This window comes from Dysgonomonas termitidis (assembly GCF_042654545.1).
GTDB classification, from domain to species: domain Bacteria; phylum Bacteroidota; class Bacteroidia; order Bacteroidales; family Dysgonomonadaceae; genus Dysgonomonas; species Dysgonomonas termitidis.
In genome coordinates this window covers 1-57,671 of sequence record NZ_JBHSGN010000054.1, presented here as the reverse complement: position 1 = coordinate 57,671, position 57,671 = coordinate 1, and the positions used below count along the sequence as shown (strand labels likewise).

Below are 57,671 nucleotides of genomic sequence, written 5' to 3'. Positions count from 1 at the left end.
CTTTCCAGGAGGATCGCATCCCGCAGGTTATCGGATGTAGTAGTTACCTTACCGCCCCGAAGGGTTTGGATATTGTTCAATATGGTCAATGCCTGTGAGTCGTTGAGATGTGCTCTGGCTTCGGCCTCAACAAGATACATTTCTGCTGCTCTCAGGTCGCACATATCAGATAATATAGGCTGTCCGCCCAGTCGCCTGTCATTGAATTTGTCGCTAATATACCAGTCGGGCTGGGCTGCGATTTTTCTGAATTGGTATCTGGCATCGGAGGGGGTAATAATGTTTTCTACAAAATTGGTTGTCGGATAAAACATTTTGGCATTCCATTGGGTCCCTGTTTCCCAATACCATACACAACCGATAGAGTTGTAATACCAGTTATCATCGTCAGTCTGTTTATATCCCAGTATCCATTCGTCATTTTTTTCGCAGAACCCGTTTTTGTACTGCGCATTACTCATCAACGGATATTTTGAAGTGATTTGCATTGCCGCATCTCTGGCCTCTGTCCACATATTCTTGGTCAGGTACATGTCTGCCAGCAAGAAGTAGGCAACATCTTTGTCATAGTAGGTCCAATCGGGGCGGTTAAAGTCCGCCAGAAGTGCTATAGCGTCTTTCAGGTCATTTTCGATCCGGGAATAAACTTCTTCTACACTTGCTCTTCCTTTCGGTACTGTAGCCGCGTCTGACGGTTCTATGTAAAGAGGTACACCCGGTTTGTTTTTCGCTATTATATAAGTGTGCTGATATAGGCGCACCAGATTATAATAGCATCGTGCTCTGATAATCAGAGCCTGCCCTTTTATCTGGTTTTCGAGGGTGGGAGCATTATGAGCGTTCGCTATCAGTAAATTAGTATTGTTTATAATCTCATAGTAGTTCTGGAAAAATCTGGAAGCAAAGTTTCCATCCGATAAGTATGATGATGGAAGGAAACGGTAAGCCCCGTTAATCTCGTTTCCGGCAGCCGGATAAGAGGCAATATCGATACTGCCTACACCGGTCGAATAAGATTTCATGCCAATGGGGCTGGATGCGTGAAGATCACCATTCCCATCTTTCATCTTCCTGTATGTTCCGGTTAATAACATTTCCAATCCAGTCTGGCTTGTAAGGACAATATCATCGCTGAGTTCTACTGACGGATTTGTGGTGAGAAAGTCGTCGCAACCCGAAAAGAGTACGGCTCCGGTTATCAGAGCTATTGGTAATATATATTTGATTTTCATAAGAATATCGATTTAAAGATTAGAATTGAAAATTGATACCAAAATTATAGGTTTTCCTTACAGGTAGTCCGGCATAGTCGCCCACGATTCCACCCAACCCTACATTTTCGGGATCTGTACCATGATTTTTAGCAGTCCCCGATGTAAGGAGGTTTTCTCCTATTACAAATATACGCAGACCATCTATACCCCATTTCGATATCAGAGTTTTTGGGAAGTTGTATCCGACAGTGATATTCCTTAACCGCAGGAAATCGTTATTGTAGAGATACTGAGTGCTGTATGCCGCATTGTAGGCTGTTCCGCCTTGTTCGGCATATACTTTAGGTACAGAAGTGATATCACCCGGTTTTTGCCATCTTTTTTCTGTAAATTCGGTACTGGCATTGGATCTGAAAGCACCGGACGATTCGGCATAATGAGCGTCATAGTATTTGGCTCCAAAACTGTAATAGATCATGAAGGAAAGGTCGAAATCCTTATATCTGAGTGAATTGGTAAGGCTTCCATATATTTTAGGTAGCGCGCTTCCGGCTTTTATATACTGTTCGGTAGGGACAACATCGGTGTGGTTCGCTGTAACCTCACGTCCGGTTATATTTCCATCGCCATCGAAAGAATATTTATACCATGTGTTCCGTCCGGTCTCGGGGTCCACTCCTGCCCATACGGGAGCATACAGATCGTACATAGAACCTCCTACTTTTCTTTTATACATGGCTGCATGGTCATAAATAATGTCTTCGCCTGTAGGGAGACTGGTAATCTTGTTTTTATATCCACTTGCGTTGAAGGCGATTGCCCAGTCCAAATCTTTTAGTTTTAATGCATGGTATTTCAGGTCGATTTCATATCCTGTATTTTCCATATCCCCGATATTAGCCAGGTAAGATGTTTTACCGATAGAATATGGCAGTGGTTTTTCCATCAACAGGTCTTTGGATTTTCTTTTGTATATTTCGGCTGTAACTTCAAGTTTATCGAACAAAGTGAATTCCAGTCCGAGATTGGTTTGAACATTGGTTTCCCATTTCACTTCTGGTGTAGCCAGTTTACTTACTGTCACCCCACTGTTTCCGAAATAATTGGAAGTGCCGTAAAGTCCCTGATAAGCATACAGGTTAACGTTGTCATTTCCTACTTCGCCATGACTGAATTTTAGCTTCAGGTTTGATAACCAGTCGGATGTAGATTGCAGAAAGCTTTCCTGTGAGATTCTCCACGACGCGCCTACCGACCAGAAATTTCCCCAACGATGATCCGGATGAAAACGAGACGATCCATCGGTCCTGTAACTTCCAGTGACATAGTATTTATTATCGTAGTCGTATTCAGCCCTTGACAAGACACTGACCAGCCTGTATTTATCTTTCCATGAATCTGCTACTGCTGCACCGGATGCCGACGACTGCTCCGTCATGTTTACCATGGCCAATCCCCTGCGGTTGGAATACCACTCACTGTCGACCCATTGGTACGATTCGGCACCTGCTAATGCATTAACGGTGTGTAATCCGAATTTCTTTTCGAAAGACAGGAAATTATTGAATGTTTGCGCAATATATCTTTTTCCGCTTCTATCAATAAGTCCGTCTCCTGGTTTTAAAGCAGTGCCCCTTTCCGGAGAACGGTTCCACGAATTAAACGTTTGCACATAGTCGTAGCCGTAGGATATGCGGTAAGACAGGAACGGTAGAACAGTTACATTTGCAGAAGTCTTGGCAAATACCTGGTCCGTTTTATTTTTGGTTTGTTCAACCAGATATCCGAATGCACTCCAACCTATCCACCAGTTGCGGCTTTGTTCGCCTACGTCGAGTATTCTGTTTTTAGTATATGGGCTCACAGCATAGTCGTTTGTGTTGTGATCCCAGATGTATGCCGAGTAAACCGTAGGGAAATTTCTGAAAGCTCTGAAAGGAGTGGATGTGTTATAGTTTGTGCTGGTAATATATGCCAATGAATTTTCCAGTGATAGCCAGTTCTTTACTTTTGATGATAACTGGAACCGGGTATTGAAACGCTTGTAATGTTCTCCTACATAAATACCTTTATCGTCAAGCATCGATGCAGTGGCAAAATATGTATTCTTATCTCCTAATCCACCGCTCAGGTCGATGCTGTAATCTTGTTTTATACGGTGTTTGAACGATTCGTCATATACGTCATAGTCATATAGGCGCTGTGCCTCAGGTTTTATTTTTCCATCCAATCCTACAGGATAATCCGTATTCCAGTCCGACAGGTATTTTCTTGTTGTTCCGTCTTTTAGTGTAGTATTCGATTCGAGCCAGTATATGCCTGTTACATTGTTGTATGCATATTGCCTTGCTTCGGCATCTGTGTATTTACGTCCGTTGATGGTCATATAGTCCATAGCATCGTTATATAGTCCTTCAAAGGTAAGTTCATATTGCCTTTGAGGGCTACTTTTTTTCGGAAAGGCAACAGCAAAATCACTCGTACCCCAATTAGCCCTTACATTTATTTTGGTTTTGCCTGTTTTCCCTTTTTTTGTTGTAATGAGGACTACTCCGTTCCCGGCACGGGAACCGTATAATGTTGTTGACGCAGCATCTTTCAGTACGGTTATGCTTTCTATCTCAGAAGGAGAAATGGTATTTAAATCTCCGGAATAAGGTATTCCGTCCACAACGTATAACGGATCGTTGCTTGCGGTCATGGAACCTAATCCACGGATCATTATAGATGCATTCGCCCCCGGCGCACCGGAACTGTTTATTACCTGTAATCCGGGGCTTAATCCTTGTAAACCCTGGGATAAATTTACCGGCTGAACTTTCTCAAAGACCTCGGAACCGATAACAGTGGCCGATCCTGTAAATGATGCTTTTTTAGCTGTACCGTAGGCCACGATCATCACTTCTTCCAGCATCGTTACGTCTTCTTCCAGAGTGATATTGATATTTTTCTGGCCGTTAAGTCCGATTTCCTGTTTTTGGTATCCAACAAAGGATATAACCAGTATGCAATTTGTATTTGTCACGTTTAAAGAGAATTTGCCGTCAGCATCTGTCGTTATTCCGTTAGTCGTGCCCTTTTCTATCACCGATACACCGATTAGGGCATCACCGCTTGTATCGAGCACAGTTCCGGTAACCGTCGTCTTCGATTGTTGTATTTCTTTACTGTTTCCGGCAATTGATACCTGAGGGCGGGTCAGTCCGCTCAGCATAACACATGCCAGTATCATGCAACAAGCTGTTCTGTGTTTGATTCTTAGGAGGTTTGTTTTCATCTTTAGATTTAATTAGTTTCAAATTAATAAATTACTAACCACTAGTTTAAATGTGTTTTTCTTCTGGTTTACTTCCTGAGTTTGAGGAATAGGCTTTCGTGAGGTTCCAATACTTTGCTCAATGGGCTATCAGTAGTGCCCATATCTTGCTGCGTCCATATATTTTTGATTTTTCGTGGTGCACGTTTCATGTATAATGAGCCATTTTCGAGGCTTTCATCATATACGGTGTCAAAATTCCAGTTGTAGTTGAGGTCTACCTTAAAATTGTTACGGTTGATAAATAAGAATGCTACATCGCCATCAGACAGGGCTTTTACAAGGATGTCGATCCCATTGAGTTCTACAAAGCGGAATGCAGGTTTACCCTGTTTATCCTGATTGATAGCAATTGCTTCCTTGTTCAGGAGAATTTCTTTGGTGAGGGAATCCATACTACGGATATCATTGCCTGCCATCAGGGGAGCAGACATCATACTCCAGATAGCGAAGTGCGAACGGTACTCATGCTCTGTTTGGCCTCCATTACCGATTTCGAGCATTTCCAGATCGTTCCAGTGTCCGGGTCCGGCATATTGATTAATTGTGAGGGCTTTGTCTAATATTTGCAGGACACCTACTCCTCCCCAGTTGAACTTGCAATCGTAACAGTCGCGTATATCGGCTGTAATACGCCATAGATGACCGATGCCTTTACCCCATTCCCAGGGTTTGTTTTCGCCCCATTCGCATATGCTGAATACGATAGGCCTGCCACAGGCCTTTAATGCGTCGCTCATTGTTTTGTAGGCGGCTTTTGCATCTTGTCCTTCATTGTAGCACCAGTCGTATTTAAGGTAGTCTACACCCCATCCGGCATACTGGTGTGCATCCTGAAACTGGTATCCGCGGCTGCCCGGTCTTCCCTGACAGGTTTTGCTTCCTGCACAGGAGTATATCCCGAATTTGAGTCCTAAACTATGGACATAGTCGGCAACCGGTTTCATTCCGTTCGGAAAATGATCTTTATCTACTATGATATTTCCTTTCTCATCGCGTCCTGTTTGCCAGCAATCGTCAATCACTACATATCCGTAGCCGGCGTCTTTCATTCCTGATGAAACAATGGCATCGGCCATCTCTCTAATAAGCTTTTCGCTGACGTTGCATCCGAATTTATTCCAGCTGTTCCATCCCATTGGTGGAGTTTGGGCAAGTTTGTCAAATTCTGAAATGACTGATTGGTCTTGTTTTCCGAATTCCTGTTGGGCAAAAGAGAAATTACAGATACCTATTAACAAAAAGGATGTGATAATGCTTTTCATAATATAATGACTTTTAGATTCCGGTAATTATAGAGGAATTAAAGCGGGTGATTCCTCTATTGCAAAAGACGTTAAAATATGTTGAACGCATATGCAACGAATCTCCAGAACAATGCAAGAATTATCCAAATTACTTTTTTAACTATGCTATGAAAATCAAGGTTAATTATTTATAGATGAATAATTTATATTTGTCTTTGTAGGATTGTGCTATCTTTTTGAAATTTTGTGTTATCGGAAAAAGTGCGATATTTACACTTAAAACCTTTATACTATATGAAAACACGGATATTAAAGACATTCCTGATGATAGTATATTTTTTTCTTTTTACTTTTCCACTCACAGGAATAGAACTGAATTTTAAATATTATTTTGTAGAAAACGGGCTGTCGTCGAATACGGTATATGCTATTGAGCAGGATTCGAGAGGTTATATATGGATAGGGACAGAGGATGGACTCAATCGTTTCGACGGATATAATTTTCATTCATACAGGAATATACCAAGAGACAGTACATCTATTGTGAATAACTACATATACAGCCTTTATGAAGATGTAACCAAAAAACTATGGGTAGGGACTGAAACGGGGATTTCTATTTATGACTATCAAAGCGACCGTTTCCGCCCTTTTACGAAAAGAACAAAGGAGAACATTCCGATTAATGATAAGATACAGAATATTTTATCCGATGAGAATGAAAATATATGGATAAGTTCATTTAAGCAGGGAGTATTTTTTTATAGCAGACACACGGATGTATTAAAATTTTATTCTTTTGATAAATATATAAAAAACAAACAGGAACCGATTTTTACGACCTGTATTTACAAAGACCGGGATAATACGATATGGGTATTAGCCAATAATACAATATATCAGTTATATAAATTAGACAAGAAGAAAGATGAGTTTGTTCCTGCATTTCCCGATACTGCACCTGAGCTTTTAAATAAACTTGGCTCATACAGCATGCTTGAAGATACTTTCGGGACATTGTGGCTCGGAACCTGGACTAATGGACTTTTCGAAATAGATAAGAAAACCGGAATTAAAGGTAATTATCTGAATACAGAGAATATAGATAAAATATTGCACATTCATTCTTTGACGGAATACGAACCGGGAAAGCTGTTGATAGGCTCGAATGATGGATTGACTTCTTTCAGTGTATCGCCTGTCATCGGCAATAAGAGAGAGTCCCATATCAAGGAACCGGTACTCTCGAACCGCTTTGTTTATCCTATATATAAGGACCGGGAAGGCGGGCTTTGGATAGGCACTTATTATGGTGGTATCAATTATGCATCTCCTAACAGAAATTATTTTACAAGTTACACGTATGACAGATATGAGAATTCGATTAGTGGTAATGTGGTGAGTACATTCTGCGAAGACGCGTCCGGCAACTTATGGATAGGGACGGATGACGGGGGACTGAATTTTTTCAATACCAGGACGGAGAACTTCATCGCTTATAAACCGGATAAAGGAAGAAACAGCCTTTCTTATCACAATGTACATTCCCTTTGTATATATAATGACGCCTTATGGATAGGAACATATTCGGGCGGGCTGAATGTAATGGATTTTAAAACAAAGAAGTTCAGGTGTTATTATAATAATCCGTCAGACTCTACTTCTCTGGATGCCAATAATATATATGCTTTATATAAGGATTCACGCAATAATCTCTGGATTGGGACTACAACAGGCGTAAACCTATATGACCGCAAAACGGATAGTTTTATTCGCATGAAAAAATTGAATACATTGATTATAGATATACTTGAGGTAGGGAATACGATCTGGGTTGCCACTATAGGAGACGGTATACATATCTATAATACGGATACAAAACAGTGGCATGCCTATAAATTCGACCCTGAGAATAAATCTTCTCTGATCAGTAACGATGTTATTTGCTTTTGCCTCGATGAGTCCGGTCAGCTATGGATAGGAACGAATAGTGGTTTATGCCGGTACGATGCACAAAAACAGTGCTTTATACAAATGTCAGTTAATTTTCAGAGCAATGCGATTTGCAGTATATTCAGCGATAATGGTTCCCTGTGGATAGCTACTACCCGCGGGCTGTTAAGTTTCGATCCTAAAACCAGTCAATACCGTATTTTTACAAAAGGTGACGGATTGTTGAGCGATCAGTTTACAGGGAAATCCGGGATAAAAACTTCTTCGGGAAGAATCTATTTGGGGACAGCGACCGGATTTAATGCCTTTTATTCTAAGCAGATTGTAATAAACCGTTCTATTCCGTTAATAGAGATTACGGATTTCCAGTTGTTTAATAAGTCAGTGAATATTTATAACTACATCTCATATGGCGCGGACAGCGTCCGGCAGATAACATTACCGTATAATAAGAATGGCTTTAGTTTCGAGTACACAGCTCTAAGTTATTTTGCCCCCGAAAAAAATGAATATGCTTTTATGCTCGAAGGTTTCGATAAGCACTGGAACTATGTAGGCAAAGTGCGTAAGGCAGCTTATACGAATATACCTCCGGGTGAATATTACTTCAAGGTTAAGGCATCAAACAATGATGGTATCTGGAATGATACGGGACTAAAGATTAAACTCGTGATTACTCCCCCATTCTGGTGGAATAAATGGTCTGTCAGCTTCTATATATTATTGGCTATGGCAGCATCGATAGCTTTCCTCACTTATGTGAGGAACAGGGATGAAAAGAGAAACAGGGAAAGGATAGAGAAAATAAAAAATGAACAGGAAAAAGAGGCTTATAACTCTAAAATTAACTTCTTTACTTCTATTGCCCATGAAATACGCACTCCTGTGAGCCTTATAATAGGGCCATTGGAGCAAATTATAGAAACTTCGGATACATTGCCCGAAAATATAAAGGGCGATCTGAATATTATAGACCGTAACAGCCAGAGGCTTCTTACTTTGGTAAACCAATTGCTGGACTTCAGGAAGATAGAAAGAGAAACGATACAGATAACTTTGTCGGACCAGAATATATATGAATTTTTATTGAGTATGTATGACCGCTTCAAATCTTATGTGGAACATAAGCATATTAAATTCGTATATACATACGATAATAAAGACTTTCGTACTGCGATAGATGTAGAGAATCTGACAAAGGTGGTTAGTAATCTGCTGAACAACGCATCTAAATATACGAAGGATTATATTGAACTTATGCTTTGCTCTGACCTTGGAAACAATAAATATATGATATCTGTAAAAGACAATGGAGAAGGTATATCTGAAAATGAACAGGAGAATATTTTTAAGCCATTTTATCAGATATCCGGTAACCATAAGGCTGGTACGGGCTTGGGGCTCTATCTGGTAAAAACGATTGTGGATGCCAGCAATGGGAGTATTGATATTGAAAGTGAACCCGGTAAAGGGCTTTCGGTATCTGTCACACTCCCGGTAAACACTGTAAACATGGAACAAACGATTGATAAGGAAAGAGAGCCGCATGAAGAGGTATTGAAAAATGACTTAAATGCCTATCAACCAGATATTAATTTAAAGGAGCCTCTGTCGGAAGAAGATAGGCTGACTATCCTGATTGTAGAAGATAACCCGGATATGCGGGAGTTTATCAAAAAGAATATGGCTACAACATATAATGTGCTTTTGGCAAAAGACGGCTTAGAGGGTATAAAATTGCTGGAAAGAGAGGAAACCGACCTGATTATAAGCGACATTATGATGCCCAATATGGATGGAATAGAATTCTGTAATAAGGTAAAGAGCAGTTTACTCTGGAATCATATTCCTTTGATAATGCTGACAGCTAAAACCAATATTGCATCGAAGATCGAGGCTCTGGAAACAGGAGCCGACGCGTATGTAGAGAAACCGTTTTCGATCTCATTCCTTTCAGCACAGATAAAAAATCTACTCGAATCGAGACGAAACCTGTTGAAGAAATTTACGGAGACACCATTTGCTTCTTTAAGAAGCATTGCAGGGAACAGAGGGGACGAAGAGTTCCTTACAAAGGTAAATGATGTTATAGAAAGGAATATTGCAAATGTAGACTTCACAATCGAACAGTTAGCCGAAGAGCTTCATATCAGTAGTTCCGGCTTATTTGCCAAGATAAAGAACCTGTCGGGTATCACCCCGAATAAACTGCTGCTGATGGTGAGGCTGAAAAGAGCGACGGAATTATTGAATGAAAATAAGTACCGCGTAAACGAGGTCTGCTATATGGTCGGATTTAATAATCCGTCGTATTTTGCCAAATGTTTCCAAAAACAGTATGGAGTATTACCATCCGATTTTCTGGAGAGGCGGGATAAATCCTGACATTATTCTTTCGTTTTGGATAGCCTGTATTCTTTCGGCGACAAGTCATATTGCTTCGAGAATTCCCTGTAGAAGTATGACTTATTGGTAAATCCGGATTTGAACATGATCTCGGATACGGTCAGTTTCGTTGTTACCAATAACTGTGATGCGTAATTGAGCCGGATTGTTCTTACAAATTCGCTGGGGGTCTTATCTGCCATGTCCTTTAATTTCCGGTACAATGTTGCTTTACTCAACCCAAGAGCGTCGGCTATTGCATTCGGGTTTAATGATTCGTCGTCCATATTCTTCTCAATGAATGACACTATCTCCTGCAACAACTGTTCATCATCCTGATGAATTGTTATACCGTCTTTTACAGTAATAGATGAAAGGCTTGAATTGAAAAAGTCTTTCAGCACGGAACGTTTATTGATCAGGTTTTGTACGGTAGTCAATACATGGCGCGGATGGAAAGGCTTGGTAATATACAGATCCGCTCCATGTTGATAGGCGTTGATATGGTCTTCCACAGAGCTTTTCGCCGATACATTTATAATTGGGATATGCGCTGTCTTCGGATCGGATTTGAGTTTATCAATAAGTCCTATTCCATCCATATTCGGCATCAGCACATCACTTAATATTATGTCGGGCATATTCTGTCCGATCATAGACAAAGCCTCTTCCCCGTCTCTCGCCTCACTGACATTATAGTAAGGGCTTAATATGTCTTTGAGCAGTTCCCGTATATTCTTTTCGTCTTCGACAATCAAGATAGAAATGTCTTTCTTATCATACATTTGCGGACTTATAGTTATCCGGTCATCATCTTGGCTGTCTATGGAAGAAATAAGCTGATTGGATTTCATCGGAGGAATATCTATTTCGAACATGACGTATTCTCCCAGTCTGCTGGATACCCTGATCTCCCCGCCGAGCATTTCAGTCAGGCTTTTAGTCAGTCCTAGTCCGATGCCTGTACTTGTCGAATTCTGTAACTTGGATGTTTCCAGGATTTTAAAGCGGTTAAACACTTCGGCCATCTGCCTGTCCGTTAGTCCCTTCCCTGAATTCCTGATACTTATATGCAGATTATTGTTTTGTGTAACGCTGATATGTATGAAGCCATTCGCCGGGGTATATTTGAAAGCATTAGAAATAAGATTGAATATAATTTTTTCCAATGAATTACGGTCGGTAATAATAGCAGATATACTACCCGTTTCCACCCTGAATTCTATTTTGTTTTCCTGCGCTATCTCCGTATAGTTATCCGTGATATATTCTATTAAAAGTTTTATATCAATACTTTCCGGGTGCAGAGGTGCGTGTCCCGATTCTACTTTCCGGAACTCCATCAGTTCGTTGATCAGCTTTTGCATCCTGTCGGCATTGTTCTTTATTATCTGTATATACCGTTTTGTGTACCCGTCGAGATCCGCTTTTTCGAGCAAATGCTGCGCAGGTCCGTATATAAGGGTGAGCGGAGTAAAGAATTCGTGAGCGACATTCGTGAAGAAATTAAGTTTCGACTCGTGCATTTTTTGCTGGTTCTGCTTTTCGATATGTTCGAGCAGTAATTGCCTGTTGAGCCTTATCCTGTTTCTTATTACGGAATATGCTATATACACGATGATAAGGGCCAGAATAGTATATATAATAAAAGCAACTGTACTCAGCCACCACGGATATGCCACATCTATACTTAAAGTATATATATTATCACCCCATACCCTGTCGCCGTTTGTCACTTTTACTTCCAACCGGTATTTTCCGGGAGGCAATTTTGTGAATACAATGTTAGGGTTGTTGCCGTTGTTTATCCATTCATCGGAAAAGTTGAGCAAACGATAGTCATATTCACAATTTTCGTTGTTGATGAAATCATGCGCAATGAATGAAAATGTTACATATGCTTCGTCATATGCCAGTTTTAATGTATTATCATTTATGCGTTCATTTATATTTTGCGCCGTGTTGAATATTCTAAGATTACTCAACCCAATAGATGGGTTAAAGTCTCTCAGATGTATTTTTTCCGGGTTGAAATGGTTGAATCCGTTCACCCCTCCGAAATAGAGAATCTTATCTTCATCCTTATAATAGGCTCCGTCAGAGAATTCATCGTTCTGAAGCCCGTCCTTCGATGAATAGTTTGTAACACTATTGTCAGAAAGATTAATGTGGGAAATTCCCTGATTGGTACTGATCCATATACCTCCTGTTTCATCCTCAAGGATACCGTGTATTGTATTGTTGGCCAGTCCTTCCCTTTCTGTATATTCCCGTATTCCTGATGGATTATTATTCAATTTGAGGCGATTAAGTCCATAGCTTGTGCCAATCCACAGGCTTTCTGTATCCCTTGTCAGGGAAAGAACGTCGTTGTTTGTCAGGGAGAGATTATTGTCTATATCTTCTATCCGTTCAAATGATTTATCTTCTATATTAAACCGGCTTATGCCTCCTCCACGCGTGCCCAGCCATAACTGGTTTTTATCCACTCCCGAAGTTATTGAGTATATGACATTGTTATTAAGGGAATTATGTTTGTCGGCAGATGTGTATTGTTCTATGCCCTGCACTTCATATTGGTTTGCTCTTTTTGTCAATGCTATTTTTATCAGCCCGTAGCCGGATGTCCCTAGCCATAACAACGAGTCATTATTTGTAAAATGGATGCTGTAAACTGCTCTAAAGACAGGATGCTTCGCCGGAATACTTAATCTGTACAATTGCTTATCTTTCGATAATATGTTGATACCTTCACCTTCAGTACCGATGAATATGTCTCCCGATTGGTTCTTTTTTATTGTATATACAGAATTTGATATTAATCCCGAATTGATATTTAAGAAGTCGGATAATTTCCCTGTTTCCTTTTCTAATATCTTGATCCCGTCTCCCTTCGTTCCCACTAATATTTCATTCCGGTTATACTGACAAAAGCTTCTTACCGGATGGTTCGTATAAACTGTTTTGAACGGAGAGTCATACTCATATACCTTAAGTATGCCTTGCCCGTCTGTTCCTATCCAAAGTATATCCTGACTGCCTGAAAAAAGCGAGAATATAGATATTCTGGGAGAAATACTTTGTATTGGCTGATATACTTTCGTATCCAGATTATAGGTTTCACAGCCTCCTTCGTAATAACTTATCAATAAGTTATCCTTATAATACACAACCTGGGAGATAGTCTTGTCCTTGTCAAAGTCAATGGTACTCGGATAAAGGTTCTTGTCATCTATTATTTTCAGATATCCCGGATAGTTCAGTACCAGCATATTATTATGTAGCATAAATATATTGGATACAGGCTTTTCCTGCTCTAAATATCTGGGCTGGGATAATTTAATCTCTTTATCCTGATATAGTAATTTAGACTGTTGCAATTTTCCGTTTTCATATAAGAAATATATATTATCGTTTCCATCAATCGCAAAGGTCTTGACAGTACCGTCAATCAGGGAATGGTTGACAGGGATAAACATCTGCTGTACGGCATCGAAACGGAATAATCCTTGCTGCTTTACATAACATATAATATCTTTCCGGGAAGTAATTCCAATGAGAAAAGACCTCTCTTGCTTCGGTATCTGATGTTCTGTCCCTAGAAAATAATTCGTAAATCCCTGAGACTGTTTATCCCATCTGTTCACACCGTAATCCGTCGCTATCCAGAGATAGTTTGGGTCTGATTCCAGAATTTGCCGGATTACATTATTGCTTATCGAGGATTTGTTATTCCGGTTGTAACGATAGGTTTTAAAATCTCTTCCGTTATACGAATTGAGGCCGTCCCATGTGCCTATCCATATTGTTTGTTCCGAATCCTCGAAAATACAGTTTACAGAATTATTGGACAGCCCGTCGGTATTCGACAGTTGTTTAACTGTATTCTGGGAATAAGCAATCGTGGGTATTATAAAGAAACAGAATATAATACCGGAGATAATGGAATATGTGGTTTTGAATAAATTCATATTACAAAGATATCAGCATATCGAATCGCAAATTTAAACGAAATATGTTGTATAGCATGTGTATACCCTTTTGAGAATATAGTATACCTCTTTCCAGATGCGGGGTTATAGATTTGTTGCGAATTCGGAATTGTAATGATACTAATTTTTAATCATGAAAAATATGGATATAGCAAAAAGATTTTCTCAAAACCCATTATTAAAACCTTCAGACCTGAAACCGGGAATCGAAGGTATGGAAATAACCTGCCTCCTGAATCCGGGTGTTTTCAGATTTGATGGAAAAATCTGGCTGCTGCTACGTGTGGCCGAGCGTCCTACCCAAAAAGAAGGAATCATCAGTTTCCCTGTATATAACAAAGCTGGTAAAATAGAAGTTCTGTCTTTTGACGCTAAAGATCCTAAACTGGATGCATCCGACCCGCGCGTGATAGGATACGAAGGTAAGAATTACCTGACAACAATGTCATATCTTAGACTGGTTTCCAGCGAAGACGGGATTTACTTCAAAGAGGAAAGCGAATATCCTCCCGTTTTTGGGGACGGAGAGCTGGAATCGTTTGGCATCGAGGATTGCAGGGTGGCTACGACAAAAGACGGTTTTTTCTTAACTTTTACCGAAGTGTCGCCTGTAGCAGTAGGAGTAGGGCTTATACATACCCGGAACTGGAAGGACTATACACGTCATGGCATGATATTCCCTCCGCATAATAAAGATTGTGCGTTGTTCGAAGAAACGATAAATGGAAAATATTTTGCATTGCATCGCCCCAGCAGTCCCGAATTGGGAGGAAACTATATCTGGGTAGCCGAATCGCCGGACTGTCTCCATTGGGGTAACCACAAATGTATTGCGACCACACGTGACGGCATGTGGGATTGTGCCCGTGTAGGAGCAGGAGCAGCGCCTATCAGAACGGAGGCAGGATGGCTGGAGATATATCACGGCGCTGATTTCAATCACCGTTATTGCCTTGGTGCTCTCTTGCTGGACCTGAATGATCCGTCTAAAGTTCTGGCACGTAGTATAGAGCCTATTATGGAGCCAATCGCAGCATACGAGCAAACCGGATTTTTCGGTAATGTGGTATTTACAAACGGACATCTGGTAGACGGCGATACGATAAAAATGTATTATGGCGCGAGTGATGAAGTTATTTGCGGAGCTGAGTTTTCGATAGCAGAAATCCTTAATACATTAAAATAAGTAACCGGTTAAAAATCTGAAATGAATAAACTGAAAAAAGAATATATGTTCTTTAAACAGCAAGAGCCGAATATGCGCACCTTGCTGATGACTAATATGCTCTATGCATTGGTTCTCCCTGTAGTGGAAATATTTGTGGGGGCCTATGTTATGCGCAATACCAGCGACCCCATATCGGTCGCGTTCTACCAACTGTTCATGTATATAGGGATAGTGGCAACCTCATTCCTGAACGGATACTTGCTTCGCTTTGTTAATGTTAAGACATTGTATGCGGGGGGGATTCTGGTAAGCGGGTTATCAATGTTTGCAATGATGTCTGTCAAATCGCTTGGTTTTGTAGAACTGGGGATAGCAGGATTTGCAATGGGTGCCGCGTCAGGTTTTTTCTGGACAAACAGGTATCTGCTGACTCTGAATAATACAACGGACAACAATCGTAATTATTTCTTCGGACTGGAATCATTCTTCTTCTCCATCGCTTCCATTAGCGTTCCTCTGGTGATAGGAGCTTTCCTGAGTCAGATAGACGGTAAAGAATTGTTTGGCATGGTGGTGAATATAAATCTGGCTTACCAACTGGTAACCATTGGTGTTATCATATTGACGGTTATCGCGTGTATTGTACTGTGGAAAGGAAAATTTACCAATCCCGTACAGAAAGATTTTATATACTTCCGCTTTTGCCTTCTCTGGCGCAAGATGTTAGTCCTGTCGTCTCTGAAAGGCATGGTTCAGGGCTTTCTGGTTACAGCTCCGGCAATTCTGGTACTTAAACTTGTAGGTGACGAGGGGGCACTAGGCCTTATACAGGGAATTAGTGGAGCATTAACGGCAATTCTTGTCTATGTTCTGGGACGTATAGCTCAACCTAAAGACAGACTGAAAATATTTGTGGCAGGGTTAATTATATTCTTTGCAGGAACCTTATTCAATGGGATTTTGTTTACAGCTACAGGTGTGATTGTTTTTGTATTGTGTAAAGTGATTTTCCAGCCATTATTCGATTTGGCTTACTTTCCTATTATGATGCAGACAATAGATGCCGTTGTGAAGATAGAGAGACGCAACGAGTATACTTATATCCTTAGTCACGAATTTGGCTTATTTATCGGACGGGCGGCCGGATTGATCCTGTTTATTATACTGGCCTTCGGAGTTTCGGAAGATTTCGCTCTGAAATACGCCCTTATTCTGGTGGGAGCTATCCAGTTGATAGCTTATCCTTTAGCAAAGAACATTATTAAACAAACGAATACTATAAATGAAAATGAGCAAAGTTAAAATACTTTTAATTTGTCTGGTACTCTTACTATCTATGGCTTGTTCCGAAAAGAACATTTCATACGGGAGCAAGGTAGAGCAGGTCTCGATTGCACGGGTCGATTCTATGCCCGATATGCCCGGCTCTTATAAAATGTTGGATTGGGAAGCGAAGGCCAAGGCTTTTGACAGCTTCGTTTTCGACTGGAACAATAAGAGTGAGGCAGGCTCGATGATATGGCTCGATGATAACCGCAGGAACATAGATCAACCTACATTCGGATTATACACAGCCGTAAAAGATGTCCGTCAGGGTAAAAATGCCAATAACGGGGAATTCCATGAGAGTCTGAACTCATTGGCTGCGCTTTTAGGAGCGGGGCTGGTAGGGATAGATAAAACGAATCAGGATGGATATAACTATGTAAAAATGGTTCAGAACTATTTCAACAAAGATAACGGGTGGAATATAGTGATGAATAATACAACGCCCGAAGTAGGCATGCTTGGCGGCGGATATGGACGTGACTGGTGGTACGATGTGTTTCCGAATGCGCTGTACTATGCAGTTTGCGATGTATTCCCAGATGTAGACGGAGCCGAGCAGATACAACGCTCTATTGCTGAGCAGTTTGTTAAAGCAGACTCTGTTTTGGCCGGGAACTACGATTATTCATACTTCGACTATGCACGGATGCGCGGAATGGTGAATCATATACCATTGCAACAGGATGCAGCGGGCGGACATGCTTATGTATTGCTTTGTGCCTATAATAAGTTTGGTGATCCCCGTTATCTGGCCCATGCCAAGAGCGCGACAGAAGCATTACTCTCTCAGAAAGAAAGCCGTTTCTATGAAATACTGTTGCCATTGGGAGTATATGCTGCTGCATATTTGAATGCGGCAGAGGGTACAAATTACGATGTACAAAAGTTACTCGATTGGACTTTCGACGGCTGTAAGAACCCCGAAGGACGTAATGGCTGGGGCATTATTGTGGGCAAATGGGGCGATTATGAAGTTAATGGACTCCAGGGCAGTATTATCGACGGTGGAGGCTATGCCTTCCTGATGAATAGTATAAAACCGGCGTGGCCTTTCGTATCTATGGTAAAGTATGAACCGCAATATGCTAAGGCGGTCGGCAAATGGATGCTCAACAATGCAAACGCGTGCCGTCTGTTCTTCCCGATGGAAATTGATGATGAACATCAGTGGGACCCTGAAATGAAGAGTATTACGAACGATAACATTTCTTACGAGGGACTGCGCCGTGTAGACGATTACGGCAAGGTTTCACTCAAAGGAAAGACTCCGGTGGCTTTGGGCGATGGTCCAAAATGGGCGAAAGGGAATCCTCCGGCAAGTATGTTCAGCGTATATAGTTCCTCGCCGATGGGTATTTTCGGAGCTATAATAAAGGAGACAAATGTCGAGGGTATCCTTCAATTGAATTGTAATGCGACGGATTTCTACGCTGAGCGTCACTATCCTGTTTATTTGTATTACAATCCTCATAAAGAAAGTAAATCGGTAAAATATCCGGCAAAGGGTATTGTAGACCTCTTCGATATTATAAGTAAAGAATATGTCGCCAAAAATGTATCGTCTGACGGCACATTCGAAATGCCTGCCGGTGATGCGCGTATTATAGTGGAACTTCCTGCCGGAACAAGACTGACTACAGATAATAATAAAGTAGTTGCAGACGGCAAATACACTATTGCATACAAATAATAAATCTCACAAACCAATAATAAATAAAACCATGTTAAAACGTTTATTTTTCACTTGTTTTTTACTTTTTGCCTTTGCGAATATATTTGCGCAGGAAGTAAAAACAATCTCCGGTGTGGTGACAGATTCATCTACAGGAGAGGCGTTAATCGGTGTTACAGTGGTAGAAACAGGTACTCCTAATGGCACTGTAACCGATATTGACGGCAAATTCACCCTGAATATCAAGGGGGATAAAATCACGGTTTCCTATGTCGGGTTCAACGCTCAGGAAATTACAGTATCCAAATCTACTGAAATGAATGTAAGGCTTGTGCCTAATACAGAACTGGATGAGGTAGTCGTAGTAGGCTATACCTCAATGAAGAAAAGGGAAGTATTGGGTGCCGTAACTAAGGTAAATTCGAAGGAACTTACGCAGGTTCCGGCTCCGGGGGTGTCTGAAGCCCTTCAGGGACGTGTTGCCGGGGTACAGGTCACTTCCGCGACGGGTGCTCCGGGGGCGGGTGTCACTGTGCGTGTCCGTGGAACAGGTTCTATAAACTCTTCTAACGATCCGCTCTACATTATAGACGGTATTCCTTCCGAAAACGGGCTGAACTCTATTGTTCCTTCCGATATTGAAAATATTTCGGTACTAAAAGATGCATCTTCTGCGGCCATATACGGTTCCCGCGCAAATAATGGGGTTGTGTTGGTAACTACTAAAAAAGGGCAGAATGGTAAGGTGAAAGTTGCTTATAATGGCCAGTTCGGAGTGCAGACTCACGGAAGCCTTCCGAAAATGGTAAATACAAATGAATATATAGATATTTATAATGTAGCTGCTAAAAATGACGGAAGAACTTTGATCGAGGGTGCTCTGGTTAAGGATTTTGCAAACATCAATCACTTGGATGAGATTTTCAGGACCGCGTTGCTGAATGTGCATGAATTATCAGTAAGCGGAGGTAAAGATAAATTCGACTATCTGGCATCGTTTTCTTATTACAATCAGGAGGGTATTATCAAGAATAGCGATTATGAAAAATTCTCAGGACGCGTAAATCTCAATTATAAAGCTGCAAACTGGCTGAAGCTGGGGCTGAATGTGAACGGAGGAAAGGCTAAGACTCATGTTGTGCCAAGTTCAGGAGATGGTTACGGTAGCAATGAAGGCGGTAGCGTTGTACGGTATGCGTATATGCGTAATCCGGCAATTCCGACCTATGATGCAAACGGAAATTATGTGGATTTACCGAGCGAATATTTCGGACAGGCCGAATACAACAGCTTTTTCGGCGACGGTTATAATCCGGTAGGACTGGCGAATATGACCGACAGGGTACGGGACGAAGATACTTTTCTGGGTAAGTTCAATGTAGAGGCCAAACTGCCATATAATATCGTATGGAATACCAATTTCGGGATCGACTATAGGAAAAGTGATTATAATATCAATAATAAAACATGGGGGACAAATAACAGGATAAATAATCCAAGTTCCCTATTAGGTCAGAATAATGAAAGCCTGGGATGGACGCTAAACTCTGTCTTCAATACAGTTCAGACTTTCAACGATGTGCATACATTGAATGCAATGGCTGGTGCGGAGGCTATCCGCTATAACGGTACGGATAAGAATACATCTTCATCTGTGAATGGTGATACCTTTTACTCAAGTGACTGGGCGTATTCTTTGCTTTCGTTCTTTGGTAAGGTCGATTATAATTATAACTATAAATACTATTTGTCGGCTTTGGTGCGTCAGGATGGGTCTTCACGCTTTACAGAAGGAAACAGATGGGGTACATTTTACTCAGTCTCTGCGGGATGGGATATACATGAGGAGGATTTCATGAAATCTATTAAAGCCATCAATCTGCTGAAACTACGTGCCGGATGGGGTGCTGTAGGTAATCAGAATATAGCTTTATATGCATATACCGACAAATATACACCATATGCAAACTACCCTTTCGGGGGAAATCCGTCAGTCGGATATATACAAAGCCAATTGGGTAACGATAAACTGAAATGGGAGACCAGCAACCAGTTTAACCTGGGATTGGATATGGCCTTCGCGAAAGGAGAATATGGCTTCAGCGTGGATTATTATAATAAAAAATCGAGTGACATGCTCGTGCGTGCCCCATTGCCTCCGTCTATCGGTAATGCTTCCCCTTATTGGGTGAACGCCGGAAAAGTATTGAATGAAGGTGTTGATGTGGAGTTGTATGTCCGCAAGCAATACAAGGATATGGGCTTTTCCGCTTCATTGAACTGGGGATACCTGCACAATGAAGTCTTGGAACTGGATGCGCCTATCCAGGCAGGACGTGTGGATAACGGTGTCTTTGCAAAATATATAGAGAAGGGATATTCTGTCGGTTCATTTTATCTTTATCAGATGGATGGAATATTCCAGAATGAAGAAGAAATCGTGAAATCGGCTTATCAGGGAGCAAATGTAAAACCGGGGGATGTCAAGTATAAAGACCTGAATAACGATGGTGTAATTGACGAAAAAGACAGAGGGCACGTGGGCTCTTCTATCCCAAAACAGACGCTAGGACTGAATCTTCAGGGTAATTATAAGAACTGGGATTTGTCAATATTCTTTCAGGGCGCCTTCGGTCACGATATATATCACCAGATGGCTAATGAAACAGAAGGATTCTTCAGAGGTTTCTCCGTATCGAAAGATATGTATGATAATTACTGGAGGGGAGAAGGAACCTCTAATGAATATTCGAGACCGTCATGGAGCGCTAAATCGAATAATGTGATAGCATCTACACGTTTTCTGGAAGACGCGTCATACCTGAGACTGAAGAATATTCAGCTGGGATATACTTTCCCTATCAAATCGAAATACATCAGCAGTCTGAGGGCATTCGGTAGTGCTACCAACCTGCTCACCTTTACCGGATACAAGGGGCTCGACCCAGAAATGACGGTAAGTTCCAATTCGGCAGGAGAAGGTGATATGGCTAATGGTATAGACTGGGGTACTTATCCTGTTTCTAAATCCTTTACATTCGGAGTAAACATAACCTTTTAAAAATTACCTGAGATGAAAAAAATAATAACAATACTAACTATATTAGGAATATTCTCCTTCAGTTCGTGTAACGATTTTCTGGATGAAGAACTGGACGGTGAATATACATCCGACAATATATACAATACCGAAGAGGAGGCGAATCTGGCTCTGACAGGTGTATATAACAGCTTGAGCTTTACCACTTCTTCAAATATGATTTGGGTTTTCGGAGATGTCGCATCCGATGATGCAGTGAAAGGCGGAAGCGCATCCGATCAGGCCGAGATAGGTATGATTGACGAGTTTAATATCAAATCGGACAACGGGATTCTGCTTTCATACTGGAAGTTCGCCTATGAAGGGATTAACCGCGCTAACAATGTGATCCATGCTGACTATGGTACTGCTATTGATGATGGGGTTAAGCAGCAGATGATTGCGCAGGCTAAATTTATCAGGGCATATTATTATTTCAACCTGGTGAATATCTGGGGTAAAGTGCCTCTGAGAGTGGAACCTGTGACTCCTTCAAACGTAAATATGGGACTGAGTGAGGTTTCCCAGATATATGTCAGAATAGAACAAGACCTGAATGATGCCGCGGGAGTATTACCTCCGTCTTATACGCAAACAGCAGACAAAGGGAGGATCACCAAAGGCGCTGCTTACGGTTTGCTGGCTAAAGCCCAGTTATATCAGAAGAAATGGGACGATTGTATAACAACCATTACGACCAAGTTGGAACCGCTGGGCCTTTATGGGCTTGAAACTAATTATGAAGACCTGTTCAAATTAGGAGCGGAGGACAGTAAAGAGGCGGTATTTGCAATTCTGCATGAAAGCAATCAAAACCCCGGATTGGGTAATTCTCTGAACCAGTGGTTTGCACCACTTGTGGAAGGAGGATATTACTTCAATGCGCCGACAAATAATTATGTTCTGAGTTTCAGTGAACAAACAACTACAGGACAGACCGATCCCCGCCTCGATGCATCAATCGGCCGTTCAGGTAAAGAGTGGCTGAACGACGATGTATTTGACCTGACATGGAGTATTACCGGTTATCTGGTGAAAAAGCACAATCAACCATTGGCAGAAGTACCGGCCGGAACAAAGGGTGATGGCGGACTTCCATATATTTACCTGCGTTATGCCGATATTTTGCTGATGAAAGCAGAGGCATATACGGAAACAAACGACCTGGATAAGGCTGCTGCAGCTCTTAAACTGGTAAGGGACAGAGCCGGACTTGCATATGCTAAGCCAGTGAATCAGGAGCAGATGCGGTCGGTAATCTATCTGGAGCGTCGTCGTGAACTAGGATTCGAGTTCCATCGGTTCTTCGACCTGATGCGTTGGGGAAAAGATGCGGCAACTCAGGCCTTAGGCTCTGATTTCAAATGGCAGGAGCCTCGTTATTATTTCCCGATACCGCAGAATGAATTGGATTCAAACAATGGTATTTAATCAACTAAAAACATTGACTATGAAAGAGAATAAGATATTTAGTATATTATTAATATTTGCCCTGATCCTTTCTTCTGCACTATTTATCGGTTGTAGTGACAGTGATAAGGAGGAATTTGTGGCAGGAGATACTACTAATTTAAAGAAAGAATTGAAAGAATGCTATGACTCTATTTCTGTAGCTACACCCGATAAGTTTACTACTGAGACAATTAATGACTTCAAAAGTAAGGTAGATATTGTTAATAATATTGTTGAGCAAGGAAATGTTTCGCAACAGGACGTTATTAACATGAGCATCCATATCAGAGAGGCATTCACCCGTTTCCTTAATTCCAGAATGACAGGCATACCGGAAGAAAATCTGTTAGCCGGATGGAGTTTTGATGAAGGAACAGGAACCTCACTCGTTGGTGACGGGGTAAAAGCTCTGACCGCCACTCTGAAACCGGGGCCTTCTGAAATCTTCTCAACGTCCGTACTGCCGGAATTTGTGGATGATGGAGTAAACAAAGCCCTTTATTTCAAGAACGGGGCACATCTCGAAGTAGAGAATTACAACCCGTCTGATTTCCTGGGCAAGAAACTGAGTATTGCCGTATGGTTAAAACCTGAAGTAATAAAAGGTGGTAACTATGTGGCTTCCCTGAACTATTGGAACAACTGGAAATTCCAGATACAGGAACAAGGCAAAGCATTCTTCACAATCAAATCGCAGGCAGGTTTTACCGATGCGGATAATGAAGCGGATCTTTCTGTTTCTACCGGCAGCTGGAAGCATGTAGTAGTTGTCCTTGACCTTGAGAGCTCGAAATTGTCGTTCTATATAAACGGATTACTGACAAAAGAGTGGACTAATACCACTAAACCGAACCTGGCAGGCAGCCAGTCTGCGCCATATGTATCCCCGTTAGGTACCCAACTGCCGTTGATGATCGGGGCGGCAACGACCTATGCCGAGGCAAAAGCATCCTGGGACTGGTCGGGATGGGATACTCCTACATCATGGGATCACTTCCAGGGTATGATGGATGAGATTAAATTCTATAATACAGCATTATTGAGCGGACAGGTCCAGTGGCTTTACAACCAGGAAGTAGAGAAACTGAAACAATGATAAAGTCTGGCTTTCTGCCGGTTTTAACATAGATCAGAATAACAAAGGAAGAGGCTGCCTCCGGGCAACTTCTTCCTTTTACTATCATTATGGAAATACTACCCTTGCCGTATCAGACCCTAACGCTACATTCAGGGAAGCCTTTTCATTTTTTGGATTCCAGTTCATTATCCTGCATTCGGTAGCCGGTACCTCTACATTATGGTTTCCGCTTCCAGTCAGGTTCTCAGTATCTATATCACATTGTTCGATTCTCCAGTTTTGTAGATAGTCGAGATCGGCATTAAATACCTTTGTCCTGGAGTTCTTCATTACAAAATGCCCCCAACCCCTTACTGTAGGTGTGATTATATCAGCCTCACAATTTTCTATATTCAGATCTCCACGCATTATATCTATATTGATCGATTCTGCTTTTAATCCCTGTATATTAGCTCTTAACCCACCTATTCTACTTCTTATGTCTACACAGGAATCCGCATATATAGTAAAGTTTATCCCCCTTATTGCTGCCGGGTCCGGAATCTCGTTTTTGTAATGATCTGCTAATAATTCTGCGGTTTTCACACGCAGCATGGTCTTATCGTGTAATGCAGATATCTCCAGATATTCCTTCAATTGTTCCGGTATATAGATCTTACCTTTATCTTCTTCCTTCGCAGCAGGCTGTATATTGATGAGTCCATCGAAGATAATATAATGTTTATCCTTATCTTTCCCGTCATTTTTCATCGGTATTGTATCCGCGTATATCTCGATAATTTTTTGTCCGGATATATCTATGCTGACAGTTTCGTCCGTTAGTATAACACCTGTCTTTTTCTCTCCGTCATAACTTAACGAAAGATAGCATATATAGCCTGTGGCAGTTAAGAATACCGCGGCTATGATACCCAATACTATTTTGGTTGTAAGTCTCATATCATTTATTATTATTGTTTCTTAATATAGTCTTTATACATTTCCACGATATCCTCTATCGGAATATCCAGTGTGTATATTTGTTTGAAGAAGTCCTCAGCCTCCTCTTTCATAAAGGTATCTTTACGCAGCTTGAGTATCAGTTTTTTTGCTTTCGGAGCTACAAAATATCCGATTCCTCTTTTGTTGTAGATGATTTCCATCGATTGAAGGTAATCGAAGGTGCGCATGACGGTATTAAAATTCACTTCCACAATAGCGGCATATTCGCGTACAGACGGAACCCTTTCTTCCTCTTTATATTTTTCCAGTAGTATCTCGTCACAGATGCGGTCGGCTATCTGCAAATAGATTGCTTTATTTTCTTTAAAATTCATAAGCTAGAGTCGTTTAATTACTTCAGATTCCCTGAATCTGAAAAAAGCCAATACCCAATTTACCACAGCGAAGATGATGCATAGAATTGCCATATATCCCACTATAGTAGTATCCTGAACACCAAATGTTTTCTGCTGTAACGCATTTCCAAAGTTGTCCATGCCGTTTTCGAAAAGGAGAGAGATTACACACCAGCACACCAGAAGGAAAGTGATAAAGATGATAGTGCCTGCCGAAAATGTTTTTACCAGCGAATTTTTCGGCCAAAATGTCGATCCCAGGATAAACAGGGACTGAATAAAGGAGAAAAGGCCGACTGAAAATGTAAATCTTGTCATGTTATTAAAAACATAGTCGTAACTATCCTTTCCTATAAATTTATCGAAGTGAATAAATTGCACATCTATGTCAGGGAAGCGGATAGAACAGATCAGTACCCGGGTAGCGTCTGACAACCAGAATAGAATGAAGAAAACCGCCATGTAGCCGATTGTCATGATAAACCAACGGGAAAAGTATTTTTCAAAAGATGATGAAGGATTCATCAAATACACAAGCCGCTTTGTTTTGCTGTTGATAGGTTCCATTGCCATGGAAGCGCTGATACAGCCGAATATGAAAAAGACGAAGGCAGTGAAGACTATCAAATCCCTGTTCAGGTATTTTAAACGATTAATGCCCTGTTCTAATTCGGAATATGTCAGAAAAGCGCTCCATGTAGTCACAAGGGTGAGTGCCCCGTAAATTGTAAGGATGCGGATCAGATACTTTTTCCAGTTTTCCTGTATGTCTTTCCTTAACAGCAAGACAAATCGGTTTATATCAAATGTATTGTTCATAATTTATCAGGTTTTATTGTAGTATTGCTGTTATCTTTTCCGTATTGCTTAAAGTCGCGTTGAACAATGTTTCCAGATTCAGGGAAGTCTCCTCATTGTTTTCGTTCTCAAGGATTAGCTTGTATCCTTGTATAGATGGTGAGGCGTACAACGCTTTCTCCACATCTTTTTCATTATAACTTTCCATAAAGCGCAGTTTCTCACAAATCCTCGATACGGAAGAATTCATCAGCACTTTATTATTATCGAGGATAATCACCTGCTCCAGTAGCTTATCCACATCCTGTACCTGATGCGTCGAGATCAGAATCGTTTTTTCATCGGTCATTCCCGATGCTATAAATTTCCGGAACTGGCTTTTACCGGGGATATCAAGTCCGTTTGTCGGCTCATCCATCAGCAACAGGGGAGTGTTCGCGGCCAAAGCGAAGCTCATAAAGACTTTCTTCTTTTGGCCCAAAGAAAGTTCGTTCAGATGCACATTGGCTTCCATCTCGAAGTATTCCAGATTTTCATCCAGTTGTTTCTGACTGAAAGAGGGATAGAACGGGCGATTGATCTCCACATACTTTTTCAATGGGATATTAGGTAACTCAAATTCTTCGGGCACTATGAACATATCCCGCAATGTGGAAGGCATACGCTTTGCCACATCTTCGCCTTTATATTCTACTTTACCCTTTTCAGGACTTAAGAGGCCTGTAAGCAGGTACAACATAGTCGATTTACCCGCTCCGTTCTTTCCTAACAAGCCGCAAACTTTTCCTTTCTCTATCGAGATCGAAAAATCATTGAATATTAGCTTTTTCTTATACCCGAAGGTAACGTTACGCATTGATATCATATTCATTAGATTAAAAATATAACAGTGTAATAGTATAATAGTACACGCAAATGTATTGATAATTTTCATAAATACAATAGCAAACACATTTTTTTAGAAAAAAAAGTTTATGCTGAACAGATACAGGACTGGCCGATAACTAATTTAGCGGCTCAATTGATAAATAGTGTGAAGCGAAAATAGTTTGTGTTTCATCCGCTAATATTATACTTATTGTTAAAAAAAGGTGACACAAGTAACAGAATTAATGGAAAATCAAAAGTTATTTTCTACAATATCCTGAAGCTCGGATATTCATTTTGTATTCCCGTATGATATTCTTCACTTTTCGTTTTTCACTTTCAATTATTTTCTCCGCTTCTTTCTCCTCTTTCCTGCCGGATGGCTATTGTTCCTTCTTATCATGCCTTTCCGTTCAGCTATGGCTCTGTCCGGCATTATCTCCGTTTCCGCATCTTCAAGATCATCGACGAGGCTTTCTTTTTCATCTGCCGGAACACTCCCGCCCTCCTCGATATGCTCAGCTATCTGATTTTCTATATCCTTTGTAATAGTTACGTCATTAACTATTATATTTTTCCGGGTTGTGATATCTTCCTCCTCCTTTTGGGTTGATTGGCAATTCTCAATTTTATCCTGCCTGTCGAGTAACAGCTTAATTGTCTTCAGATCGGGCAGGCAATATTTCCTGCGGATAATTTTCGATTGTAGAACCAGTTTTTCCGGTTCATCTTCGTCCGGCAGGTATGTTTCTTTCTCTTCTACCATCATATGCCCGTCCAGCCGCTTTTTAAGGGACGAATACAACATTTGCCGTATCCTGTCTTCGCGCCGGCATTCTGCGTCGAATATCTCTTTTGCCAAACCCGGTACCGTCTCTTTCCAGCAGTAAAAAGTCTTTCGGCTGATACCTGTAACCCTGCAAATTTCCGCTACGGAACAAAAATCGTCTTCTATCAGCGAAACAATCGTCTCTGCTACACCTTCGTTATACTTTGCCATATGCTTTAAATAATTATAAATATAAATTATGAGTTATGAATGGCATAAGAAAAGTTATTATCCATCCATTATTTTCAGTATAGATAAATGTGGGTGGAAATGATTGTCTTTTTTAACATAAAGTTTTGTGAACTCTTGTGGATTGGTCGTCAGAATGTTTGTTTTGTCATGTACTTAGGGCATTGCCCAATGAGCAATCGCCGAAGCGAAGGCGAGGCAAGGCGAACCAAAAGGCTTGGTCAGCCTGCACCGCCGGTATCATGGACGCATGGGCCATTGTAGCCGGAAATTAAAGTATTTTTGATTACTTTTTGTTTAGGAAACAGCGTCCGGCAGAGTGAAGCGGAGCTGAAAAAATAATACAGGCAATCTTTGGTTGCGCGTGATAAATAGGGATAGAACAATTTTATATTGCGGTAATGACCTTATTTCACCACAACTATTCCCTCAGGGGCTTTAATCTCTGATTTTATCTTTCCATCGGCTTGTTTCGTATGCTTTATCTCAATTACCCCGTACGGAGTAGGAAAAGTCCCTTCCACCCATTCTAGATCTCCCAGATTAGGCATGATCCGTATTTTTTTGCATCCCGCCTCCAGAGGTTCTACACCCAGCACATAGCGGCTGAGCCATGTGGTGGGGCCGGATGCCCAACCATGACAGAAACTATGGCGGTATCCTTTGTAGCAATATGCGCCATAAGAAGCATGAACATCTATTTTGTCTTCGGGTACAACCTCATCTATACGTGCTGCATTTTTCATCCAGCCGATATCGAAATCTTCCCAGAATGTCGTCGCGCCCAGGTCGAGCATAGCTCCCCAGTATTCACGTATATTATCCAGCGCCCCTTTATAATCTCCGGCTTTTGCACGGGCATTCAGCATATAGTATCCGTAAAACGTAGACATGCCGTGTACTCCGTTTTTTGCCAACACCTCATCATTCGCTTTCTCCGGTGCGATAAGTCCGGACAGGCCCAGTAGAGAGGCCGCCTGTTTGGACGAGGTTATGGCGGGTACGTATTTTCTTAACTTCTTTAAAGTTGATTGACAGAGTGCTTCAGTGTCTTTGTCGCCCAGGATTCTGCTTATTTCTTTTCCTGCTTCGAATGTTATCACCATCATCGATTGCAGGCCGGCATGGATAGCCTCGGGGTTCTTACTCGATGGCCAATCGAGGAAACGGTTTCCATCCAGTATTTCTTTTCCGTCTTTATCTGTTTTTTCGCTTAATAGCTTAAGTAGCCGGGACATATATTCCTGCTGTTCCTTCAGGTATTCCAGATTGCCCTGATACAGATACCAGTCACGGTGGATTATGATCCACCACATGGAATACGAACTGATACCGTTCATCCATGCAGGCAGAGGCGTGATATCCCGTGCCAGATCGAGGCTTTTGGGTACCACATCGTTATATCCGAAAACAGTATTGATTGTCATTACCTCGGGGTGAAGGTCGCCCACCCATACCAATCTATCGCGCTTTATAGCGTCCCACAGGTAATCCTGCATATTCAGATGCACAGTATAGGCACCGGTAAGCCATATCCGGTTCAGGCGTTCATCGTTACAACGGAAAGAACCCAGATAGGGTATGTCCCTGTATGCAAATGCAGCATTTATCTCTTTAATTTCAACTTCGGTATCCGTGTCCATAACATCTATGCGGACAAATCGGAAACCGGAATCACCAACAGTCAGCCGTCCCAGCCAGGGCAGCGTTACTATAAATCACGCATGGCATGGTCGTTCGTCGCCCCGCCTTTACCCCCGATATCGCTCATCGTTTCTGCAACGGATTCACCGAAGCGTATACGCACCTTTCCCACCGGATTCTTATTATTTATGGATGTTATTATTTCCAATCCACCCTGTATCTCTTTGCCGAAATCGAGGATGATCCCTCCTTTATTTGTATCATCGCCGGTTAGTTTAAGATAAGTTCCGCTATTCAGGTCGGCTTGTCCTGTGCCTTGTTTTAGGATAGACCGCGCATTTATCACATATTTTCCGCTATTGTTATCTGAAGTCCAGACAATGCGGGCAGGAGTAAGGTAATTATATACCAGACTTGTTGACCTGACTTTTATATTGGTATCATCCTGAAATGGGAGAGGTAATTGCTGGGCCGGGATATTCTCGCTTACTAAAAATAAGGCAGCTAATGCCAGACTTAATATTATTCGCATGTTCTTCATTGTTGGTTAACTTAATCCGGATTCATCACTTTTTTCGTTATCAGGCTACGGTAAAATTTATGGGACCCGCCAAAGATAGCTGTTTTATCTGTCTATATAAATTTACAATTTGACAGACCTATTATAAAAAATGACAGAACCTGATGATATCCTGCTTATTGATTTCGCGGGCCTTGCGTGAATTTCCGGTATTCGACAGGGGTTGTATTATTCTTCTTTTTGAATGCAGTGAAGAAGTATTCCTGATTTTCGAAGCCCATCATGTAGGCAATCTCTTTTACAGGTATCATTGTGTTTGTAAGCAACTCTTTCGACTTCTGTATTTTCAGTTCCTGGATATATTGTGACGGTGCGAAGCCCGTATACTCCTTAAAAATTTTCCGGAAGTTGGAATAACTCATATTCAGCTGGTCGGCTATGTCCTGGGGTTTTATATTTTTAAAGTTTTCAAGGATAATGATCTTAGCCTTATTGATTTGGTTGACAGATTCCGAACTTTCGAAAAGATAGTTTTTATCTAAAGAATATGCCAGGCCCAGCAAGTGGTTCACAATTCCGGCAAGCATCTGCTGAAATCCTGATTTCTGTTCAATTGCAATCTGTATCGCCTGTTTATATAACTGTACAACTTCATTATTCAGCCCTACATTGTATATAGGTTTTTCTTTATTGAAGAAGCCGTTATTTACGCGGCTATCGATATTGATCCCCTTAAATCCTATCCAGTATTCGTCCCATCCTGTTTGTTTATCAGGCATATAATTGTGCCATTCACCCGGATAAAGGAGGAACATATCACCCTCGTTTATCGGATGCGTTTCTTTCTTTTCCGATATATCGGATATATAAGAGCCTTTCCCCTTGGTGATATATAAAAGCTGATATTCATCTAAAATGCGGCCTCTGTCTGTAGAAAACAAGTATCTGGTAGGATGATTGCCCGGAGGGTAGGGCATATTAGGTTCTATACTCTGATAACCTACCGAGTTTACAGTCAGTCCCCATAGCAAGTCCGTTTCATTTACTATCAAATATTTTAAATGAATAGAGTCTTTCATTTTTATGGTATATTGGTCTGGTATATTGAGCGCAATGTAGCGAAAATATTTTAAAATATGGTATTAATTAATTATGTTGTAAATCGTTAATCTCTATATGTTTAAAGTCTTCACATCATATCCTATGAACAATCCGCTTTCGATAACTCCCGTTATTGATTTAATGTCACGTTCCAGGGAACTTTCTATTGAGTCGAACCATGCATCGAGGATAAAGTTTCCGTTTTCTGTGATAACAGGCCCGTCTTTTCCTTTTGCCATTCTTAGTGATATCTCGCGTGCGCCTAAAGCTCCAAGTTCTTTCTCCGCATAGAGCAGTGAAATTGGAAATACCTCGACAGGAACGGGGAATTTAGAACCTAATTGTGTTACGAACTTGGATTCATCCACGATGATATAAGTTTCGGAACTGTTGCAGATTAATAGCTTTTCCTTAAACATGGCTCCGCCTCTGCCTTTTATCAGGTTCCGTTCGGGGTCGACTTCATCTGCTCCGTCGAAAGTCCAGTCGGGCTTTTTGTCTAAAAGTGTAGTTTGGGGAATTCCCAATTGGATGCAGGTCATGGATATCTCCAGAGAAGAGGGGATAACCTGTATATGTAGGCTGTCTTTTTTTATTCTTTCGGCGATGGCGATCAGAGCCAGATAAACGGTAGAACCTGAGCCAACTCCGATTATCTGCCCATCTTTCATCTTAGCTGCGATCTCCTTCGCAACCTTCTCTTTTCCTTCTTTATTGATAATGGTATCCGACCATTTCAATGAATCGATGATATTCTTTCCCCATTCCATAGCCCTTCTTTCTTCGCAGAGTTTATCTCTGCATTTCCCTCAGTTTTATTTTGGTCAGTACCTGTTTGGTATTTAGAGGGAAGTCTGCGTCCATCATCCAGGCATAAAAACTTGGTTCTTTTTTCAAAACTTCGGCTACAGATTTTCCCTTGTGCTTACCGAAGTTGAAAATCTCAATTCCATTTTCGTCTTTAATGATGCGTCCTGCCAGATCGACATTGTTGTTGAAGAAGGAGAATTCTTCCGCCAGTTTTTCCATATCGTTTGCCAGATCGGGATATTTGTCCAGTTGGGCTTTCAGCACTTCGAATGTGGCTAATGTATCGGCTTCGGCGGAGTGCGCATCGGTAAGTTCCTTATCACAATAGAATTTGTAGGCAGCTTCAAGTGTCCGTTGTTCTTTTTTATGGAAGATGATTTGTACATCGATCATCTTCCGCTTGCTGAAGTCGATATCTACTCCTGCCCGCAGAAACTCTTCTGCGAGAAGCGGTATGTCGAAGCGGCTTGAATTAAACCCTGCCAGGTCGCATCCCTCCATCTGATCGGCAAGAGATTTTGCTATTTGCTTGAAAGTCGGACAATCTTTTACATCCTCATCCGATATGCCGTGTATTGCTGTTGCCCCGGGAGGTATAGGCATTTCGGGGTTGAGTCTTTTGGTCTTGACTTCCTGTTTCCCGTTAGGATACACTTTCAGATACGATATTTCTACTATCCGGTCTTTTACCGTATCGGTACCTGTGGTTTCGAGGTCAAAGAATACGAGCGGGTTTTTGAGGTTTAATTCCATAAGCTTTTAAGAAAAAACTTTATCATTCCCCATTTTTTAGTATCAGAAGAATGATAAAGCCCGTATATTTTGTATTTAATTCTGTCTTTAGTCGTTTAGCATCATAGGCATGAGCAACATCAGCAGGTCTTCGTTCTCCTCATTTTCGGCAGGGATGATTAATCCTGCGCGGGATGGGTCGGAGAGTTCGAGGGAAATGTCTGTTGATGGGACGTTGTTCAAAATTTCAATCAGGAAGCTCGATTTAAATCCGATGTTCATCGGAGAACCAGTATATTCACAAGCGATGGTCTCTTCCGCAGCTGTAGAGAAGTCGATGTCCTGAGCTGTTACTACAATATTCTTATCGGTCAGCTGGAGCTTGATGAGGTTGCTTGCCTGATTAGAGAAGACCGATACGCGTTTTAGGGCATTCAGGAAAGCCTGGCGGTCTAGTATAACCTTATTTGTATTATTCTGGGGAATAACGGAATTATAATTTGGATAACGCCCTTCTATGAAGCGGCAAGTCATTGTATAGCTCGCCATCTTTATATATGCGTTGTTCTCGTCAAATTTGATCTCTACTGTTTCAGCTTCTTTCGGAAGAATGGCCTTTAGTAAGTTAGCTGGCTTTTTCGGCAGGATGAAAGATGCCCTTTCGGCTCCTTTTGCTGATAAGGTTTTGCAACGGACCAGTTTGTGTCCGTCTGATGCTACGAAAGTCAAATCTTCAGGGGTAATATCAAAGAATACGCCGTTCATCACAGGACGAAGTTCATCATCGGCACTGGCAAACAATGTACGGTTGATCCCGGCAAACAGTACCTGTGGTTCGATGGTCAGGCTAACGGCAGTTTCCTTCAGTTCTTTCGGCTGAGGATAGTCATCGCCACTTTGTCCGATAAAATTATATTTACCGTTATGGAAAAATATGAATGTTTCCAGATTGTCGTTGTTTATCTCAAATGTAAGTGGTTGTTCGGGAAGTTCTTTCAACGGGTCCAGCAGGTTCTTTGCATTTACCGCGAACTTTCCGTTACCATCCGCTTCGTTTACTTCGAGGGAAGTGACCAGGCGGGTTTCGGAGTCAGCAGCAGTAAGTGTCAGCGTAGAGCCTTCCAGTTCCAACAAGAAACAATCGAGAATAGGCAACGTGTTTTTTGAGTTGATCACCTTGCTTATCGCTTGCAAGTGACTTAATAAAGCAGTGCTGGAAACAACAAATTTCATATTATCAGTATGTTTTAGATTTTAAATTCCGCATATTATCAATAGAGCAAATGTAGGAATTTTTTCCAGTTATAACAATAGCTTTTTCTATATAACTGATATTTTAATCCGCCAAATACTAATTCTCTGCTGAAAGAGACAATTGCTATAAAAAACAGACTTCTTATTATGTAAAACGGTTCACACTCGATAGAAGCGCTGAATCCTCCGTCCACAGGCAATATAGCTCCGGTAATTTATTAATCGCTAAACAAGCTCAGATCAACAGCTTCCCCCATTCTTTTGTATCCTGCTTCATTAGGATGGAGAAAATCGCCGGAGTGCATCCCCTCCATGATGATATCGGAATTACCGGGTGACCGCATTATCTCGGCAAAGTCGATAACCGAATCAAATTTGCCGCTTTTCCGTATCCAATCATTTACTTTTTTCCATGCTTCCCGACGGAACGGAGTGTCGTAAAATGATTTTGCAAATGGCAATATGGTACAACCATAAACCTTTATTCCTTTTGAATGAGCTTTGTCTATCATCTGCGTATATGCGTCCGTTAATTCTTGAATGCATTCTGAGACTGTTTCTCCGGTTCTGATACCGCCAATGTCATTGATCCCTTCCAAAATAATCAGCCATTTCACACCGCTTTGTGAAAGAATATCCCTGTCGAAGCGCTCTAATGCTGTCGGTCCGAGTCCGCCCCGGACAACGCAATTCCCTCCGATTCCCAGATTCAGAACGCCGCGATCCCTTGTAAAGGAACGATCGTCCAATAACCTTTCTGAAAGAATGTCCGTCCATCGGTTTTGTTTGTCCGTACCCGATCCCCGGCCGTCCGTAACAGAATTGCCCAGAACGGCGACAACGGCTGTTTCCTGTGTCGCCTGTACGTCTATACCCTGGATAATATACCAGTGTTCGATTCTCAAAGTGTCCGTTAAACTTGACATTGAATTATTCCCGCTGAAGAGATAGGAGGTCGTACGTGAACCAGGGTGTCCTGTGAGTGTCGGCGAAGTTTTTCCGAAATAAATGGTAATTGCCGCCCTTGCGTTATTATCGAAATGAAAGGGAACAGGGTCGGAATATATTTCTTCATAAGGCGGTATGGTTACGCTGTCTTTACCTTGAAACGTAAGTTTTTGTTCAGAGGAAACATCTATTTTACCATCTTCTTTTGCAAGGGCGATAGCCCCTGATTTCATCGTTACGGGTTGATTTCCGAATCCGTTGGAAAAACGCAGCCGGACCTTTTCTCCACCTATTGAAACTCTGACGATTTGCCGTAAAATATTGTCACTTAACCCGGGAGAAGGAGGCATATTACCCGGCTCGACCAATTGAGGCGCGGCAGACCATGTTCCGACCCATTTCGGGTTCTCGTTTTGATCTTTTCCTTCCGGTAAAATGACGCGGTAGCGTCCGCTTAAATGCATAAAAGAGAAAAGATGCAATAACCCGTCATAGTACGCGTCGAAATAGCCGTCGCTGTATGGTTTATGTTGCGCATTCCACAATTCATTGATAAATTCTTTCCTGATCCCGTGTGTAGCGGTTATGGATATTGCCGCCGCCGAGGCGACTAATCCCAGTGAATGCCTCAGGGCTTTGTATCCGCCTGCCTGTAACGTGTCTTTAACCGTTGTTCCATCTACATTGTATTGATCCGGGAACCGGTCTGTTCCTTGTTGACACAAGAAATTTTGGATCTTATTTCCGTACTCCCGCTGCCATTCTTTATCAACGCAGGCCCATGAATAATCCAGCGCGATATTCATCGGCACGCGCCACGAATCGAAACGGAAAGCATCGCCTATGACGCGGCCGTTCCCTAAAAGACTACCGTCGTAATTACTGTAATCCGGTGTCAAACCTGTAACAGGATGAACCACCCGATGCAGGTATTCACGGCTTTTGACGGCGCATTCACGCCACAAACCGGCTCTTCCGTCCTTAGCCCAACTCGCCCAAACCTCGTAAAAAGCGGGAATATGATATGAGGGGTCAGTAAAACGTTCGCCTCTTATGTCAGGTACGAAGGTTATCAGCTTGTGATTCATGTTGATAATATTTGTAACGCCATCCGTCCCGTCTTTTTTCATCATACAGTCCAATATGTATTGTGCTTCTTTCAGATAATCAATGCCGGAATCATTACCCCATAGGTTTGATGCGAAAATCAGCGCGGTAATGTAATAAAGCTCGCCGTCAGAAGCAGGGCCTTGCGCGTTCCTGATGCCATTGATCTTACAGCTCCATGCGAAATATCCTTCTAAAGCTCCCGATTGATGTTGCATGTATTTTTTGCTCCATCGCCAGAGGCGGTCAAATATATCTTTACGGCCGAATTGTACGGCAATCATCATTCCGTAGGACATCCCTTCCGTACGGACATCATGGTTCTTGATGTCCGAAATATAAGCCAAAGAATCTTCTGCTTCAAAGTATATTTTGTTTTCCCCTTTAAATAATCCATCGAAAATCCCGTTAATTTTATCATCGATTGCCTGTTCGGAATAGCCACATTCGGCTAACAGATTACGATATTTTCCGGTCTCAAAAGCTCCTTTATCCCAAGGAATGGACAATTCTTGAGCCAATAATCCGGAAAACGAGATCCAGAAAACCAATACAATAACTGATAATTGTTTTTTCTTTATGTTATTCATGGGTTTTAAATTTTGGTTTTGTTGCTTTACACTCCGCTAAAAGCGCTGAATCCTCCGTCTACAGGCAATATAGCTCCCGTAATGAAACTGGCGGTATCACTGCACAGGAACTGTACGGCCCCGTTAAGTTCAGCAATATCACCGAAGCGGCCCATCGGTGTTTTAGCCAGGACTTTCTGGCTGCGGTCTGTCAGCGAACCATCAGGATTAATAAGTACGGCCCTGTTTTGGTCGCCAATGAAAAAACCGGGTGCGATGGCATTAACTCTTATTCCGTCACCGTATTTCAACGCCATCTCAGTAGCCAGCCACTGGGTAAAATTACTGACTGCCGTTTTTGCAGCCGAATAACCCGGCACACGTGTTATAGCTGAATAGGCCGCCATAGAAGAAACATTTACAATACAACCTTTCTTCTGTTCCGCCATTATCTTTCCGAAAACCATTGACGGGAAAACGGTTCCGTTCATATTCAGGTTGGTGACTTTTTCCCACTCTTCGAGAGGCATATCAAAAAAAGCCTGATCCGGAGCTAATGTCCCTCTTGGGGTATTTCCTCCTGCGATATTCAGCAGAATGTCTATACGTCCCCATTTATTGACGATTTCTTTTGCCACATTTTGTAAGCTCTCCATATCGAGGACATTTCCGACGATACCGATCGCTTCTCCCCCTTCTGCAGTCAATTCTTTTACCCGTGCGTCAAGTTGTTCCTTACGGATATCCAAGGCTGCGACTTTTGCTCCCGACTGGATAAAACTCTTCGCAATACTTCCGCCCAGCACTCCTCCGGCTCCTGTGATGACTGCGACTTTCCCTTTTACACTAAATTGTTCGTTCATTTCTTTTTATTATTTAAATGTTTATATTATGCTTTAATTCATCTTTTATAGTCGCTATCACACCATCCATCTGGGCAAGGGCGTACATACGCCCATAAAATGAATAGCCGGGATTATAACCTTTGTCTCCATCGTCGAGCATGAGTCTTCCATGATCTACACGCATAGGTAAAGACGGATTTTCCTTTTCAAAGATGCGGACGAGTTCTATCAGATGGCCTCGGCCTTCAAGATGCGGAGCTTCTATAAAGTCTCCGTTCTGGAAAATATCCGTACTGCGCAGATGGATGAAACGTGTCCGTGATGCAAACTTGCGGGCCAACTCAGGGACATTGTTATGTACACCGGCGCTAAGTGAACCGGCACAGAATGTAAGGCCGTTGTAAGGGTTGTCCACGGCGTTGAGAATCCATTCTATATCCTTTATATCTGTTACAATGCGCGGGAGTCCCAGCATCTGGAACGGGGGATCGTCCGGATGGACGCACATGTTTATATTATATTCTTCGCAGACAGGCATCAACTGCGAAAGAAAGTATTTCATATTCTCCCTTAATGCGTCCCTGCCAATGTTTTTATAGAGCGATAGCAGGTTCTTGAATATTGCGACAGGATTTTTGTCTCCTTCTTTGATATTCCCGTTTATGAAGCCTTGTGTCTTTACAATTATGGTATCTATCAATTGTTCTTTTTCTGCTTTGGTAATTGTCTTATCCAACGCATATACTTTGGCCATCTCCCCGGGAGTGTAGTCCTTTTCAGCTCCCTCCCGGTTAAGGATTAAACAGTCGAAGTAGGCAAAGCGAATCTTATCGAAATACAGGGAAGAAGTACCGTCCGTCCATGGATATTGAAGATCGGTGCGTATCCAGTCGATAACGGGCATGAAATTGTAGCATACCGTATTTATACCTGCTTCTCCCAGATTAGCCAGGCTTTGTATATAATTGGCTATCAACTGATCGGATTCGCTTCCTCCGTATTTTATGGCTTCGCTTACAGGCAGGCTTTCTACTACCGACCAGCGGAGGCCTGCATCCTTAATATAATTCTTCAAATCGTTTATTGCTTCCAATGGCCACACTTCTCCGTTGGGAATGTCGTGCAGGGCCGTTACAATACCTTCAACTCCTATCTGTCTGAGCATAGACAGGGTTATCTTATCTTTTTTACCAAACCATCTCCAGGTCTTTTCCATATAAGTTATATTTAAAGATTTAAAAAATTAAGGGTTTAAAGATTAATTCTTTATTCCTAATTCTTCATCCTTCATTTTAATTATGATGTTTCATTTCCAGTTTTATCTTTTTCAGGTCTTCCAGTTCGTGTACCGGCCGTTCTATATCGTAAGGTACCGGCCGTTTAGAAAAAGTCTGGAAATAAAGCAGGCAGGCATCTTTCCACCATACGGCATCCCGGGCTTGTACCCTCAATTTCGATTGTATTTCCCTGAAGCGTTGCCCATCAACATATTCTTCCATCCTGTCCCACAACTTCTGATAAGCTCTTACCTGCCGTACTCCCGTATCGTATTTATAACAAAGCCCGTCCCACAGCGTTTTCCCGTCTTTCAGCCTGTAATCCCATGGTACATGGTGAAACCATAACAGGAGGTTCTCGGGGCAAAGCGCAATATCATTATAGATGTTATTCAATGGCGGAAAGTATTGTGATACGGCATTACTTCCGCTCATTGTGCGGTCAAAGCCCAGTCCTGTGCTATCTGCATTATGATAATACCAAGGCATCCAGTCGGGACGGGCGCCGGGAACATCTCCCCAGGGCTCAGGTCCGTAATGGTGGCCGAATGCAAATATGTGGTGCAGCCCCAGCGGCATCATGTAGTCTACGGTAGTTTCTCTCGATGACAGCATCATGTCTTTCACCGGATTCATAAAGTCCTTATTATTTGAAAAGGTCATTTTTATCCATTCGTCTGCTATTTGTTCCGAAGTCAATCGGTGATTCCATGCCAGACGTCCGAAGGCGTACCAGTTGGCCTGTGCAAAATGATGCCCGCACCAGTTTGTATCTTCTCCTATATTTGCTACGGCAGATATCGCTGTTACTTTACCGGAACGTAATGTTCCGTCTGTTATCTTTGCAATGGTAGGGCCTTCCCCATCTGAATAGGTATCGCTGTCGAGCGTTTCTTTAAACATTGGCGAAAGATATACCAGATGATTGGAGAATCCGAGGTACTCCTGTGTTATCTGGAACTCAACCATTTCCTGTGTGTCGCGTAATGCTCCGAACAGAGGACTGAACGGTTCGCGTGGCTGAAAATCGACAGGCCCGTTTTTGATCTGTATTATTACATTATCCCGGAATTGTCCGTCCAGTGGTGTAAACTCCGAATATGCCTGTTTTGCTCTATCTTCATTGCTGGGATTGTAGACGAACGCTCGCCACATGACAATACCGCCATAAGGCTTCAGGGCGTCAGCCAGCATATTCGCCCCGTCGGCGTGGGTGCGGCCGTAATCCTGCGGGCCGGGAAGCCCTTCGGAATTGGCTTTGACGAGGAAACCGCCAAAGTCAGGTATCAGTTTGTAAATATCCTTTACTTTATTGTTCCACCATTTATTTACTGCCGGATTAAGCGGATCGGAATCAGATAAGCCTCCGAGTTCTTTTGGAGATGAAAAATTCACGGCAAGATACACTTTAAGCCCGTAGGGACGGAATACATCGGCTAATGCTTTTACTTTTGCCAGATAAGCACCCGTCAGTATTTCCGGCGTAGCATTCACGTTATTTAAGACAGTGGCGTTAATACCTATCGAAGCATTCGCCCGTGCATAAGCGTCGTATCGTGGCGACAGCGTATTGGGCAGTTCGTCCCACTTCCATAGTGAATACCCTGCATAGCCACGTTCTATGGTACGGTCGAGATTGTCCCAATGATTCAATATGCGTACTTTATATTTCGGGTTTTCTACAATATTCAGGTTGTCACTGAAGCTATCGGTCTGAACAAGGCGTAAAAAATGAAAGACTCCGTACAATATTCCTCTTTCTTCTGCAGAAGTAATTACAGTATAATTCCTGTTACCTTTTTTTACGGAACGTATTATAAAACCGTCGTCGGTGAGGTCTTTCAATTCTTTTCCCGTTAACAATGACCTGATGTTTTTACTTTTAGTAGTTCCTATGACAATAGAGCCATCCTGTAATGTTGCCGAAGATATATCCTTTCCTGTAAGTTCTTTCCATGCTGAAGATAATTCACCGGACGCAATGTCGAGTGTTGCAGACCTCTCATCTTTGACAATGGAGCTGAACGTGTTACCCTTTTCTTTTTGCATCCCTGTAAGAGGCTTGTATCTCAGCCATAGCCGGCTGCCGTCTTCTGCAAAAAGTAACAAAGGTAACAGGAATAGTAAAAATAGATAAACGGTATATTTCATGTCTATATAGTCGCTAGGTTATATATTTGTTAAAAGGTAACACATGTAACACATGTAACAGCTTTTTCAGTTAACAGTCAACAGTTATCAGTTAACAACTTGTATCTCGTATCTTGTTTACTTGTAACTCGTAACTGCCCGAAGGGCGAAGTAACTCGTAACTTTCTTAAAAGGTAACAAAGGTTACATTTTTCATTACTTTTTCTGATCAATCTTTAAATTTTAAATACAAAATATCAAAGAGCTGGCTATAGGCCAAAAGCTATTAGCCATACTCTATAGATAAATCATTTCTCCAATCCTTCAATTGTTTTTATGGTTCCGTCCGGATTATATTCCAGCTCTATGACTTTCATACTGCGGAGCCATGTCTTACCTCCCGATGGTACAGAATCGTGATGGAATAAATACCACTTACCCTTGTATTCTACGATACTATGGTGAGTAGTCCACCCGATAACTGGAGTGAGGATTACCCCTTTGTAAGTGAACGGCCCGTAAGGATTATCACCGATGGCATAGCAAAGGAGATGAGTGTCGCCTGTAGAATATGAGAAATAATACTTTCCGTTGTACTTATGCATCCATGAAGCCTCAAAGAAGCGGCGGTCTGTATCCCCCTGTGTTATTGGCTGCCCGTTTTCGTCCAGAATAACCACATCGCGGGGTTCTTCTGCAAACTCCAGCATATCGTTCCTCAAACGTGCGACTTTCCCGCAAATAGCCGGATCGTTATCTGCCGGAAAGGCAGCAGATTCCAACGCTTTATTATTCCGATAGCGTTGAAGCTGCCCGCCCCAGATGCCGCCGAAGTAGATGTAATATTCCCCGTTCTCTTCAAATACGCACGGGTCGATACTGTAACTTCCTTTGATCGGGTTTTCCTGGGGGATGAACGGCCCGTATGGTTTGTCGCTGATGGCTACACCTAGACGGAAGATATCATTTTGATCTTTCAGTGAAAAGTACAGATAATATTTACCGTTTTTGAATGCGACATCACTGTCCCACAACTGGCGTCCCGACCACGGTATATTTTCTGCCGCCAGTACAACGCCATGATCTGTGATAGGCCCGTCCACTTCGTCGAGTGAGAATACATGATAATCTTTCATATTGAAATGGTCACCGTTATCATTTTCGGGAATGCCGCTTTCCCAGTCATGGGACGGATAAATATAGATTTTACCTTCGAATACGTGTGCAGACGGGTCTGCCATATAGTCCTGCGGAAATAAGTATTTTGCTTTTTTCATTGCTGTTGATTTTTTATTAGTGTCGATACTTTCATGATTTCTTTTGTTTTTATTTGGACGATAGTTTACTTATTTCTTATTCAAATGCTTTTCTTCAATTTCCAAATTTATTTTGTCTATTACGTTGTCTTCCAGTTTATATCTTGAAATAATAAACATCGCCAGAATGAGCAGTATTGCTGGTATTACGGCCACCAGCCATAAAATGCCCTGTTGGGCAAGAGCAGATTGCGATACGGCGTTATCTTTGTCAAAACCGACGAATCCCAGGACTATATTGGGGATAAACAGGCCGATAGCCATCCCGAGTTGAAAAACAATTCCGATAATGGCATTTACCGTACCTGAAATACGCCGGCCTGTAGTGTATTCTCCGTAAGTGATTACTTCTGGAACCAGCGCCCACATATAGCCTGTAGCGACAATGATGCCTGTGGATTTAATAAATTGCGCCACCATTATGATCCAGATTTGCGAACGAAGCGCGGGAACTATCGATACAATGTAGAGCAAAGCCATTCCGAGAACAGCGACAGACAGAAATACATAAAACATTTGCTTTTTACCAATCGCCTTTTTAATGGCAGGGACCAACGGCATAAAGATGAATGCCGGCAGAAAGCCTATTCCCTGGAACCAACCCGTGTAATTAGAAGCCTGTACATTGTATGTCATGTAATAAGCCCCCGCCGCATTATATATTGACATCAGCGCAAAAGCCGTGAAAACAAATAATGCCACAATGCGCAACTGGCTGTTCCTGATAAATTCCATCCATAGATCGGAGATTTTTACTTCCGACGTTTTATCGGCTTCCATTACGATACGTTCTTTGCTTTGGGTGAAACAGAAAATCAATAAAGCCAAACCGATTAACGCCAGTATAGTCATGGTGATAAACCATGCATGGGCATCTCCCGAGGTATTGTATGTCCGGGTAGGAGAGAGCGATTGCACGATTGTCGGGATACCGAAAGCCACAGTAAATCCGCCCAGGTTGGCAAGCACCATACGGGTAGAGGTAAGCTTGGTCATTTCATCCCCGTCACGGGTAAGTGAAGCAAACAGTGCTCCGTAAGGCAGACTGACCACCGTGTAGAGCAGGCATAGCCCTATATAAGTGACAAAAGCATACACTGTCGACCCGGGAAAGCCATTCCAAAAACAGAGGACAGCAAATGCCATGAGCGGAACGCCTCCAATAATCAGGTAAGAACGGTACTTTCCCCATTTGGGATTATGCTTATCTACAAATGCGCCCAACGCCATAGACCCGAATATATTTATAACAGGCGGTATAAACACCATTACCGCCACGGTTTCCGGACGTAATCCGACAACAGTGGTATAAAAAATGGAAACATATTGCATCACCGTCTGGAATACCAGATTCTGTGCAAAATCTCCGCTACCGAAACCTATTCGTTGCAGCCACGACAGCTTGTAAAAACCTTTAGTCTCACTTATATTCACGTTCATAATTATTTATTTTATATTGATATTGTTAGATTTATTCTGCGAAATCCCTGGCCGTATCCGGCGGCGATACGGATACTTTTTCATTATTTTCCGGGCCGGTACCTATCGTGGTGTCGCCAACGGTCAGCGTATGCCTGTACACATTGGCCCTACCGCTGCTCTGATAGCCTTCGACACATAGTGCAACCTCATACATTTTCCCCAGTTTCATCCCCAGTTTTTCCCAAGCCCTGAAATGCTCGCTGACGGAAATGATGCCTTCGGTCTTCTTATTGGCGCGAACACTCCAGTATTGCTGGAAAGTAGTGTCGCCATTGATTGAGGGTTGTTCTACACGCGTAGTTTCATAGATGTCATACGTGCCGCCGTCTATTTCAACTGTCCCTTTAGATAGTGATCCGGGCGGACGCCAGTTGCCCCAAGACTCAACAACGTAGAACTCGACCAACGGATCGACCGACCAGCCATAGACACACAGGTATGAATTTCCTTCCGGCTGGTAATCGCAACCGTAGTTGAGGGAAATGTCGCCGGTTTCATCGTGAGTCTTCGTACAGTCAAATTTTCCCTGCGTTTTTGTGCAATCGAACTTCTTGCCTGTGCGGAACAGGACATTGTTGATATTGTTCCAGTAGCATTCGAATGCACCGCCTTCTTTCAGTATCATACCTACATCGCCTCTGTCGTACCAGAGTTCGTAGTCAAAGCCATCATTCACACCTTCGGTATTCACCGTAAGCCTATCGGGAGCGGCTTCCACAGGGGCTTGTACCAAATTCTGCGCAGTGACTTTTACTCCCGTAAAGGAAGCTAAGAGTGCCATTACCAATATTGTTTTGTTTCTCATGTGTTTATTAATTATTTATTATTTAATTGTTCTGTCATAAACGGGGATGCCGGTAACCCCTCCTTATTTCTGAGGTTCGCCCCTTCGGGATTGTCAGCCCATGCATATCTTACCGATACGGGATTTGGTATCTGATCACTCCATACTTTTACCTGGTTTTTGTTCAGGATCGCGGCCTCGGCCCATACATACTTCTTATCTGCACCGGCAATAGTGAAGCCATTGATTATACTGTTGGAATACAGGCCTTCACCTACAGAACGGAATGTGAGGATAATGGTATTTCCTTCAATATGCATATCTTCCGGTTGAGGTCCTGTACTGACAATGTTCTCACCATAGGCTACCCGCTTTGCTTCCAGTGCCAGCCGGCGGGCAACATCTTTTTTGTTTAAAGGATGGATATCGTTCCATTCTCCGCAGCCTAGTGTTACAGCCATGCCTGTATAAGGTAAGAGCAGAGCCTGACGCTGAGCTTCCCTGAGTTCGGCCATTCCACTTTCGGCAGGTTGCTTCCAAGGTTTGTTCAGTTCGGGAAGTTGTGCATATATAAAAGGTAGTTGCGGTTCATTCCTTTGTTCTCTCCAATCATTGATGAGGTCAGTAAATAAAGCTTTGTATTCCTTTGCTTTGCCTGTATTGGATTCTCCCTGATACCACAGTATCCCTTTTATTTTATAATTTACTGCAGGAGCAATCATCCCGTTATACAGGCCCATCGGTTTGTACTGAAAAAATGTATTTGGCGGAGGAGGCGGTAATTCTGTACCAATGCGGTATTTCCATTCTCCGGTAAGGTCTGTCTCCCTATTCCCGATAATTACCTTATAGGGTTTGTCTTCTTTTATACCTCCCCATGCATTTGTCACTATTCTTATTGCAACAGTGTTTTTACCGGCTATTAATGTATTTTCGGGTATCTGGTATATACGGGGCGGATATTGATAGCCTGTTGTACCCACAAACGTTCCGTTTACAAAGGCAGAATCGGAGTCAATTATATAACCCAGGCGCAAGATAGCGGGTTTTCCTTCATCCTCTTTTGTTACCTCAAACTCTTTACGAAACCAAATAACTGCGTTTTTCACATCCATGCCTTTATCCTTCCATAATCCCGGCAGATAAAAGTCGTTCCATCCCGATGTCTCGATATTCTTTTTGTGCCATTTTCCAATGCCTTTGTCTGTCTTTATCATTGCCGAGTACCATTCATTACTTGCCTGTTGTTCCTCTTTTTTTGTTTCTTCAATAAAGCCCGGTGCTGCACATTTTTGTGCTTCGGCTTCAAGGGCAGGATAGTTTTTTAATGTATTGGCACTGATCCAGGCCTCGGCAGGTGATCCTCCGATTGCAGTATTGATGATCCCTACAGGTACTTTATATTTATTGTATAAATCGGTTGCAAAAAAGTGGGCGACAGCAGAGAACTCAAGGATATTTGAAGGTGTTACGGATTTCCACTCTCCACCCTGTAAGTCCGATTCTTCCTTCTGGAAATCATATCGCATCGGTACCCTGAATTGTCTTATCTGAGAGTTATTTGCTTCTTTTACTTCATCTGCATACAAATCGAGAGTGCGGCGTATTGGCAGTTCCATATTCGATTGACCCGAACAGAGCCATACATCACCTATCAGAACATCTTTTATTGTGATTTCATTGATATTTATCGTATATGGCCCTCCGGCAGTTTGTGCAGGTAATACAATTCTCCAGTCACCTTTTTTATCAGCTTTAGTCCGGTATGTTTCATCCATGAATTTTATAGTGACAGATTCTTTCGGAGAGGCCCATCCCCACAGTTGCAGGGGAGTATCCCGCTGCAAAATCATCCCGTCGCTTATCAGGCGCGGCAGTTTTATTGCGGATTGGACGGCTGATACCGATACTGCTAATATCAACAGGGATATCGTCCTGTATAATGATGTATTAATAGATCTCATTTTTGTAATATCTTTATTTTAAATCGCTTTGTGGCGCGCCTAAATAGCTCGGTTTCAGACCGCCCGTATCCAGCATTATTTTTTGAAAAACGATACCCGGTTCAAGAGGGCGGATACGGATCGTGTGAATACCTTCTTTATCAATATTATGGATGGTAGAAGTTTCTATGATCTGTTCGGCCTGCCATTGTCCCAGTTCGCCTTTATAATGTCCGTTTATATTTACTATTTGTTCCTCCCCGCCATTCAAGGAGACTGCATAGCGTAATCCTTTATTGGCATTGAAATTCAATGTCGGGGATGTAAGGACTATCAATCTGGCTTTTCCTTTTGTTTTCAGATCGGCTTTATATTCCAGATAAACGTCTTTACCGGGGTTTTCGGTAACAGGCGTAGTTGTTACACCCGATACGGTTTTTCCTAAATCGGGAATAATAACCCATGACACTTTAGCCCCGTTGTTGGCTGTTGTGTGGTTTTCGGCTTCGATCGACACATAGCCGTCCGCTTCGGCGAATATCTTTTCTTTATGTATCATTGTTTGCACAATGTATTCTATTTTTGGCATCACACTCTTTTCAGGTTGCTGCCAACTGGTATAACCGATACGTATCTGGTCCATCATATGCGACCATTTTCCTCCGGCTATGTCATTATTATAATGCATTGTGAGTATGGAATCCCTTGCGAAACACTCTTTTGCTTTATCAGCCCAATAGTTTGCGCGTATATCCCTTTTGGCGGCATAGTGTCTGTTTCGGGCCACTGCATAGTACATTTCGTACAGATTGGAGCAAGCGTTTACCGGGAACAAAACCAACTGGTCGAAGGCATCCTTATATTCATTTGGAATCAGATAATATAGGCGCATAGCATCCACTACCAGATTACGATAATCGCTTACGACCGTTTCGAATTCGTTGTAATTTTCGAGACTGTATGTATTCTCATTCAGCAGTTCGGGTGTAACCCTGCGGTTATATTTCGTATAAAGATTTATCAGGCGGGCAGACTCTTTTGCATATTTTTCCCCGAATTGCCGGGCGCACCATTCTTCGGTATGAAGCAGGAGGTTGTCCGCATTAAATCTATCGGGATTCCAGGCCATATCGAGGAAAAAAGAGATGGGATACTCCATCGGTTTCAGGTCGCCGACATTCACTACCCATATTTTATCCACTCCGTATTGGTATGTGAGGTTCATCTGTTCCCAAATGCGCTGTACCTGACTGACATTTATCCATTTGTAATTACGCGGGCCTCCTACATAGTCGAAATGGTAATACATTCCGTATCCTCCTTTACGTGGTTTTGCGTTAAGGTCGGGAAGTTTGCGGACATTGCCCCAATTGTCGTCGCAAAGCAGCAATGTAATGTCGTCAGGCACACGCATCCCCTTGTCATAATAATCCTGAACCTCTTTATACAAAGCCCATACCTGAGGGGTTTCCTCTGCCTTTTTAGCTGTAACTTCTGATATTATCTTGCGCTGGTCTTTTACGATTTTTTGCAGTAATGCGATATCGCTCTCCTCGCTCATAGGTTCATCCCCATCGCCACGCATACCTACGGTTACTACCGTTTCGTAGTTTTTCATCCGTTCCATTCCTCCTTTCCAGAAGTTCTGCAGGGCCTTCGGGTTCTTACTATAGTTCCAAGCGCCTCCGCCATAACGTTTCCACTCAGAGTGGGCGCGTCCCATCGGTTCGTGGTGCGATGTACTTATCACGATGCCGTATTCGTCCGCCAATTGTCCGTTGAGAGGGTCATCATCGAAAAACGCATTTCCCCACATAGCCGGCCAGAGAAAGTTCCCTTTAAGGCGTAAAATTAATTCGAACATGTGTTTATACATCTTCGAGTTGACACCGCCGAATTTCTCAACGCACCAACCCTGAAAAGCGGGCGCTTCGTCATTGATGAAAATACCCCGGTATTTTACGGCCGGTTCGCCGTCGGTATATTTTCCCGGCTTTACATACAGATTTTCCCGGTGTTCGACAGGGACGTCCGCCCACCAATACCAGGGCGATACGCCGATTTGCGCCGAAAGTTCGTAAATTCCGTAGATTGTCCCCCGCTTGTCACTTCCGGCAATAACCAATGCCTTTTGTATATCTCCGGTCGGATTATCGACAGTTTGTATCACATACTTTTCATTTTTTCCGGTCAGTTCGTTCTTATCTACCTTGCCGTCTCTGACCAGTTTGTCGATGATGGCCGATTTTCCTGCCGTTCCGATAATAATCGCCGTTTTGCCGGAAACAGACGGTAGATTACCTGAAACTTTCCTGAAATCATCTTTCAGGTCGCCGACCGCACGGATCACACCCGCATAGTCATTAACATCGGAAATTACCTGGACAGGCTTGCCGCTTTCGACCAGAGAAAGATATTTTTGCCCGGCAGAGGAAAACACAAATCTTTCTACACCGAAAGGGTTCGCAATGTCCTTTGCCGGCAATTTTCTGTCATCGACAGGAGTAGTGTCATTATAAACATAACAACCGATTATTGTACCTGAAAATCCTCCTGCCGATTGTGTGCTGAGATTTTTCGCGTCAGTATCTTCTGCTATTGTTTTCCAGCTTTCTCCATCATCAAATGAATAGAGGAACGAATATTTATCTTTTTTGCCTTCTACCTTCAAGGTAACCGCTTTTTTGTCTGTACCGCCTGGAATTTCAGTTTTCGCTATGGTTTTCACATCCCCTTCAGCACGTTTCAATACAAGATAATACTTGCCGTTCCCGTCAGTGGTTTTTCCGAAAACAAAATTATGTTTCTCCCGCTGATAACAAACCAGTCCTGCAATATCCCCTTCATTATCCGGTAAATAATCCATTTTTATCTGCGCCGAAAAAGTTAAATGCTGTTGGCGGATACCTGTAAAAGCCGGTTGATTCGGTTCATAGATCGTGCTTCCGGTAGAACTGAGTGTAAGCATTCCATTAGCGATTTTCCACCATTTATCTTCAGGTGGAGTACGCAGCATCAAATAGCGGTCATCGAGTTTTTCGTCGTCGAAATCGCCTTTCCATGTAAAATTACCTTTATAACTTTCTGCATTCGGCTGGAGATTCGCTTTGTTTACAATGTAAGGAATTTCCTCGTTCGCTTTCAAAATCACCGGATATCCGTCAACCCATGTCACAGGTAGCATAAATGTTTCTCTACCTGTATTGTAATAATTGCCTTCGTATGGGCGGCAGGCAAGAAAAACAGCGTACCAGTCGCCTTCTGCTGTTTGTATAAGGTCGGCATGCCCGGCGGAAGTCACCGGATTCTTACGGTTTTCCGGTAAGTCGCGCTGGGTGAGAATCGGATTGTTTCTCCAGGGGATATAAGGACCAAAAATACTTTCGGAGCGGAAAACAACCTCTGAATGCTGAACACTGGTACCTCCTTCGGCACATAGGAGATAATAATAACCATTGATTTTGTATAAATGCGGAGCTTCTATCCACACCGGATGTTTGGCTTTGTCCGTACCTCCGTCTACAATCATTTTCTTCTCACCGAAAATAGAGTCGCCCTCAACACTAAACTGTCGCAGCCAAATAGACCTGTGCCCGTCCCATCCGGGTTTCCCCTCCGGTTCGTCGTTATGTACGATATACGCCTTTCCGTCTTCATCGAAAAAAATATCGGGATCGATACCGCCAAAATGCAGGGGGACCGGTTCACTCCAGTTATTTTCTTTCGGATTCTTGGTTTTCACGATAAAATTGCCGATTCCGTCAGTACAGGTAGTAATGAGATAAAAAGTATCATTGTATTTGTTGTAGCGGATTGTAGGAGCATAGATTCCTCCACTGAGCCGGATTGCGGCTTTAAGTTGCAACTGCGAAGGCCGGTTCAGCACATTGCCGATCTGCACCCAGTTTACCAGGTCGGTACTGTGAAATATCGGGATACCCGGATAGTATGAAAACGTTGAGGTTACCAGATAGTAATCCGAACCCTTGCGACAGATACTCGGATCGGGATAAAAACCGCTGAGAACCGGATTGAAATACTGGTTCCGGTCGTTTATAGCCTGTGCGAAACAGGTATCCTGTCCCTTGTATTGAAAATAGAGAAAATCTGCTGTCTGACTATTTCCGGTACGGGAAAAGGCTATAATCAGTATCAGCATTGACAAACAGGTGTACAAGTCTTTTGTTTTCATAAATATAGTCGGATTATTTGTATTCGTATAGTTTCACATGAAGGATACTAAAATCATCGGCTCCGATACGTATATGCCGTCCCTGATGGGTCTGGTCTCCGTTTAGGCGGCGGATGTATTTAAATGTCCCATTTTCATTTATGCTGATTTCGTCTACTGTTCCTATTCCTGCTCTGAGGCTGTCGTCCCATGCTACTTGTTTAACTTGTTGTCCTCCCTGATTCATAAAGCCGTCTTCTCCAAGTTTTTTTGCATCGATCGCTTTTTTCTCTCCTTCTTTTTCAAATTCGACAACAATGCCGCTGCCTGCTATAATATATTCATCTTTTGCCAAACGAAGGATAAGCCCTCCACCCTCAGGCCAGATACTTTCATCAGTTGCACGCGAATCCCAAGGCAGGGTGAAAAAGTGGCGGCAGGTAATTTTTAGGTCGTCATATCGTAAAATACGTTCCTTGTTTTCCTGGTCGAATAAGAGCCCGTTGGATTGCCCTCGTCCCTGATATTTGGTAAGTACAGGCATCAACTCCCTTAATTTAGAATAAGCCTGTGTCAGGGGGGCATCTTCCGCTCCGTTTTCTATTGAGAATGGACAATAGCCGATTGCATCGTGTTCGCCAAAAACATAGAAGGCTTGTACTCCATTATTCTTGCCTGATTTTACTTCGGGTATGAATAGCGGATTATTATGCAGTTTATATTGAGCCACCCAATTGGCGAAGCCTTTATCATAGAGGTCGGGAGCCAATAGGTCGATATTAGGTGCTCCGCAATGCCAGATATCTATCAGATGCGCTAATGGCCCTGCGGAGGGATATTCTCCGGGTTTGCGTCCGCGGCTGTTCATCGCGGCATTTACATAAAGAGGGATATTATGTATCGAACGTGCAGTCTGTGCCAATTTTTCTACATAACGGGCATACGACCAAGCCATGAATATTTCGTCCGTATACAGGTCTGTACCGAATATTTCCGGCCAGTTGCCTTTTTTCTTAAAGCCTTGTTTCCCCCATTTTTTGAGTATCTGAGGATGAAGCGTATCCCTATTCCTGCTTAAATAGTTTATCAGAACTTCAGGAACTGCTTCATTAAATAATTTATTTGCTTCTGCCGAATAGTCGCGGGCATCTTCGAGCATGCCTGTTTCGTTTTCTATTTGTACCATTATTACAGTACCTTCCTCTTTATCAATGGATGCAATATATTTCATCAATTGAGAAAAAGCCCGGTTGTCGGCCAGGTACACATTTTCAGAAAAAGAACTGGCTATTTCGAGCGGTTTTCCGGCCTTAGTGTATGCTCGGGGATATTTTCTGTAATCTTTCTTGAACCATAGGGGTGCATAACAACTCATAGAGTTTTTCCATGCCCCAAACCAGAGAAATACGATTTTCAAATTGTTTTTCCTAGCTTGTTTAACAACTTTATCGACAAGTGAAAACTCATAACTGCCTTCGATGGGTTCGATCAGGTCCCAATATGCCGGAACTAAAACCGTATTAAGCCCCATGCGTTGCAGTTTCGGGAAAATACGATCAATGTCTTCTCCTGAAGCTGCCGATGAGTTACTTAACTCACCACCGAGGATAAGAAAGGGTTTATCATTTACTATCAACTGGGTAGCAGTGCCGCTTTTTACAAGATGCGAAGTACTCGCTTCTTTTGTCCGGTTTACGGTTATTTCCCCACTGATCGTGAAATAATCAAAACCAGTATATCCTCCGGTATTATAGTAAGTATCACCGACATGTACCATCGACATCTCGGGAACATCGGCAAAGATAAGCGGATACTTTGCTGTCTGAGCATTGAAAAGTATTGCTACAAAGAAAAACTGTACGATAAAGTAATTTCTTTTCATATAAATGTCCTTCAATAAAAGGGCTGCCCGAGAACAGCCCTTCAATGAGATGTAAAAGCTTTCTACTGATAATTAATTATATCCCGGATTTTGAAAAGCTTTCTTATAAGCCTCGTCACCGTCCATATTATCAAGCTGACTCGTCGGGATAGGACGTAAGTACAGATATTTCTCTATGGCACGGTTCACTGTTATGGGAGCAGCGTCTCCGGCTGTTGAACAGATCTGGTAACTGCCTGCATACTCTTCCCATTTCTGGGTGCGTGCCAGATCGTGCCAGCGGTAACCTTCTCCATAATATTCACGGGAACGCTCATCTAAAATATAATTAATATTAATAGTAGCTGGCGTAGCAGCGACTAAAGCGGCACTGTAATCATCTGTTTTGGTGATATTGCCGGCGACGCTGAACTTCCACTTTCCTGCGCGGGCGCGAATCACATTAATTAAACCTCTGGCTGTACCATCGCAGGTACTTAACCCTTTCGTTGTGGCTCCCTTTACGGCTGCTTCGGCCGCGATGAAGTAAAATTCTGAAAATTTCAGGATATTGAACGGGCGGGTGCTTGCAGCTTTATCATCATTGTAGTCGGTCCCTTTGCGGGCAATGCCCAGTTTCCAAAGTCCCGGAAATACGGTGCGGGAAATTTTACCCAGAGGCATTACAAAATCGGCTCTGCCCGGCAAAACTCCAAGCCCGGAATTACTTTTATAAACCGAGTTGCTATAATCTATACCTCCCGGATCGGAAGCAAGGAAAGAAACAGCCGGTTCGCCGGGTGTTATAGGCATATAGTTGGCATTATAGAGTACCGACGGCGCGCTGCTGCCAGCAAGATTCCATGTGCCGCGATATACCGTAGCGAAAGTTCCATCGAAACGGGAGTCGTTTGTTTTGTCGGCAAATGTGGTATTAAAAATATTGATGGGAGTAGCCATACGGCTCCACATACGGCTGAATGATTGTCCAGCCTGCGCACTGCGGAAAAATGTACCTGTTCCGCTCCATGAGCCGGTGGTCCTACTGCTCTGAACATTTTGGAAATACCAGGTTACCATCCATACGGCCTGATTTTGTGCTTCGTTGGTGTTGTTCGGGCTTCCATCCCATCCAATAACATTTCCTTCGTTGTACTGGGCGCTGTTTTCCGTGTGGTCCGCATAAAGCATGATTTCCTTATTCCGGTCGTTAGTGAACACATGTACATCGTAGTAAGTAGGCTGTAATTGATAATAACCCGGATTGTCAATGGCTGTAGCCGATATATCATAAGCCTGCTGGATATACCAGGCCGCATTGTGCCCGTTAGGATCGGTACGTTCGCACACAGGAAAAGTAGGGATATTATTTGGGTTTTCGAGCCACCAGCCATAAGTCAGATAGGCTTTTGCCAAAATGAGCCGTGCTGTATTTTTCGTCACTGCCCCGGTCAGACGAGGGGTTTCTGGTAAATTTGCCACTGCGGACAACAAGTCAGGGAATATAGCGCGGGTATATACTTCCGGTACTGTGTTCCGGGTAGAAACACGTGATGGTGTGGTGTTGAACATTAACTCGCCGCTGCCTAAATCCAAAGGTACGCCGCCAAAGGTTTGTACCATCTGGAAATAGTAGAAAGCCCGGAAGAAAGAGGCTTCGGCAATAAGCGCCGGCGGCATATTCGCTTCCGTTCCATTAGTAATAATGGCACTGGCATTATTGATGGCCGCGTATGCCACATTCCAGATCACGTCGAAACGGCTGGTTGAAGCATCGGGAACCGCTCCGGTCGTCAAATCTGCGTTCTTGAAGTTCTGGTCTGCCTGAGAGCCGTAAGTATATTCGTCTGTTCCTGTTTCACAGGCATTATAGTAATAGGGTTGCCCATACACCCGGCGCAGCGTCCCGTAAAGGCCTGTCAATCCACCTTCAATGCCTTTTTCAGTTTTGTAAAAGCCGGGTTCGTATATATTTCGGGGTTGCTCATCCAAAATATCAGAACAGGAAGCCATCGCCAAGAACAATGCAACCGCGCCTGTTCTCAAAATATTTTTATATAAGTTACGTTTCATATTCTTAAATGTTAAAATGTTAAGTTGATACCAAACAGATAGTTCCGCGTATTAGGCGTACTATATCCTACAATAGGCAAGCGATCCTGCAATTGGGTAGTGACAGCCTGATTTTCATTTCCTCTCGAGTTTGTCTCAGGGTCCAGTCCTGTTTCATCATGATAAGGTGAAAACAATACAAAAGGATTTTGTACCGTAGCGTATATCCTCAATTTATCAATGCCGGCATCCCTTAGCCATTTTTGCCGGAAGTTGTAACCCAGTGTGATGACACGTACCTTCATATAAGACGCGTCGAACAAAGCCATGCTATTGGCATATTTGGCATTATCGTTCGACGTTATACCTCCTGGCCTCGGATATTTGGCTCCGGTGTTTTCAGGTGTCCAATAATCCACATTTACATTTCCGTGGCGTCCGTTCAGCATATTAAGGTAGCTTGTACCTCCATAGAGAGTGGAAATCAATTTTCCTCCGTTCTGGAAACTGCCTACTACAGTCAGGTCCAAATCCTTATAGGCTACGCGGGTATTAAAACCTCCCTGCCAGGAAGGGTCCAGGTGTATAATCTGACGATCGTCAGCTCCGATTTGTCTTACAGGTTTGCCATCGGCGTCATATTCGCCGGTATATTTTACTTTGATCATACCTGCGTTACCACCCGGTTCGAGTATTTGCAAATAAGGGTCGCCTTCCTGCCAAAGACCGATTTGTTCGTAGTCGTAAACTACATTGATAGGATGTCCTTTAAACCACCAGTTACCTTCATTTTTATCTTCTCCCGAATTGAGTTTCAGTAGTTCATTCTTGTTGGTGTACCAATTGATACCGGCTTCCCATGTCCAGCCATTGAGATTATCCAGAATCTTACCGTTAAGAGAAATTTCCCAGCCTTTATTTGAAGTTTCACCGATATTTGCCATATAAGATCCTACTCCGGATGTGCTTGGCAAGTTTACTCGCAACAGGATATCCTTGGTGTGCTGTGTATAATATTCGACGGTGCCGCTCAGACGGTCATTGAACAATGAAAAGTCCAGGCCGTAATTATATGTGGTAGTGTATTCCCAGCCCAGTTTTTCGTTGGGTAACTCGGACAGATAGTAACCTGTCGAATAGTCTTCGCCGAAATTATAATAGCGTGTATCTAAAAGTCCGAGTGTCTTGTAGGGATCTACCGCCTGATTAGAGGTTTCACCGTAGCCTGCGCGCAGCTTCAACTGATCTATCCATTTCAGATCTTCCATGAATGCTTCACGATTGATGTTCCAACCGACCGAAACAGCCGGATATGTATGCCATTGATATCCCGGAGCTAATCTGGAGGATGCGTCCGCGCGCACTGTAGCTGAAAGCATGTAACGGTTATCGTATGAATACATCACACGGCCCATCCATGACGTCAGGCCGGATACCTGGTATGACTGTCCGCCTTTGGGCAACAATATTTCGCCTGTGGCTTTCGAGAGATCGTAGTATTGAAAATGATCTGCCGGTAGATCACGCGCAGAAACTTCCGAACGGTTATAATGAGTTTGTTCGGAAGAATAAAGCCCTACCACGTTTATCTGATGTTTTTCGGCAAAGGTGCGGTCGTAGGTCAATAAATTTTCAACCGCCCAGTTGGTCCTCAACGAATTATTAATTGACGCCGAGGATGGTGCATTCGGATCGGATGCGCTGGTAACGCCTATTCCCGTAAAACCTCCACCCGTTCCAAAACGGACGTTTAAGCCGAGGTTGATGCGGTATTTCAAACCTTGTATCCAGGGGGCGCTTACTTCCGCGTAAATGTTATTATAAGAAGCCAGCGATTTGGCATCGCTCATCCACAAGTCTTTTGCTTCTTTTAAAGTTTCCTTTGTCCATATCCGGTAATTATCGGTAGCACTGGATTGCACGGAACGCTTTAAATTACCGTCCGCGTCGTATGGATTAGCTAATGGTGAGCTCGCAAGGGCATCGCCTGTATTGATCTGGGTGCCCGAAGTGAGTCCGTAGCTTGAATTGGATGATAGTCCGAACCGGATATATTTACCGAAATTCTGATCCACCGAGGCACGGAGCGAGATACGGCTGTATTGCTGGGTTGGTATCACTGCCTGATCGAGATAGTAGCCGAGTCCGAAAGCATAGCTGCCATCCTCGCTGCCTTTTGTCATGCTAATATCGTGATTGACTATCGTACCGGGCCTGTAAAGCATATCCTGCCAATCGGTATTAATGTCGTTCGACTCATCCGGAGAATTAGTGAATGGAGAATCGGGTTTCCCCAATTCCTTAATGGTTCTTGCCGCTTCTTCACGCAGCTTTGCGAATTGCTGGCCGTTCATCATCGGATAACGAATAGCGCTTTTTGTACCATAATAAGCATTGTAGCTTACCTGTGCTTTTTGCCCGGCATAGCCGCGGTTGGTACTGATAAGTATTACCCCGTTGGCTCCGCGTGACCCGTAGATGGCGGTAGCCGAAGCGTCTTTCAATATGTCAACACTTTTGATACTGTTCGGGTCGACATCGTTGATGGAACCGGAAAAAGGGATTCCGTCAAGCACGATCAGTGGGGCGTTGTCGGCACTCAGCGAACGTGTACCGCGAATCCGGATTTGCATTTCCGCTCCCGGTTTAGATGAAGTCTGAGTCATTTCCACCCCGGCGATACGTCCCTGCAAAGCGGTCGATACATTCGTTGCCGCCACTTCGCGTACTATATCGCCCCGCATGGATGCGACCGAACCTGTTACCGCCTCTTTCCGTTGCGTACCATAGCCTATAACCACTACCTCTTCGAGCATCTTGTTATCCTCTTCGAGTACCACATCTATACGATTCCTTCCGGAAACATTTACAGTCTGCATTACAAATCCGATAAACGAAAAAGTAAGTTTACCTTGAGGGGATACTGAAATGGAAAACTTACCATCAGTATCTGTTATAGTACCATTGGTAGTACCGGATTCTACTACACTGACCCCAATAATGGGCTCTCCTGCAATATCTTTCACAACTCCATTTACAGAAATGTTTTGAGAAAAAGCTAAAGCCGGGATAAGAAAAAATAAAAATAAAAGTCTCAGGGACTTAAAAATTCTTGCATTTCTCATGATTAAGATAAGATTCATTATTTACTATATTTACTATTAATGCGAATCAGTATTTAAAAAATTAGATAAATAAAAGCGATGGCAATTTTACCCAT

Annotated in this window: 32 protein-coding genes and 3 pseudogenes (1 of these 35 running past the window's edge); 7 read left to right on the top strand and 28 right to left on the bottom strand. The window is 42.6% G+C overall.

The window, feature by feature from the left end; all coding sequences use genetic code 11:
• The 3 genes from ACFO6W_RS06655 to ACFO6W_RS06645 all read right to left on the bottom strand — a co-directional run.
• Positions 1-1,232, bottom strand: partial view of a RagB/SusD family nutrient uptake outer membrane protein gene (locus ACFO6W_RS06655; RefSeq protein ID WP_379994617.1) — the 5' portion only. It extends 226 nt beyond the left edge of the window; only the first 1,232 of its 1,458 coding nucleotides appear in the window; its start codon is at positions 1,230-1,232; its stop codon lies beyond the left edge, outside the window.
• A 19-nt stretch (positions 1,233-1,251) separates the two neighbouring features.
• The gene (locus ACFO6W_RS06650) at positions 1,252-4,491 is read right to left on the bottom strand and encodes a SusC/RagA family TonB-linked outer membrane protein (protein WP_379994616.1); all 3,240 of its coding nucleotides are present in this window, start codon (positions 4,489-4,491) and stop codon (positions 1,252-1,254) included.
• 68 nt (positions 4,492-4,559) lie between these two features.
• The gene (locus tag ACFO6W_RS06645) at positions 4,560-5,795 is read right to left on the bottom strand and encodes a glycoside hydrolase family 27 protein (RefSeq protein WP_379994615.1); all 1,236 of its coding nucleotides are present in this window, start codon (positions 5,793-5,795) and stop codon (positions 4,560-4,562) included.
• 276 nt (positions 5,796-6,071) lie between these two features.
• Here ACFO6W_RS06645 and ACFO6W_RS06640 point away from each other — a divergent pair, with 276 nt between their 5' ends.
• A complete protein-coding gene (locus ACFO6W_RS06640; protein ID WP_379994614.1) occupies positions 6,072-10,115 on the top strand; it encodes a hybrid sensor histidine kinase/response regulator transcription factor in 4,044 nt (1,347 codons plus the stop codon).
• A gap of 2 nt (positions 10,116-10,117) precedes the next feature.
• Here ACFO6W_RS06640 and ACFO6W_RS06635 read toward each other — a convergent pair whose 3' ends face one another.
• Positions 10,118-14,086 (bottom strand): response regulator, encoded by a 3,969-nt coding sequence (locus ACFO6W_RS06635; RefSeq protein ID WP_379994613.1) that lies wholly within the window; start codon positions 14,084-14,086, stop codon positions 10,118-10,120.
• A 163-nt stretch (positions 14,087-14,249) separates the two neighbouring features.
• Here ACFO6W_RS06635 and ACFO6W_RS06630 point away from each other — a divergent pair, with 163 nt between their 5' ends.
• Genes ACFO6W_RS06630 through ACFO6W_RS06605 form a run of 6 tightly spaced genes read left to right on the top strand, consistent with a single transcriptional unit; the run spans position 14,250 to position 23,903 of the window.
• Positions 14,250-15,293, top strand: coding sequence for a glycoside hydrolase family 130 protein (locus tag ACFO6W_RS06630; protein ID WP_379994612.1), 1,044 nt, complete (start codon positions 14,250-14,252; stop codon positions 15,291-15,293).
• Between the two features lie 21 nt (positions 15,294-15,314).
• The gene (locus ACFO6W_RS06625; protein ID WP_291111544.1) at positions 15,315-16,577 is read left to right on the top strand and encodes an MFS transporter; all 1,263 of its coding nucleotides are present in this window, start codon (positions 15,315-15,317) and stop codon (positions 16,575-16,577) included.
• A 34-nt stretch (positions 16,578-16,611) separates the two neighbouring features.
• Positions 16,612-18,294 (top strand): hypothetical protein, encoded by a 1,683-nt coding sequence (locus ACFO6W_RS06620; RefSeq protein WP_379994718.1) that lies wholly within the window; start codon positions 16,612-16,614, stop codon positions 18,292-18,294.
• Between the two features lie 31 nt (positions 18,295-18,325).
• Positions 18,326-21,337 (top strand): SusC/RagA family TonB-linked outer membrane protein, encoded by a 3,012-nt coding sequence (locus ACFO6W_RS06615; RefSeq protein ID WP_379994611.1) that lies wholly within the window; start codon positions 18,326-18,328, stop codon positions 21,335-21,337.
• 12 nt (positions 21,338-21,349) lie between these two features.
• Positions 21,350-22,786 (top strand): RagB/SusD family nutrient uptake outer membrane protein, encoded by a 1,437-nt coding sequence (locus tag ACFO6W_RS06610; RefSeq protein WP_379994610.1) that lies wholly within the window; start codon positions 21,350-21,352, stop codon positions 22,784-22,786.
• A 19-nt stretch (positions 22,787-22,805) separates the two neighbouring features.
• The gene (locus tag ACFO6W_RS06605; protein WP_379994609.1) at positions 22,806-23,903 is read left to right on the top strand and encodes a LamG domain-containing protein; all 1,098 of its coding nucleotides are present in this window, start codon (positions 22,806-22,808) and stop codon (positions 23,901-23,903) included.
• Positions 23,904-23,990: 87 nt separating this feature from the next.
• Here the strand turns inward: ACFO6W_RS06605 and ACFO6W_RS06600 are convergent, their stop codons facing one another.
• The 24 genes and pseudogenes from ACFO6W_RS06600 to ACFO6W_RS06490 form a co-directional block, all read right to left on the bottom strand.
• Positions 23,991-24,824, bottom strand: coding sequence for a hypothetical protein (locus ACFO6W_RS06600; RefSeq protein ID WP_379994608.1), 834 nt, complete (start codon positions 24,822-24,824; stop codon positions 23,991-23,993).
• 11 nt (positions 24,825-24,835) lie between these two features.
• Entirely contained in the window at positions 24,836-25,201 is a 366-nt protein-coding gene (locus tag ACFO6W_RS06595) for a GntR family transcriptional regulator (RefSeq protein ID WP_379994607.1), read from the bottom strand.
• A gap of 3 nt (positions 25,202-25,204) precedes the next feature.
• Complete coding sequence (locus ACFO6W_RS06590) at positions 25,205-26,041, bottom strand: hypothetical protein (RefSeq protein ID WP_379994606.1); 837 nt, start codon at positions 26,039-26,041, stop codon at positions 25,205-25,207.
• A gap of 13 nt (positions 26,042-26,054) precedes the next feature.
• A complete protein-coding gene (locus tag ACFO6W_RS06585; RefSeq protein ID WP_379994605.1) occupies positions 26,055-26,891 on the bottom strand; it encodes an ABC transporter ATP-binding protein in 837 nt (278 codons plus the stop codon).
• Positions 26,892-27,230: 339 nt separating this feature from the next.
• Entirely contained in the window at positions 27,231-27,887 is a 657-nt protein-coding gene (locus ACFO6W_RS06580; protein ID WP_379994604.1) for a helix-turn-helix domain-containing protein, read from the bottom strand.
• 425 nt (positions 27,888-28,312) lie between these two features.
• Positions 28,313-30,081: pseudogene (locus ACFO6W_RS06575) on the bottom strand (alpha-L-rhamnosidase-related protein).
• Positions 30,082-30,245: 164 nt separating this feature from the next.
• A complete protein-coding gene (locus ACFO6W_RS06570; RefSeq protein WP_379994603.1) occupies positions 30,246-31,148 on the bottom strand; it encodes an AraC family transcriptional regulator in 903 nt (300 codons plus the stop codon).
• A 93-nt stretch (positions 31,149-31,241) separates the two neighbouring features.
• The gene (gene rpiA, locus ACFO6W_RS06565) at positions 31,242-31,940 is read right to left on the bottom strand and encodes a ribose 5-phosphate isomerase A (RefSeq protein ID WP_379994602.1); all 699 of its coding nucleotides are present in this window, start codon (positions 31,938-31,940) and stop codon (positions 31,242-31,244) included.
• A 22-nt stretch (positions 31,941-31,962) separates the two neighbouring features.
• Complete coding sequence (locus ACFO6W_RS06560) at positions 31,963-32,733, bottom strand: exonuclease domain-containing protein (RefSeq protein ID WP_379994601.1); 771 nt, start codon at positions 32,731-32,733, stop codon at positions 31,963-31,965.
• Positions 32,734-32,820: 87 nt separating this feature from the next.
• Positions 32,821-33,945 (bottom strand): DNA polymerase III subunit beta, encoded by a 1,125-nt coding sequence (gene dnaN, locus ACFO6W_RS06555; RefSeq protein ID WP_379994600.1) that lies wholly within the window; start codon positions 33,943-33,945, stop codon positions 32,821-32,823.
• A gap of 239 nt (positions 33,946-34,184) precedes the next feature.
• Positions 34,185-34,892, bottom strand: a complete 708-nt coding sequence (locus ACFO6W_RS26490) for an SGNH/GDSL hydrolase family protein (protein ID WP_465251900.1) — start codon at positions 34,890-34,892, stop codon at positions 34,185-34,187.
• Between the two features lie 447 nt (positions 34,893-35,339).
• Positions 35,340-36,611, bottom strand: a pseudogene (locus tag ACFO6W_RS26485) (glycosyl hydrolase family 8); the annotation flags it as partial.
• Positions 36,612-36,637: 26 nt separating this feature from the next.
• Positions 36,638-37,453 (bottom strand): SDR family oxidoreductase, encoded by an 816-nt coding sequence (locus tag ACFO6W_RS06545; protein ID WP_379994599.1) that lies wholly within the window; start codon positions 37,451-37,453, stop codon positions 36,638-36,640.
• Between the two features lie 13 nt (positions 37,454-37,466).
• Complete coding sequence (uxuA, locus tag ACFO6W_RS06540) at positions 37,467-38,651, bottom strand: mannonate dehydratase (RefSeq protein ID WP_379994597.1); 1,185 nt, start codon at positions 38,649-38,651, stop codon at positions 37,467-37,469.
• A 76-nt stretch (positions 38,652-38,727) separates the two neighbouring features.
• Complete coding sequence (locus ACFO6W_RS06535) at positions 38,728-40,863, bottom strand: alpha-glucuronidase family glycosyl hydrolase (protein ID WP_379994596.1); 2,136 nt, start codon at positions 40,861-40,863, stop codon at positions 38,728-38,730.
• A gap of 287 nt (positions 40,864-41,150) precedes the next feature.
• A complete protein-coding gene (locus ACFO6W_RS06530; protein ID WP_379994595.1) occupies positions 41,151-42,119 on the bottom strand; it encodes a glycoside hydrolase family 43 protein in 969 nt (322 codons plus the stop codon).
• Between the two features lie 69 nt (positions 42,120-42,188).
• Positions 42,189-43,598 (bottom strand): MFS transporter, encoded by a 1,410-nt coding sequence (locus ACFO6W_RS06525; RefSeq protein ID WP_379994594.1) that lies wholly within the window; start codon positions 43,596-43,598, stop codon positions 42,189-42,191.
• 31 nt (positions 43,599-43,629) lie between these two features.
• On the bottom strand, positions 43,630-44,445 hold the full coding sequence (locus tag ACFO6W_RS06520) for a glycoside hydrolase family 11 protein (protein ID WP_379994592.1): 816 nt from the start codon (positions 44,443-44,445) through the stop codon (positions 43,630-43,632).
• Positions 44,446-44,456: 11 nt separating this feature from the next.
• Positions 44,457-46,388 (bottom strand): sialate O-acetylesterase, encoded by a 1,932-nt coding sequence (locus ACFO6W_RS06515; RefSeq protein ID WP_379994591.1) that lies wholly within the window; start codon positions 46,386-46,388, stop codon positions 44,457-44,459.
• Between the two features lie 13 nt (positions 46,389-46,401).
• Positions 46,402-48,837 (bottom strand): glycosyl hydrolase 115 family protein, encoded by a 2,436-nt coding sequence (locus ACFO6W_RS06510; RefSeq protein ID WP_379994717.1) that lies wholly within the window; start codon positions 48,835-48,837, stop codon positions 46,402-46,404.
• A 51-nt stretch (positions 48,838-48,888) separates the two neighbouring features.
• A pseudogene (locus ACFO6W_RS06505) lies at positions 48,889-50,526 on the bottom strand (glycoside hydrolase family 43 protein); the annotation flags it as partial.
• A 46-nt stretch (positions 50,527-50,572) separates the two neighbouring features.
• On the bottom strand, positions 50,573-52,420 hold the full coding sequence (locus ACFO6W_RS06500; RefSeq protein WP_379994589.1) for a GH35 family beta-galactosidase: 1,848 nt from the start codon (positions 52,418-52,420) through the stop codon (positions 50,573-50,575).
• 72 nt (positions 52,421-52,492) lie between these two features.
• The gene (locus ACFO6W_RS06495) at positions 52,493-54,472 is read right to left on the bottom strand and encodes a RagB/SusD family nutrient uptake outer membrane protein (protein WP_379994588.1); all 1,980 of its coding nucleotides are present in this window, start codon (positions 54,470-54,472) and stop codon (positions 52,493-52,495) included.
• Positions 54,473-54,483: 11 nt separating this feature from the next.
• Positions 54,484-57,576, bottom strand: coding sequence for a SusC/RagA family TonB-linked outer membrane protein (locus tag ACFO6W_RS06490; RefSeq protein ID WP_379994587.1), 3,093 nt, complete (start codon positions 57,574-57,576; stop codon positions 54,484-54,486).
• Positions 57,577-57,671 lie beyond the last annotated feature (95 nt).

Coding starts and splice junctions, on each gene's coding strand:
- ACFO6W_RS06625 (WP_291111544.1), top strand. CDS start 15,315: ATGAATAAACTGAAAAAAGAATATATGTTCTTTAAACAGCAAGAGCCG.
- ACFO6W_RS06500 (WP_379994589.1), bottom strand. CDS start 52,420: ATGAAAAGAAATTACTTTATCGTACAGTTTTTCTTTGTAGCAATACTT.
- ACFO6W_RS06615 (WP_379994611.1), top strand. CDS start 18,326: ATGTTAAAACGTTTATTTTTCACTTGTTTTTTACTTTTTGCCTTTGCG.
- ACFO6W_RS06640 (WP_379994614.1), top strand. CDS start 6,072: ATGAAAACACGGATATTAAAGACATTCCTGATGATAGTATATTTTTTT.
- ACFO6W_RS06645 (WP_379994615.1), bottom strand. CDS start 5,795: ATGAAAAGCATTATCACATCCTTTTTGTTAATAGGTATCTGTAATTTC.
- uxuA (WP_379994597.1), bottom strand. CDS start 38,651: ATGGAAAAGACCTGGAGATGGTTTGGTAAAAAAGATAAGATAACCCTG.
- ACFO6W_RS06610 (WP_379994610.1), top strand. CDS start 21,350: ATGAAAAAAATAATAACAATACTAACTATATTAGGAATATTCTCCTTC.
- ACFO6W_RS06605 (WP_379994609.1), top strand. CDS start 22,806: ATGAAAGAGAATAAGATATTTAGTATATTATTAATATTTGCCCTGATC.
- ACFO6W_RS06495 (WP_379994588.1), bottom strand. CDS start 54,472: ATGAAACGTAACTTATATAAAAATATTTTGAGAACAGGCGCGGTTGCA.
- dnaN (WP_379994600.1), bottom strand. CDS start 33,945: ATGAAATTTGTTGTTTCCAGCACTGCTTTATTAAGTCACTTGCAAGCG.
- ACFO6W_RS06595 (WP_379994607.1), bottom strand. CDS start 25,201: ATGAATTTTAAAGAAAATAAAGCAATCTATTTGCAGATAGCCGACCGC.
- ACFO6W_RS06600 (WP_379994608.1), bottom strand. CDS start 24,824: ATGAGACTTACAACCAAAATAGTATTGGGTATCATAGCCGCGGTATTC.
- ACFO6W_RS06545 (WP_379994599.1), bottom strand. CDS start 37,453: ATGAACGAACAATTTAGTGTAAAAGGGAAAGTCGCAGTCATCACAGGA.
- ACFO6W_RS06570 (WP_379994603.1), bottom strand. CDS start 31,148: ATGAAAGACTCTATTCATTTAAAATATTTGATAGTAAATGAAACGGAC.
- ACFO6W_RS06520 (WP_379994592.1), bottom strand. CDS start 44,445: ATGAGAAACAAAACAATATTGGTAATGGCACTCTTAGCTTCCTTTACG.
- ACFO6W_RS06560 (WP_379994601.1), bottom strand. CDS start 32,733: ATGGAATTAAACCTCAAAAACCCGCTCGTATTCTTTGACCTCGAAACC.
- ACFO6W_RS06585 (WP_379994605.1), bottom strand. CDS start 26,891: ATGAATATGATATCAATGCGTAACGTTACCTTCGGGTATAAGAAAAAG.
- ACFO6W_RS06650 (WP_379994616.1), bottom strand. CDS start 4,491: ATGAAAACAAACCTCCTAAGAATCAAACACAGAACAGCTTGTTGCATG.
- ACFO6W_RS06530 (WP_379994595.1), bottom strand. CDS start 42,119: ATGAAAAAAGCAAAATACTTATTTCCGCAGGACTATATGGCAGACCCG.
- ACFO6W_RS26490 (WP_465251900.1), bottom strand. CDS start 34,892: ATGTCAAGTTTAACGGACACTTTGAGAATCGAACACTGGTATATTATC.
- ACFO6W_RS06590 (WP_379994606.1), bottom strand. CDS start 26,041: ATGAACAATACATTTGATATAAACCGATTTGTCTTGCTGTTAAGGAAA.
- ACFO6W_RS06525 (WP_379994594.1), bottom strand. CDS start 43,598: ATGAACGTGAATATAAGTGAGACTAAAGGTTTTTACAAGCTGTCGTGG.
- ACFO6W_RS06635 (WP_379994613.1), bottom strand. CDS start 14,086: ATGAATTTATTCAAAACCACATATTCCATTATCTCCGGTATTATATTC.
- ACFO6W_RS06620 (WP_379994718.1), top strand. CDS start 16,612: ATGGCTTGTTCCGAAAAGAACATTTCATACGGGAGCAAGGTAGAGCAG.
- ACFO6W_RS06515 (WP_379994591.1), bottom strand. CDS start 46,388: ATGAGATCTATTAATACATCATTATACAGGACGATATCCCTGTTGATA.
- ACFO6W_RS06490 (WP_379994587.1), bottom strand. CDS start 57,576: ATGAGAAATGCAAGAATTTTTAAGTCCCTGAGACTTTTATTTTTATTT.
- ACFO6W_RS06630 (WP_379994612.1), top strand. CDS start 14,250: ATGGATATAGCAAAAAGATTTTCTCAAAACCCATTATTAAAACCTTCA.
- ACFO6W_RS06580 (WP_379994604.1), bottom strand. CDS start 27,887: ATGGCAAAGTATAACGAAGGTGTAGCAGAGACGATTGTTTCGCTGATA.
- ACFO6W_RS06535 (WP_379994596.1), bottom strand. CDS start 40,863: ATGAAATATACCGTTTATCTATTTTTACTATTCCTGTTACCTTTGTTA.
- rpiA (WP_379994602.1), bottom strand. CDS start 31,940: ATGGAATGGGGAAAGAATATCATCGATTCATTGAAATGGTCGGATACC.